The 42,231-nt window shown below is 40.4% G+C and carries 44 protein-coding genes and 2 pseudogenes; 17 read left to right on the forward strand and 29 right to left on the reverse strand.

The window, feature by feature from the left end; translation table 11 throughout:
- Nucleotides 1-538: 538 nt before the first annotated feature.
- From GN217_RS16420 to GN217_RS16445, 6 genes and pseudogenes are all read right to left on the reverse strand, one after another.
- Nucleotides 539-2,029, reverse strand: coding sequence for an aldehyde dehydrogenase family protein (locus tag GN217_RS16420; RefSeq protein WP_156857737.1), 1,491 nt, complete (start codon nucleotides 2,027-2,029; stop codon nucleotides 539-541).
- Nucleotides 2,030-2,046: 17 nt separating this feature from the next.
- The gene (gene dapA, locus GN217_RS16425) at nucleotides 2,047-2,940 is read right to left on the reverse strand and encodes a 4-hydroxy-tetrahydrodipicolinate synthase (protein WP_156857738.1); all 894 of its coding nucleotides are present in this window, start codon (nucleotides 2,938-2,940) and stop codon (nucleotides 2,047-2,049) included.
- 21 nt (nucleotides 2,941-2,961) lie between these two features.
- Nucleotides 2,962-4,376: pseudogene (nhaC, locus tag GN217_RS16430) on the reverse strand (Na+/H+ antiporter NhaC).
- Nucleotides 4,377-4,433: 57 nt separating this feature from the next.
- The gene (locus GN217_RS16435; RefSeq protein ID WP_156857739.1) at nucleotides 4,434-5,351 is read right to left on the reverse strand and encodes a proline racemase family protein; all 918 of its coding nucleotides are present in this window, start codon (nucleotides 5,349-5,351) and stop codon (nucleotides 4,434-4,436) included.
- Nucleotide 5,352: 1 nt separating this feature from the next.
- Complete coding sequence (locus GN217_RS16440) at nucleotides 5,353-6,390, reverse strand: proline racemase family protein (RefSeq protein WP_156857740.1); 1,038 nt, start codon at nucleotides 6,388-6,390, stop codon at nucleotides 5,353-5,355.
- The gene (locus GN217_RS16445; RefSeq protein WP_156857741.1) at nucleotides 6,391-7,572 is read right to left on the reverse strand and encodes an NAD(P)/FAD-dependent oxidoreductase; all 1,182 of its coding nucleotides are present in this window, start codon (nucleotides 7,570-7,572) and stop codon (nucleotides 6,391-6,393) included. It abuts the gene before it with no gap.
- A 163-nt stretch (nucleotides 7,573-7,735) separates the two neighbouring features.
- Between GN217_RS16445 and GN217_RS16450 the strand changes: the two genes are divergently transcribed.
- From GN217_RS16450 to GN217_RS16465, 4 genes are all read left to right on the forward strand, one after another.
- Complete coding sequence (locus GN217_RS16450) at nucleotides 7,736-9,448, forward strand: sigma-54 interaction domain-containing protein (RefSeq protein ID WP_156857742.1); 1,713 nt, start codon at nucleotides 7,736-7,738, stop codon at nucleotides 9,446-9,448.
- A 64-nt stretch (nucleotides 9,449-9,512) separates the two neighbouring features.
- Nucleotides 9,513-9,785: a (2Fe-2S)-binding protein gene (locus GN217_RS16455; RefSeq protein ID WP_156857743.1), complete on the forward strand. Its 273-nt coding sequence runs from the start codon at nucleotides 9,513-9,515 to the stop codon at nucleotides 9,783-9,785.
- Nucleotides 9,782-10,120 (forward strand): (2Fe-2S)-binding protein, encoded by a 339-nt coding sequence (locus GN217_RS16460; protein WP_156857744.1) that lies wholly within the window; start codon nucleotides 9,782-9,784, stop codon nucleotides 10,118-10,120. The genes GN217_RS16455 and GN217_RS16460 overlap by 4 nt, the downstream gene beginning before the upstream one ends.
- Nucleotides 10,113-11,318, forward strand: a complete 1,206-nt coding sequence (locus GN217_RS16465) for an NAD(P)/FAD-dependent oxidoreductase (protein ID WP_156857745.1) — start codon at nucleotides 10,113-10,115, stop codon at nucleotides 11,316-11,318. The genes GN217_RS16460 and GN217_RS16465 overlap by 8 nt, the downstream gene beginning before the upstream one ends.
- Before the next feature lie 457 nt (nucleotides 11,319-11,775).
- On the opposite strand, the pseudogene GN217_RS19575 reads toward GN217_RS16465, so the two are convergent.
- The 6 genes and pseudogenes from GN217_RS19575 to GN217_RS16495 form a co-directional block, all read right to left on the reverse strand.
- Nucleotides 11,776-12,015 (reverse strand): annotated as a pseudogene (locus GN217_RS19575) (family 4 glycosyl hydrolase); the annotation flags it as partial.
- A gap of 164 nt (nucleotides 12,016-12,179) precedes the next feature.
- On the reverse strand, nucleotides 12,180-13,160 hold the full coding sequence (locus GN217_RS16475) for an aliphatic sulfonate ABC transporter substrate-binding protein (protein ID WP_156857746.1): 981 nt from the start codon (nucleotides 13,158-13,160) through the stop codon (nucleotides 12,180-12,182).
- Nucleotides 13,161-13,180: 20 nt separating this feature from the next.
- Nucleotides 13,181-13,933: an ABC transporter permease gene (locus GN217_RS16480; RefSeq protein ID WP_156857747.1), complete on the reverse strand. Its 753-nt coding sequence runs from the start codon at nucleotides 13,931-13,933 to the stop codon at nucleotides 13,181-13,183.
- The gene (locus tag GN217_RS16485; protein ID WP_156857748.1) at nucleotides 13,866-14,708 is read right to left on the reverse strand and encodes an ABC transporter ATP-binding protein; all 843 of its coding nucleotides are present in this window, start codon (nucleotides 14,706-14,708) and stop codon (nucleotides 13,866-13,868) included. The genes GN217_RS16480 and GN217_RS16485 overlap by 68 nt, the downstream gene beginning before the upstream one ends.
- A 47-nt stretch (nucleotides 14,709-14,755) precedes the next feature.
- Nucleotides 14,756-15,685, reverse strand: a complete 930-nt coding sequence (cysK, locus tag GN217_RS16490) for a cysteine synthase A (protein ID WP_156857749.1) — start codon at nucleotides 15,683-15,685, stop codon at nucleotides 14,756-14,758.
- A 998-nt stretch (nucleotides 15,686-16,683) separates the two neighbouring features.
- Nucleotides 16,684-17,409, reverse strand: coding sequence for a zinc ribbon domain-containing protein (locus GN217_RS16495; protein ID WP_156857750.1), 726 nt, complete (start codon nucleotides 17,407-17,409; stop codon nucleotides 16,684-16,686).
- A 391-nt stretch (nucleotides 17,410-17,800) separates the two neighbouring features.
- Here GN217_RS16495 and GN217_RS16500 point away from each other — a divergent pair, with 391 nt between their 5' ends.
- Genes GN217_RS16500 through GN217_RS16510 form a run of 3 tightly spaced genes read left to right on the forward strand, consistent with a single transcriptional unit; the run spans nucleotide 17,801 to nucleotide 19,587 of the window.
- On the forward strand, nucleotides 17,801-18,439 hold the full coding sequence (locus tag GN217_RS16500) for a TcaA second domain-containing protein (protein WP_156857751.1): 639 nt from the start codon (nucleotides 17,801-17,803) through the stop codon (nucleotides 18,437-18,439).
- Nucleotides 18,440-19,273, forward strand: coding sequence for a TcaA 3rd/4th domain-containing protein (locus tag GN217_RS16505; protein ID WP_156857752.1), 834 nt, complete (start codon nucleotides 18,440-18,442; stop codon nucleotides 19,271-19,273).
- A 26-nt stretch (nucleotides 19,274-19,299) separates the two neighbouring features.
- Nucleotides 19,300-19,587 (forward strand): TcaA NTF2-like domain-containing protein, encoded by a 288-nt coding sequence (locus GN217_RS16510; RefSeq protein ID WP_483310471.1) that lies wholly within the window; start codon nucleotides 19,300-19,302, stop codon nucleotides 19,585-19,587.
- 129 nt (nucleotides 19,588-19,716) lie between these two features.
- Here GN217_RS16510 and GN217_RS16515 read toward each other — a convergent pair whose 3' ends face one another.
- The 7 genes from GN217_RS16515 to GN217_RS16545 form a co-directional block, all read right to left on the reverse strand.
- Complete coding sequence (locus tag GN217_RS16515; RefSeq protein WP_156857754.1) at nucleotides 19,717-20,109, reverse strand: hypothetical protein; 393 nt, start codon at nucleotides 20,107-20,109, stop codon at nucleotides 19,717-19,719.
- Between the two features lie 115 nt (nucleotides 20,110-20,224).
- Complete coding sequence (locus GN217_RS16520) at nucleotides 20,225-21,067, reverse strand: glycerophosphodiester phosphodiesterase (RefSeq protein WP_156857755.1); 843 nt, start codon at nucleotides 21,065-21,067, stop codon at nucleotides 20,225-20,227.
- A complete protein-coding gene (locus GN217_RS16525) occupies nucleotides 21,060-21,821 on the reverse strand; it encodes a glycerophosphodiester phosphodiesterase (RefSeq protein ID WP_156857756.1) in 762 nt (253 codons plus the stop codon). The genes GN217_RS16520 and GN217_RS16525 overlap by 8 nt, the downstream gene beginning before the upstream one ends.
- Nucleotides 21,822-21,905: 84 nt before the next feature.
- Nucleotides 21,906-23,276 carry an ABC transporter substrate-binding protein gene (locus tag GN217_RS16530; protein WP_156857757.1) on the reverse strand — a complete coding sequence of 457 codons (1,371 nt, stop codon included), beginning with the start codon at nucleotides 23,274-23,276 and terminating at the stop codon, nucleotides 21,906-21,908.
- Between the two features lie 65 nt (nucleotides 23,277-23,341).
- Nucleotides 23,342-24,157, reverse strand: a complete 816-nt coding sequence (locus GN217_RS16535; RefSeq protein ID WP_156857758.1) for a carbohydrate ABC transporter permease — start codon at nucleotides 24,155-24,157, stop codon at nucleotides 23,342-23,344.
- Complete coding sequence (locus GN217_RS16540) at nucleotides 24,154-25,092, reverse strand: carbohydrate ABC transporter permease (protein WP_156857780.1); 939 nt, start codon at nucleotides 25,090-25,092, stop codon at nucleotides 24,154-24,156. The genes GN217_RS16535 and GN217_RS16540 overlap by 4 nt, the downstream gene beginning before the upstream one ends.
- 2 nt (nucleotides 25,093-25,094) lie before the next feature.
- Nucleotides 25,095-26,210: an ABC transporter ATP-binding protein gene (locus tag GN217_RS16545; RefSeq protein ID WP_156857759.1), complete on the reverse strand. Its 1,116-nt coding sequence runs from the start codon at nucleotides 26,208-26,210 to the stop codon at nucleotides 25,095-25,097.
- Nucleotides 26,211-26,686: 476 nt separating this feature from the next.
- Here GN217_RS16545 and GN217_RS16550 point away from each other — a divergent pair, with 476 nt between their 5' ends.
- The 6 genes from GN217_RS16550 (at nucleotide 26,687) to GN217_RS16575 (ending at nucleotide 32,225) form a co-directional block, all read left to right on the forward strand.
- A complete protein-coding gene (locus GN217_RS16550; RefSeq protein WP_156857760.1) occupies nucleotides 26,687-27,478 on the forward strand; it encodes a MurR/RpiR family transcriptional regulator in 792 nt (263 codons plus the stop codon).
- 123 nt (nucleotides 27,479-27,601) lie between these two features.
- Nucleotides 27,602-28,525 carry a 1-phosphofructokinase gene (gene pfkB, locus GN217_RS16555; protein WP_156857781.1) on the forward strand — a complete coding sequence of 308 codons (924 nt, stop codon included), beginning with the start codon at nucleotides 27,602-27,604 and terminating at the stop codon, nucleotides 28,523-28,525.
- Nucleotides 28,526-28,527: 2 nt separating this feature from the next.
- Nucleotides 28,528-29,958, forward strand: coding sequence for a PTS fructose transporter subunit IIC (locus GN217_RS16560; protein ID WP_156857761.1), 1,431 nt, complete (start codon nucleotides 28,528-28,530; stop codon nucleotides 29,956-29,958).
- A 6-nt stretch (nucleotides 29,959-29,964) separates the two neighbouring features.
- Nucleotides 29,965-30,432 (forward strand): PTS sugar transporter subunit IIA, encoded by a 468-nt coding sequence (locus GN217_RS16565; protein ID WP_156857762.1) that lies wholly within the window; start codon nucleotides 29,965-29,967, stop codon nucleotides 30,430-30,432.
- Between the two features lie 2 nt (nucleotides 30,433-30,434).
- A complete protein-coding gene (locus GN217_RS16570) occupies nucleotides 30,435-31,304 on the forward strand; it encodes a class II fructose-bisphosphate aldolase (RefSeq protein ID WP_156857763.1) in 870 nt (289 codons plus the stop codon).
- A 72-nt stretch (nucleotides 31,305-31,376) separates the two neighbouring features.
- Nucleotides 31,377-32,225 (forward strand): Cof-type HAD-IIB family hydrolase, encoded by an 849-nt coding sequence (locus GN217_RS16575; protein ID WP_156857764.1) that lies wholly within the window; start codon nucleotides 31,377-31,379, stop codon nucleotides 32,223-32,225.
- 263 nt (nucleotides 32,226-32,488) lie between these two features.
- On the opposite strand, the gene GN217_RS16580 is transcribed toward GN217_RS16575, so the two are convergent.
- Complete coding sequence (locus GN217_RS16580) at nucleotides 32,489-33,895, reverse strand: single stranded DNA-binding domain-containing protein (RefSeq protein ID WP_156857765.1); 1,407 nt, start codon at nucleotides 33,893-33,895, stop codon at nucleotides 32,489-32,491.
- A gap of 91 nt (nucleotides 33,896-33,986) precedes the next feature.
- Here GN217_RS16580 and GN217_RS16585 point away from each other — a divergent pair, with 91 nt between their 5' ends.
- Nucleotides 33,987-34,565, forward strand: coding sequence for a metallophosphoesterase (locus GN217_RS16585; protein WP_156857766.1), 579 nt, complete (start codon nucleotides 33,987-33,989; stop codon nucleotides 34,563-34,565).
- 612 nt (nucleotides 34,566-35,177) lie between these two features.
- Here GN217_RS16585 and GN217_RS16590 read toward each other — a convergent pair.
- The 3 genes from GN217_RS16590 to GN217_RS16600 all read right to left on the reverse strand — a co-directional run bounded on the left by GN217_RS16590 (nucleotide 35,178) and on the right by GN217_RS16600 (nucleotide 36,803).
- Nucleotides 35,178-35,621, reverse strand: coding sequence for a LysM peptidoglycan-binding domain-containing protein (locus GN217_RS16590; RefSeq protein WP_156857767.1), 444 nt, complete (start codon nucleotides 35,619-35,621; stop codon nucleotides 35,178-35,180).
- A gap of 617 nt (nucleotides 35,622-36,238) precedes the next feature.
- Nucleotides 36,239-36,523 carry a YrhK family protein gene (locus GN217_RS16595; RefSeq protein WP_198042704.1) on the reverse strand — a complete coding sequence of 95 codons (285 nt, stop codon included), beginning with the start codon at nucleotides 36,521-36,523 and terminating at the stop codon, nucleotides 36,239-36,241.
- Between the two features lie 100 nt (nucleotides 36,524-36,623).
- Entirely contained in the window at nucleotides 36,624-36,803 is a 180-nt protein-coding gene (locus GN217_RS16600; RefSeq protein WP_156857769.1) for a YjzC family protein, read from the reverse strand.
- Nucleotides 36,804-36,918: 115 nt separating this feature from the next.
- Between GN217_RS16600 and GN217_RS16605 the strand changes: the two genes are divergently transcribed.
- The gene (locus GN217_RS16605) at nucleotides 36,919-37,125 is read left to right on the forward strand and encodes an amidase family protein (RefSeq protein ID WP_156857782.1); all 207 of its coding nucleotides are present in this window, start codon (nucleotides 36,919-36,921) and stop codon (nucleotides 37,123-37,125) included.
- 75 nt (nucleotides 37,126-37,200) lie between these two features.
- Here the strand turns inward: GN217_RS16605 and GN217_RS16610 are convergent, their stop codons facing one another.
- The 3 genes from GN217_RS16610 to GN217_RS16620 all read right to left on the reverse strand — a co-directional run bounded on the left by GN217_RS16610 (nucleotide 37,201) and on the right by GN217_RS16620 (nucleotide 38,069).
- Entirely contained in the window at nucleotides 37,201-37,542 is a 342-nt protein-coding gene (locus GN217_RS16610) for a type II toxin-antitoxin system RelE/ParE family toxin (protein ID WP_156857770.1), read from the reverse strand.
- A 13-nt stretch (nucleotides 37,543-37,555) separates the two neighbouring features.
- Nucleotides 37,556-37,711: a hypothetical protein gene (locus GN217_RS16615; RefSeq protein WP_156857771.1), complete on the reverse strand. Its 156-nt coding sequence runs from the start codon at nucleotides 37,709-37,711 to the stop codon at nucleotides 37,556-37,558.
- 124 nt (nucleotides 37,712-37,835) lie between these two features.
- A complete protein-coding gene (locus GN217_RS16620) occupies nucleotides 37,836-38,069 on the reverse strand; it encodes a hypothetical protein (protein WP_156857772.1) in 234 nt (77 codons plus the stop codon).
- Nucleotides 38,070-38,336: 267 nt separating this feature from the next.
- Here GN217_RS16620 and GN217_RS16625 point away from each other — a divergent pair, with 267 nt between their 5' ends.
- Nucleotides 38,337-38,582: a hypothetical protein gene (locus tag GN217_RS16625; RefSeq protein ID WP_194461824.1), complete on the forward strand. Its 246-nt coding sequence runs from the start codon at nucleotides 38,337-38,339 to the stop codon at nucleotides 38,580-38,582.
- A gap of 30 nt (nucleotides 38,583-38,612) precedes the next feature.
- Complete coding sequence (locus tag GN217_RS16630; protein ID WP_156857774.1) at nucleotides 38,613-39,254, forward strand: response regulator transcription factor; 642 nt, start codon at nucleotides 38,613-38,615, stop codon at nucleotides 39,252-39,254.
- Nucleotides 39,255-39,587: 333 nt separating this feature from the next.
- On the opposite strand, the gene GN217_RS16635 is transcribed toward GN217_RS16630, so the two are convergent.
- From GN217_RS16635 to GN217_RS16645, 3 genes are all read right to left on the reverse strand, one after another.
- Nucleotides 39,588-39,989: a VanZ family protein gene (locus GN217_RS16635; protein WP_198042705.1), complete on the reverse strand. Its 402-nt coding sequence runs from the start codon at nucleotides 39,987-39,989 to the stop codon at nucleotides 39,588-39,590.
- A 453-nt stretch (nucleotides 39,990-40,442) separates the two neighbouring features.
- A complete protein-coding gene (locus GN217_RS16640; protein ID WP_156857776.1) occupies nucleotides 40,443-41,003 on the reverse strand; it encodes a sugar O-acetyltransferase in 561 nt (186 codons plus the stop codon).
- Between the two features lie 26 nt (nucleotides 41,004-41,029).
- The gene (locus tag GN217_RS16645) at nucleotides 41,030-42,004 is read right to left on the reverse strand and encodes a carbohydrate kinase family protein (protein WP_156857777.1); all 975 of its coding nucleotides are present in this window, start codon (nucleotides 42,002-42,004) and stop codon (nucleotides 41,030-41,032) included.
- Between the last annotated feature and the right edge of the window lie 227 nt (nucleotides 42,005-42,231).

Raw genomic sequence — 42,231 nt, forward strand, 5'->3', positions numbered from 1 at the left:
TACTTTGTCACAGGGCTTCAACCTTAGGATTTCTCCACCAGTTGCCTGTCAGCTACTGAGCGTCTTGGCACCTACTCAGGTTGGACTTTCACCAACTAGCAATTAACGGCTTGCTGGGCGCGCGTAAAAGAAAAAACAGCCATTGAATTTTTTAATCTACCAGTGGCTGTTTTTAAATATATAGTTTTTAATAGAGGGACCTTTTCATCATTTGTCGAATAGGTATATTGTATAGCTAATATTACCTGAAGGAGAATATTCATGTCGTATTACCCAGCTTTAAAATTATTAAATGCCGAAATAGGATAAGTTTGCTTCACAACCTAGCTTATCCCTTTGGATCACTTTGATTCTAATTCCATTACTTCTTTACTTCAAGCCAATCAAGTATTGCCGGATAAAATGCATTCACATCGGGAATCAGATGCGGTTATCTTTGACTTGGACCCTACACATGCAGGTACTTATGGCAAACAGGAACGGTATAACTACAATGCGCACTATGTTCCCGTCCTTTTGCATTTATCTCCCGTAAATACTACCTCTCAATATTCACAAACACACTCTTCACTTCTGTATAACTCGCAAGTCCATACTCTCCACCCATTTCTCGGCCGATTCCTGACTTCTTAAAGCCACCAAATGGCATGGTTTCCCATTCCAATCCAAAGTCATTGATCCACACCGTCCCGGATTTCAGCTTTTTCGCGATATAATGTCCCGTCTTAATATTTTCTGTCCAGACACTTGCGGCAAGGCCGTAATCACTGTCGTTTGCCCGGCGGATTACTTCTTCTACATCATCAAAAACGAATACCGACATGACTGGCCCGAAGATCTCTTCACGTGCAATTACCATGTCATCCGTAACATCAGCAAATATCGTTGGTTCTACAAAGAAACCTTTGTCCTTTCCTTTTCCTCCTCCAGTAACAAGCCGAGCACCTTCTTTCTTGCCCTGCTCAATATAATCCAAGACACGCTTCTGCTGCTTGGCAGAAACAAGCGGACCCATGTTAGTATCCGGATCCAGTCCAGAACCGAGGCGGATTTTCTTCACCCGCTCTTCCAGTGCGCGTAAGACCGTATCATAGTGCTTGCGGTGGACAAAGATTCTTGTGGTAGCGCTGCAGTTCTGTCCATGATTATACATCGTCCCATTAAATGCACCCTCAATCGCTTCATCCAGGTCTGCGTCTTCCAGAATAATGCTCGGGGATTTTCCTCCGAGTTCCAGCGTTATGTCCTTCACCTGATCAGCCGCTCGGTGCATGACTTCTATACCAGTAGCAGTAGATCCGGTAAATGCAATTTTATCAATTCCCTCATGCGTTGTAAGTGCGTTTCCTGCAACCGGTCCGTCGCCAGGAATGATATTTACTGTCCCATCCGGGAAGCCTGCTTCTTTAAAAAGCTGTCCGACATAAAGCAGGGAAAGCGGTGTTTCCTGAGCTGGCTTAATGACGACAGTGCATCCGACAGCAAGCGCGGATCCAAGCTTCCATGCAGCCATCAATAACGGGAAATTCCACGGGATAATCTGACCGACCACCCCAATTGGCTCATGAACGGTATAGGTCACATAATTTGGAGAAACTGATGTCGTTTTTCCGAGTAACTTTGTTGCCCAGCCCGCATAGTAACGGAATTGCTCAATCGTCCCATCGATATCATCCGTAATCGCAATATGATAAGGTTTGCCGTTATCCAAGGCTTCAAGCTGTGCCAATTCTTCCCGGTGTTCTTCTAAAAGGTCTGCAAATTTATATATCATGCGGGAACGCTCTGCGGCCTCAAGGTCGGTCCATTCGCCTTCATCAAAAGCTTTTCTTGCTGCCTGAACAGCTTTATCAACATCTTCTGCCTGCGCTTCACTAACGGTGGCAATTACCTCTTCTGTCGACGGGTCGAGTACTTCAAACGTTTTTCCACTTTCTGATTCCACGTAATCACCGTTAATATAGAGACCTTTCACACCTTCTAAAAACTCTTGTACTCTAGGCTTCAAATTATAACCTATAGTTTGCATACTCTTTCCCTCCTTTTTTATTGTTTTACAACATCAAGACTTCCCATCAATTCAATCAGCTTCGCGTCTTCTTCCTCCGTGAGCCCTAATCTCGGTTTGCGGCATGGTCCTCCAGCAAGGCCTTTCAGTTCCATTGCCCTTTTCGAAAGCTGCACATACTTTCCAGACTCCTCCAGGTAATTACAAAGCGGAAGCAGCCGATCATACAGCCCCCATGCCTTGTTTAGCTCACCGCTTTTTACATGTTCATACAACTCAGTCACGAGTCCCGGCACAATATTTCCAGCTGGAGAAATCCACCCGACTGCTCCGACTAAGAAGGACTCCAACGCAAGGTCCTCAGAACCACAGAACACTTCAATATCTCCTACTCCCTGCCTGGCAATATCTCTTGCTTTTGTAATGTCGCCACTTGATTCTTTAATGTGCGTGATATTAGCGACATCCCTCCCCACCTTTAAAATCGTTTCTGTACTAATATCGACACCTGATGTAAATGGATTATTATAAATCATAATAGGAAACTGAACCGATTCAGCAACCGTTTTGAAATGCTCATAGATTTCATGTTCTTTCGGGTGAGCGTAATAAGAGTTAATCAGCAGTGCCGCATCTGCACCTGTTTTTTCCGCCTGCTGTGTATATTCGACCGCATCAGCTGTTGTCTCTGCCGCCGTCCCTACAACGAGCGGAATCCGGCCGTTCACCTGATCGACCGCTATCTCAACCGCCTTAAAGCGCTCCTCCTTCGTCAAGCTGACAAACTCTCCCGTACTGCCGTTAATCGCGATTCCAGCAACACCTTCCTCAATAAAGTGCTCAATGTTTTTCCTGAATCCGTCCCAGTCAATTGCACCATCCTCAAGCATCGGGGTAATTAAAACTGGAAATACACCTTTAATTTTACTCACTTTTTTTCCTCCTTATATTCATTAATTTCCTGATACAACATTTTCAATTGGTTTCTCGTCTTTTGCTTCTTCCGTTCTCCAGATAAATGTATTCGTATAGCCATAAATCAGAGTAATCAGTACGACAAGCAAGTTAAACCAGACAAATGGCAAGTAGCTGAGCGTCGGCACACCGAGCGCTGCTGTCATGAATACCCCACCGTCAGACCACGGGACAAGCGGTGTGGTGACTGTCCCTCCAGCTTCTGTGTTTCTTGAAAGTACACGCCGGTCAATTTTCATCCTATCGTAGTTGTCTTCTGTAACTTTTGTTGCTGTAATTAATGAAACATAAGCTGCCCCAAACACATTTCCCATGAATCCACTTATGACAGTGGATGTTGTAAGTCTGCCCGGATTGATTGCCCATCTCGCAAGGAAATCTCCTACTGCGCGAATAATGCCGATTTTCGCCATGAGACCGCCAACTCCAAGCGCAAGGATAATTAAAGCAATAACATCCAGCATAAAAACAATCCCGCCGCGGTTTAGCAATTCATCAATGAACGCTATCCCCGAAGTAATTTCACTGCCTGCATACATAATATTGATCGCACCAAGGAAAGGTACACCTTGGAAAATAAATGCCCAGATGGAGCCTAATAGTGCGCCGAACATGATAACTGGAATCGAAGGCATTTTCATTGCCAGCATTACCACCACGACTGCAGGAAGTAGCATATACCAGGCGATATTAAAATGTTCCTTCAAGGAAGCCATTATGGAAGTTGCAGCACTCAGATCACCGCTTCCCTGATAGAAGAAACCGACAATCAGAAATAGTGCACCAGCAATTACCCAGGCCGGAATACTGACCCGAAGCATGGATTTAATATGTTCAATGATATCTACTTTTGCAAGAGACGCAGTCATTACCGTAGTATCAGAAATAGGTGACAGCTTATCCCCAACATAACATCCGGAAATGACAGCACCCGCAACAAGCGGAGGAGGGAAACCGAAGCTTGCTCCAATCGCCATCATCGCAATCCCCGCTGTTCCTGCAGAGCCGAAAGAAGTTCCTGTTACGATAGATGTCACTGTGCAGATAAAGAAAGCTGCCAAGAGAAGAATGCTTGGATCAATAATTGACATTCCGTAATAAATTATCGAGGGCACAATACCACCGGCAATCCAGGTACCGATTAAGGCACAATCAGAATCAATACTGCTTCGAGCCCATCATAAATCCCTCTCAGGAGTCCATCCTGCATCTGTTTATAGCGATAGCCAATTTTCAGTCCGACCGCAATGATAAGAAACCATGACACCAGCAATGCCAGGTGAATTGGCAGTTCAAAGAGCACAATAAAAATAAACATCACTGCCCCAAAGCCAATCAGCGCAAACAATATCTCGCCACGATTCGGCAGCCTTAATGCCTTCTCAGATTTCATTTTTTTCCTCCTCTTTATATGGAATTCCTGTACACCCTGCTGGTCTCTGCTCCATGTTTACGTTAAGATAAACCCATCCCGCAGCGGATCCGTTTCATCAAATAAGAATTCATGCGTACCGGTTACAATTGCCCGGAGTAGCACGGAATAACGCTTCTCATCTTCCGGAAGTGTTTCTGCAATAATCGGCTCATCAAAAACACTTCTGTTTTCCAACCACCCCATTTCTGGATACGACTTGCGCAATACTGCAAATAACGCAATCGTGCTGTCAACTCCGGCAGAGCGTGTGATACTGCCGTCTGATTCAAACGTTACGGAACGGGCAAGCCCCTGCTGTGCGGCGGCAAAATCCGCAAGAATTAAACCCGTAAACTCCTCCTTTGCTGCATGCCACTCCTCCACCGTCGTTCTGCCCCATCTTGTTACCTCTGAAATAAAAGTTGTAGTTAACTCAGGAACTTCTTCCGTAAACGGGAAAACCAGATACTTTCTTTGGCCAGCTACTGTCACTGCCTCGCAGACCGGCCTTTTTTCAATAGGGCCGACCTCATCTGTTTCAAATTGCACCTCCTTTACTTCTCCATTTATAAATGAAGTGTTCAGTTCATAAATACCATGTACCGTTTCCACCCGGTAGACACCGCTTTCATTTTGATGAATATTTCCTGTTTCGAGCAGTGCAGTAAGTGCAGCCGCAAGCCCCGGATACTTAAACGTCGCTCCGTCATGGCTAAAGAAAAACAGTGAAAAATCTGCATGACGAGATGAAGTAACGATACAGCCTGTCATCCCTCTGTGTCCCCGCGGCTCATTGATAAGCAATGCCTTTTCACTAGCGAAGGAAGTCTGCAAACGTTCATTATTTGCATACACATCCCTTTCATTCAGCCGAATTGGGGATTGGGTTACAATGCGAAATGGCTCGCCTGCAACATGGGTGTCGATTGTAGAAAACATTTTAGACAGATTCATTCTATACCCCCTCCCTTGATTGGTCTTGCATTGGCGGAATCAGAAGATAGCCTTCACGGAGCGGATCACTTTCATCATAGTAAAAGCGGTGCATCCCCATCATCCACGCTGATCCGGTCACCTCCGGAATAACAGCCTCATAGTCTTTGATTTTAATTGCTTCGAGGATTCGGGCTCTGAATAAGGATCCGACAATACTTTCGTGGATAAATTCCTCCCCGACACCAAGCTCTCCTCTTACATACATGGTCGCTATTTTTGCGGATGTACCGGTGCCACATGGTGAACGGTCAATCCCGCCTGGCGGAACAACCACCGTATTCTTCACATCTGCATCGGGGTGGACCGGGTCAGAGAAGAACTCGATATGTGTCAGGCCCTGAATAAATGGGAACTCCGGATGTACGATATTTTCAGCCTCATTAATCGCATTACGGATGGTGATGCCTTTTTCAATAATAGTCGAAGCGTTATCCGGCTCTAAGGAAAGCCCGAGTTTTCTTGCATCTATAATCCCGTAAAAATTCCCGCCGTATGCGATATCACATTCCACTCTGCCGATGCCACTGACGTCGATTTCAATGGACTTCAGAAGGAAAGAAGGAACATTCGCAAATGTCACTTCCACCGCTTTCCCTCCACTTACTTTAATTTTTGTCTCGACAAGTCCGGCTGGTGTATCGATCTTGAGAAACGTATAAGGTTCTTTCACTTCTATCATGCCTGTCTCAATAAGTGCAGTGCAGCAGCCGATTGTATCATGCCCGCACATCGGTAAATATCCTCCCGTTTCAATAAAAATCACACCAATATCTGCATCCGGATGACACGGATCCACAAGCAGGGCCCCGGACATAACGCTATGTCCGCGTGGCTCGTTCATTAAAAATTTACGGATCCAGTCATAATGCTCATGAATATAGAGCATTTTTTCTGACATCGTGTCTCCTTTCAGTTCCGGCAGACCGCTGATCACCGTCCGTGTCGGATTACCTCCAGTATGTGTATCAATTGTGGTAAACAGCATGTCAAATTTCATTTAAACTTTCACCCTTTCTCTGAACCTGTCATAGCGAAGTGGCTCGATTGGTATCGTTTGTTCTTCACCGGAGAGCATCTCCTGAATGACTTTTCCAGTTATTGCTGCAAGACTGATGCCATCCCCCTCATGCCCTGCCGCCACATAAAAACCAGGCACTTCATCAATATGAGAAATAATCGGCAAGTGATCTTCCGTCCAGGGTCGTAAGCCCGCATACGTACGGATGACCGTCATATCGCGTATTTTCGGGAAAAAGCGCATGGCCCGATTTGCCATCACCTTTGTCACATCCCAGTTTACGGTGGTATCGTATCCGACAAATTCCCGGCTGCTCCCAATCAGGAAGTTTTGCGCAGCAGTCGGTTCGAACACGAGTGCAACACCATATTTCTTTGTCTCTTCATCTACCTGCCGTTCTCCACCAAACTTGGAAAGCAAGTAACCAAACTCCTGAATTTTACGGATACCGACCGGTTGTTGCCTTGAAGCAACGATAATTTGTCCTTTCCGTGGGCTAATCGGGATCTTCACCCCGACCATTTCGCCGATAAAGGGCGCCCAGATTCCCGCGGCATTCACTACTCTTTTCGCCGTATAGTTACCCTGGGTCGTTTCTATTATAAATTCTCCGCTTGTTACTTTTTTGAGGCTGGTCACTTCCGTATGTGTATGAATGCGAGCACCTAGTTTCTCTGCCTTGTGAAACAAAGAATATGTCAGCATATAAGGATTTACTGTTGAATCTGTTTTACATTCCAGCCCGCCAAGCAGATCATCAGCAAAGTATTTGGATTCATTCAGCAGGTCTTCTCTGTCAATCATCCGGAATTCAAGTCCCGCTTCAACCTGACGTGCAACCCACTTCTCTGCCGCTTCCATTTCTTCTTCATTTTCACAGACAAAGATACTTCCCGGATAACGGTATTCAAAGGGTATTTCCAGTTCACTGCTCAACTCTCGTACCAGCTTTTGGCTGGCAAAAGACATCTGGCTATCAAAGCCGGGATCTTTATCAATTGCAAGGATATTTCCGTCACACCGGGAAGAAGTGCCGCCTGCAAGCTCTCCTTTTTCCAGAACGGTTATTTCCAGTCCTGCCTTGGTACCATAATAAGAAATAGCTGCACCGATAATACCTCCTCCAATGACGACAATATCCCGATGAGAATTATTATTCATTGCACCCCTCCTTTCATTCCTGACACTCTGTAAATAGTAATGCAAATAACGTGCCAACTTAAATAACAGATAATAAATAGTCTTATTGCTTTTTCTATAGATACATGCCAAAATATTTTTAAACTTGTCAATATTAATTGACACTTTGAAAGGAGTAGCAAACATGACTTTTTCTCTAAAATTGGAAGAACTAATGGATACCAATGTAAGCGTTTTACAAAGTGAGAAAGATAGAGGGAAAGAGCTGCTGGAAAAGGTGAGAGCAGTGCAGCCCGGAAAGGTAGTTATTGAGAAAGATGGCACTTCTTATCTTGCGGAATTCGATGAGGAGACCGGAGAACTCCTCTTCCTCTCCTGTAAAAAAATAAATGCTGCCACAGCTGATATTAGCAAGCTGCTGGAGGAAGTGCAGCATGTGGACCGTTTCTTAATTTATGATGGAAAACGGTGCAAAGGGTTTATCGATGCACCGAGACTTGCACGCAAGCTCTTTCAATCCTATCAGCGAATGAATGCCTACTTGACCACCATTTTAGAGACCATTGACAGCTCCTGTACGGTTATTGATGCTGACGAGAATGTGCTGATCTGGACCAAAGGAGCGGAGGACATTTTCTCTGTTAAGCGTGAAGAGATTATCGGCAGGAAGATTACTGATTTCTTCCATCGGGAACAACTTGAGCTTTTAAGAACATTAAAAGACGGCACCACCCTTTACAGGAGCCAGCATAATGCAAGAGAAAACCTGGTGGTGCTAATTAATTCTAACCCGGTTTATCTTCAGGATAAAATTATTGGTGCGGTCGTGTCCGAAGTGGATATAACAAGTCAAATCCGGCTTAATAATGAATTGGCCAATACAACAGAAAAGCTGTTTCATTTGGAGAATACGGTCAAGAAATTAACAGCTACCGAAGAACCATTCGCTGAGATTAAAGGCAACAGCACTTTATTAAAAAATACGAAGAAAATGATAAAAAAGGCAGCAACGACCAACACTAATGTGCTAATTCACGGGGAAAGTGGTGTCGGGAAGGAACTATTCGCAAAAGCCATCCACATGCTCCGGGAAGGAAATGATGCTCCTTTTATTGCAATCAACTGCGGGGCTATTCCCTCCGCTTTATTCGAGAGTGAAATGTTCGGCTATGAAAAAGGAGCATTCTCGGGGGCTGATCAAAGAGGAAAAAAGGGGAAAGTGGAACTTGCCAAAGGCGGCACCCTTTTTCTCGATGAAATTGGAGAAATGCCACTTGATATGCAAGTGAAAATCCTGCGTCTCCTTCAGGATCATAAGTTTTTCTCTGTTGGGGGAACAAAGGAAAAAGAAGTGGATTTCCGGGTTGTTGCTGCAACGAATCGCGACTTGAAGGAAGAGGTTCGGAAGGGAAATTTCCGAGAGGACCTATATTATCGGCTCAATGTTGTCAGTATTGAAGTGCCTCCACTCCGCAAGCGTCCAGAGGATATTATTGAACTTACACATTACTTTTTATACGAAACATCCGTTAAATATAACAGGCCAATTCATGGTATTTCTCAAGGTATCATGCAGGCTCTTCTGAAACATGAGTGGCCTGGAAATATTCGTGAATTGAAGAATGTCGTGGAACGGCTTGTCGTTTTTTCTGAAAGTGGAGAAATCAAATCAGAGTACCTTCCGTTCGAACCCAATAACCATGCTCCGTACAATGATTCTCCGCTGAAGCATTCGGAGGGGCTTTCTCTAAAAGAAAGACTTCAGTTTACTGAACGAGATATTATTTTAAAAGAACTAAAAAAAGCGAAAGGGAATAAGCAGACCGCTGCTAAAAACCTGCAGATCACCCGTGCAACTCTTTATAACCGGATGAATAAATTAGGACTGGAATTATAGACAGAAAATAGTTGGCACAATTCTTGCATTGTAATTCATGAAAAGGAGAGAAGGAGTGGATTGCATGCAAAATGAAAAAATGATTGTTTGCCGTTGTGAAGAAGTGACATATAAAGAATTAATGGAAACGAAAAAGACCTATAATTGCTCCGCACGAGAACTAAAATTGCGAACTCGGGCAGGAATGGGCTACTGTGGTGGACGCACCTGCCGTGGCATGATCGATAAAATTGCCATGTTTCAGGATAGTCCGAAGAATAATAAAGAAGTTTCACTAAAATATCAGCCACCGATTCGTCCGGTCAGCTTTACTGACTTAGGAGGGGTGAAACAATGAAGCAGCGAATCATCGATCACCCAGTACTTGGAAAGATAGAGGAACGAAAGTTAATTACATTTAGGTTCAATAATAAAGAATATCGCGGATTTGAACAGGAGTCCATTGCAGCGGCACTGCTCGCCAATGGAGTACGAACCCTGCGTCATCATGAAGAAAATGGCACTCCCCGAGGTATTTATTGTAACATCGGCCATTGTTATGAATGCAGAGTGGCAGTCAATGGTATACAAGGTGTACGCGCTTGTCTGACCCCGCTTCAGGAAGGTATGGTGATTGAAAGTGGCGGACGGCTGCCAACTACGGTAAGAGATTGGAGGTCGGAAGATGAATAAGGTAATTATTATTGGTGCAGGACCATCCGGTCTCGAAGCAGCGATCACGTGTAGAGAGCAAGGACTTGATGTACTTGTCCTCGATGAGTATATGATAGCGGGTGGAAGGCTTCTCGGACAGCTCTATGAACAGCCGGACGGTACCTGGTGGAATGGTCTGGAAGAGTCGAAAATTCGTTATGAAAAAGCGCTGGAGCTCGGTACCCGTTTTCTGCTGAATACGCCTGTAAATAATATTGTACAAACAAACGAGCATTGGACAGTTTACACGGATACAGAGAGCTTTACTGCTAAGCATCTATTGCTTGCAACCGGGGCTGCGGAAACACCGGTACCTGTTCCCGGCTGGACGCTGCCCGGGGTGATGTCAGTTGGAGCGGCTCAGGTGATGACAAATGTACATCGAGTAAAGCCCGGAAACCGCGGAGTAATAATTGGGGTTAATGTGCTCTCTGCGGCGATTGCGATGGAACTAAAACTTGCCGGGATAGAAGTTGTCGCTATGACACTTCCTGTAAACAGCCAGGTTACAAATGAGTCATCACAACCCAAGGAAGTAATGAATTCACTGCTTCATGTCTCCCATATGGCCCCGTCCAAATTTATTAAGCTTGGCAGCAGACTCATGAAAAATGATTTTATGAAAAATATGGGTGTTACTTTTTTCCCGAAGACTGGAGTGAAAATCTGGGATATTCCGATTCAGCTTCGGAAAGCGGTTGTAGAGATCTATGGAGATAATGAAGTTCAAGGTGTAATAGTTGCGACAATTGATTCGAAAGGTGATGTTGTTGGAGGATCGGAGGAAAAGATTAAAGCTGATTTCGTCTGTATTGCCGGTGGTCTCTACCCGCTTGCAGAATTAGCGGCAGTTGCCGGTTGTTCCTTTTATTACAGCGAGGAGCTCGGTGGCTACGTTCCATTACATAGCGAGCGCATGGAAACAAATCTCGATGGCCTATATGTTGCCGGGAATATAACCGGGATCGAGGGAGCCAAAGTAGCCATCGCTCAAGGAAAGACTGCAGGCCTGACGATAGCACATCATGCAGGTATTCCTGGACTTGAAAAGGACATTCAGACTTCCATCGAATCTATTGAAAGAGCCCGCGACAAAGCCTATATTCAATTCCATCCAGGAGTTAAAAAAGGTAAAGAACTCCTGCTTGCAGAATGGCAAAATCGGTTAGGTGAGTAGTGCCTGTCACATCCAATAGCTAACAATCGAACTGTCCCTCTATACATCTGCATCTATTCAGGCAAAAACATTAAATTCAACTTATATAATCAATTAAATTAAAACGAGTCATTGAAGCAAAGTGTTTCAATGACTTGTTTAATTAACTTACTCAACTTTTGCAGAGTAAAAATAATGTCTAATCGTTACCTGTTATAATATTTGCGGTACTTGATTATGCTCCTTGACAAGATGTGATTATAAAAGAAAAACACCTCCACTTTTGGTATAGTTTAAATATCGAGAAAAAACGACCAAATAGAAGAGGTGCCTCCTACTAAAGCTATGAATAATTCAAGGTAAGATTTATTTTGCTACATGTAACGCTTGTTCAAGCACTTTGTCACCTTGGATCATGCCATATGCAATAGAGTCAATGATATCTACTTTAATCCCTTTTGGTTCTACAAGTTTACGAAGCATCATGATAACTACCTGTAATTGCCGCTTGTACAACTAATTCTTCAAAGTTTTCCATCTGTAAAATAATACCTTTTACTGCGCTAGGCAATTTTCCTACTGCAATTGGCTTTGGACCGTCTTTTGTAATGACGCTATTTACTTCAATGATCGCATCAGCTGGTAGCTCTGGAATTGCCCCATTGTTTAGCGTATTAACCGTTTGCATATCCTCCTTGTTGTTATAAATAGAATCCACTGCACGTTGCCAGCTCGCACGATATTCTTCACCTTCCAAGAAGTTCCATGGGCGGCCCCATAAATTCATTTCTTCCCCACATTTTGGACAGTAAGGAATCAATTCATTAGGAAAGAAAAAAGGCATCTTTGTTCCTTCCAATCTGGAACAAAGATGCCCACGAATCACTCCATCCCCTCTAAAATAGAAAGATCAATCATCCCCTCAATATCATTCGAATCAACATATTCTGCCTCTAGACTAATATCCGCCATTTCCTGAATGACTTGTTCATTCACATCTGTCGTTACACGTAGTCTGGAAAAGGCTGCTGCTGTTTCTTCTTTATCAATTTCTTTCCCAGTTAAATCCTGAATATGCTGAATCACAATTTGTTGTGCTTCTTCTGGATTTTCTTGGATAAATTCAACTGCACGTTTATGCGCTTGTAAATACTGCTCCGTGAGCTCGGTATTTTCTTTGAAATCGCTACGGGCAGCTACTACCGTATTGGTTGATTCCTCTCCCCAAGCAAACTCATCATAATCCAGCAGCAACTCACCGCCAGCCTGCGTTTCCAAGATATATCCCCACGGCTCTTGTGTTGCTGCAGCGTCTACCGAATTTTGAACAAATAAAGTTGCTGTATCTGCTGGTGCTGCCGCATGCATTTCTACAGTTCCACCACTTGACGTTGCTTCTAAGCCAACTTCTTGTAATGCTTTACGGAGCATCACATCTTGCGTACTACCGATAACCGGAATGGCGACTCGCTTTCCATCTAAATCTTCCAGTGACTCGATGCCACTTTCTTCGCTCGTTACAAGTACTGCCCCGCCATTAACGGCACCAGAAATAATATGAAACTCTGGATTTTGCAGATAAATATTTAATAGTGGACCTGGTCCAACCGTACCGACATCGATTTCATTTGTTTGCATGGCTTCCATAAATAATCCGCCATTTGAAAATGTTTGTGTTTCAATTGTGATATCTTCCCCAAATTCTTCTGCAAAATAACCTTCTTCCAAAGCAACAATCGATGCAACATGTGTCAAATTGGGAAAATATCCAATCGTAACGGTATCCTCGTCATTCGAACACCCTGCCAACACTACTCCGATAACAGCGATTGCTAACAACAATTGAACAAACCTTTTCATCATCCTATTCCTCCTCAAGTAATCTAACTGATTCCCCATTTTCGTTGAACGGAACGCTCCAACCGTAAGAATATAAGTTGATCCATAATCGTTCCAATCACTGCGATAATAATCATGACAGAGATAACGAGATCCATTTGTCCTAAGGAACGGCCGGCATCGAGTAATTGTCCAAGACCACCACTGCTCGCCAGTAATTCTCCTGCCATCAAGGCGCGCCAAGAGAATGCCCATGCAATACGCATACCGGATAATAATTGTGGGACAGACGCCGGGACAATAACTGTTCTTAGAAAATGAAACCCGCTTGATCCATAGGTTTTCGCAACCCGTTGATACAGCCTCGGCACATTTTTAAATCCACTCGATGCATTCATTGTCATCGTCCATGTGGCACCAATGGTTACGATAAAAAGAATTGCGAACTCATTTAAGCCAAACCAAATAATCGCGAGCGGAAACCAAACAATACTCGGAATGGATTGTAATGCCGTGACGAGAAAACCTAATGTATCTTCCACCAGCTTATATCGCCAAATTAAATAACCAAAAATAAGACCTATTAAGGTAGCAATCGAAAATCCAAGGAGAATCCTCCCAATACTTCTGATCACGGCTGCTGTAATTTGCCCATCGATTAATCCAGTAAAAAGTGTCTCCAGGACAAGGAGTAAGCTTGGGAACATAAAGTCTGGCAGCCCGGAAACTCTAGATGTTACTTCCCATATCACCGCTATCACTGCGATGAACAGGATTCGCCTTAAAGCTGTAGTCATCTCCCATTTCCTCCTTTAACACTTTTTCTATTTCTCCCTCTAGGAGGCTTAATATTCTTTGTTCCGTATGTAAAGTAACAGAATCAGGCATGACCCCATCTTTTGTCGTTGGTACGGGAATAATTTCTTTTATTTTCCCTGGTCTTGTTGCAAGCACCACCACTTTCTCCGATAATTGCACCGCTTCTCGAATATTATGGGTCACAAAAAAGATCGTGACATTTGTTTTCCTCCATATTTCGAGCAACTCCCGGTGCAACACCATTCGGGTTTGTTCATCCAATGCGGAAAATGGTTCATCCATTAATAAAATATCCGGTTCCATCACAAGCGCTCTCGCAATCGATACGCGCTGCTTCATCCCACCTGACAATTGGTGAGGGTACGAATCAGCATAATTACTCAAATGCACCATTTGCAAGATATCTTTCGCTTTTTTCTCCATCTCATCTTTGGATTGCCCTTTTATTTTCAAGCCATAGGTGACATTATCGAGCACCGTCAGCCATGGGAATAAACCGTCCTCTTGGAATACAACAACACGGTCCGGGCCGGGTTTTTTTACTTCTTTTCCAGCAACCGTAATCAATCCTTCATCTACTTTTTCTAAGCCGGCAATCAAATAAAGCAATGTTGATTTCCCGCAGCCTGAAGGACCAACAATCGAAACGAAACTCCCTTTTTCCACTTCCAGATTAATATTGTCCAAGACTTCTAATCTTTCATTGTCTTTTAAGGGAAAGCTTTTCTTAATTTCTTTAATGGATAAATACATGTCCTCACCTCCACAACCATCTATTTTAATAGCTTGTTATATGTAAATTACACAGAAAATAAATCACTCGTTAAATAACGCTCGCCACTGTCCGGGGCAATACAGACAACCGTTTGACTTGGATCCAGTCGTTTTGCAACCTTTAAAGCAGCGAAAACAGAAGCACCACCAGAGGGTCCTAATAAAATCCCTTCCTGACGAGCAAGGTCATAAACGGTATCATAAGCATCTTGATCTTCAATTTGAATAATTTTATCATAAATTGACGTATTCAAAATATCCGGAATAAACCCAGGACTCGTTCCAACTAATTTATGTTTTCCGGGTTCACCACCTGACAAGACAGGAGACCCTGCTGGTTCGACGACAATATTTTGAATCTCTGAATCATACGCTTTTAGTGCTTCTCCCGTTCCGGTTATCGTCCCACCGGTCCCAGCAGTACAAACAAATGCCGCAAGTTTCTTTTGTTCTTGCTCCACCGCTTCGATAATTTCTTTTGCTGTTGTAATCCGATGAATAGCTGGATTTGCTTCATTTTCAAATTGCATCGGAATAAAGCTATTTGGTGTCACAGCAGCAATTTCCTTCGCCTTTTCAATCGCTGCCGGCATCTTTCCAGCTCCCGGTGTAAAGACAACTTCAGCACCGTACGCGCGTAATATGTCGACCCTTTCTTTTGTCGATGTATCCGGTAAGACGATAATCGCTCTATATCCTTTAGCAGCGGCATTCATCGCTAAACCAATTCCCGTATTTCCCGAAGTCGGTTCGATTATCGTTGCTCCGGGTTTAATTAATCCCTCTTTTTCCGCTCGTTCCAGCATAGAAAAAGCAGCCCGGTCTTTCACACTTCGGCTAGGGTTAAACAATTCGAGTTTGACGTAAATAGCTGCACCATTTGAATCCGCAATTTTATTTAATCTCACTAACGGAGTTTCTCCGATTAATTCAGCAATATTGTTCACTACTTTCACGGTGGATCTTCCTTTCATTAGGTGAGTAATTGTTATTGTACCACACAAACATCTCTATTCAACCCTAATTACTTGGGTTTATACAAAAAACAAAAGAACATGTTCATTGCCCCGCTACCTATCCGTCATGGACAACGTAGCTGTAAAAACAGATTAAGTACTTGGTATAGCCTCTATTGTACTAATAAGCCTTTCCAAACAAGTTTTAATTTTAATGAATTTCATAATACGTATTTAATGCTTCACCATCACCATATGTAGTTGAGTTAGTTCGTTCCCAACTACATATGGTGATGGAAAAGCCACTTTGGCAATTATGAAATTAATTCATTTGTTAAAATATTTAAATAATAAGGAAAAACTTTATTCAGTGGGGTTATTATAGACCGTAAATGCGTGATGAAGGGAGAGGTAAAAATGAAATGTAAAGCTTGCAATGATAGTGAATTTGTTGAAGTTCCGGAATTTGAGCAACAATTTACAGTTTGCTTTTCTTGCGGAGAAGTATACTAATACGTTGATTTATCTAAATTAAAAAAGCACCTGCCTCCTCGTCCTTCCAGTCTAATGGTTAGGTAGTACAAATTTTTCATTTTTCCTTCTTATGCGGCCATTTTTATCTGTATATATTTTAGTCATGCCTAACTTCTGCGCTTGTTTTAAAAGTTCATCCGTTCGGGAATGGGAAGCAATAATGAAATAATAAGCAGCGAATCATTGCTAGCTCAGTAATAATTAATTTTGCTTCAAAAAATCTGAAAAAAGATAGCCATCGGAAACTATCATTTAGTCTCCTCTAGCTATCTACATTTTATTTACAATAAGAAATGGGTTTACTGCATAAACGTTAAATTAATTTAATGAATTTCATAATACGTATTTAATGCTTCACCATCACCATATGTAGTTGAGTTGGTTCGTTCCCAACTACATATGGTGATGGGAAAGCCGACTTTAGTAATTATGAAATTCATTCAATTCTATGTATTATTGCTTTATTAGTACACATCCGAGATATACCATTTATCACCGTATTGCATCACTTCTACACTCACTAATTCTTCTGCATCTTCGGCATCGATAAAGACGGAGTTGTACTTCACAGTCGCTTCAAAATCGATGTAATCCTCGCCAGTGTCTATCTGTTCAAGATCAAGCAGTTCCATCGTCACATCCAGATTTTCAAGCATCTCCATCGCTTCCATCACATCTTCATCTAGCATTTCCTCCCAAACAAGCGGATCGACATACTGCTCTATTTTCTCCACATCTCCATCACTAAGTGCTGTGAAAAAATTCTCTATCACTTTTTCCGGACTGTCATTAGATCCCTGGAAGATGAAAAAAGCGATCAAAACAATAAGAATCCCGCCGATAATAGAAAGATTTCGTTTGCCTAATTTTTGCGCCTTTTGTTTCATGGAATCTACAAAACTATTTTCTTGTATGGGTACCGCGGGCTGTTGTTGGGGCTCTTGCTTTTGTTTCTCCGACTGATTGGCTTGGGCCAACGCCTCTGCTTGGTCCGTACCTCCTGTTTGCTCTTCTGTATCAGCAATTGTTTGGGACTCACTTTCGCCCTCTCGCTTCGTCCCACAGTTCAGACAAAAAGCACTCTTACGCTCAAACTGCACCCCGCATTCCTGACAAGCTTGGCGCTCCCCGCAATGGCCACAAAACGTAACATCCCCGATTTCTTTGTGGCAATTAAAACATTCATGCATATTATCACTCTTTCTCTAGTATGATTCACCTACATCGAGATAATAATACACATTCCCGGGACTTTTGTAAAGGAAACTATAGACCTTTAGAATCAATCACGCATTTTTCTAGAGTATTTTTAATCACTTTATATTCATTAAATAGTAAAATCAGCTTAACAAACTGGAAATATTAGTCTATACTACTAATGATTGAATAGATGAATAAAGTGAAACTTCATTCAGTGGGGTTTCCTTACCTTCCCCCACTGAATGTTAGTTGAACAGAATCAGGGATTGCCGGACTGTTTATCTCCACCTTCACCTAGTAGCTTTCCCTCGTGTTTTGAGGTGGGGGTATTACAGACCGTTAATGCGTGAAAAATATTTCATATAAAGGAGTCTATCAGACATGGAAAAGTACTGTCAGGAATGTGGAGAAGCTATCGATGAATCCTTAAACTTTTGTCAGAACTGTGGGCATAAATTGCACGCCTCTTCGGCACAGGGCACAGTTATCCCTCCTAAAAAGCAGCCAAGAACTTACTCGAAGAAACAAAAAATAATCATAGGTGCAGCTGCCGCTCTTTTGGTTATCATGATTGGCGGCTATACATGGGGGAAGTCATATTTCTCTCCAGAAAAAACGGCAGAACGGTTCATCACAGCAATAATTGATGAAGATTATGAAAAAGTTCAGGATATGACAAGGATGCAAGGTGAATCGATCTCACAAGCAGAGGCAGAAGCACTTATCGCGCTTGCAAAAGATGAGGCACATTATATCAACATCGAAACGACGAATTTAGAAGACTTTTCTTACCAGAATGACCTGATGAAACTAACGGAGAACGGCAAGCATTTATTTATTTTTCCTAAATACCTATTTTCTTTAGTACCGCAATACGCGGACTTCAATCTGCCTTTTGAAAATATAGAAACAACATTTAATGAGGAAACATTCCCTGCCAAAAAGAACGATGAACGAAATATTGTTTATGGGCCACTCGCACCCGGTAAGTATACAATACATAGCACTTACAGCGGGTAATTGACGGAAGCTGAATCAGAGGATGTAGTAATCCTCGGAGACAGCTCTAGTGATACGGTTTATCAGGATATTCAACTGGATGCAGAATCGACAACATTCCACTTATATAATGAGAATGGCAGTCCGATTAAAAATGCATATATGGAAGTGAATGAAGAGCAGATCCCCTTCGATGAAAGCCTAAATATTGAAGCATTCGGTCCGCTAAACCTGGATGGTTCTGTCACGGCAACCCCAATTATTGAAACAGAATGGGGTAAGGTAACACTAGATGAGATAAAGATTGAAGAAGATTACTATGAGCTCACCTTGAACACTGTAAGCAAGGAGCTAATGGATCATTTATCAGAAGTAATTTTATTGTATGGAGAAGAATATGTGGAAGCCCATGCAGCGAACGATGCTACTATTTATACGGCTGTTACGGAAAGTTTAAGAGGGACTTTTAAAGACAATTTTGCTTATAACATAGATTATGGAAAGAACTTCACAGGGCAACTAGAAAAAATCGAACTAAATTATGACGAGCTAACGTTCTATGACAAAAATGAAGTTTCCGTCCCAGCTAATTTCCATTTTACAGCCTCCACTTTTCATAGTGACGAGCAGCCTGATTTAGAAGAACGAATTGACACCGTAGCACTTCGTATCATTTTCGATGCGGAGGAAGATAAATGGCTGATTGATGAAGCAAATTCGTATGGAATGTTTAGCAATACAGATTTTGAAGCTACGGAAACCCTCGAAGGTTCACAGGAACTGCATCAGGCTGCCAAGTCAGCTTCAAAACCTGCAAGCAATGATGTAGATGCGCAAGTAGAAGAAGAACGTTAAATTATATTTATAACCTTGTTGAAGCAATTAATGCGGATGATTATGAGCTCGTTCGTCCGTATATCAAGGATGATAGTGCCCTTCATGGCATGCAAGTGGACTTAGTAGATCGCTTAGCGGAAAGTGGCATGAAGCAAGAGGTCATCGATGCAACCGTAACAAATATTGAAGAAGACGGTGACGCATGGATTGTAACGACAGACGAAACGATTAAGAAAATTTATAACAGCGGTGAAGAGGAAACTAGTGATTATAATTGGAAGTACACCGTAGAATCAGATGGTGATGGGGTGTCGTTGACGAATATAGAGTAAAAGATTACTATAATGAATTTCATAATACTGTTTTGGATTCAATCAGCTTACCACAAAAAAACTCGCTATTGTATATAAGTTCAATAGCGAGCTTTGTAATTTCTGACATTAATTATGAAAACGCCATTTTCACTTTTTCTTTTTAAATGTCTTAAATAGGAAATAAATGAGTATTGCCGCCACCGCATAAATCAAAAACATCACCATAAATCCCCATAGCCCCGCTACTGCATCCGCAAACTCCATATTTCCTCTGTTCGTGATTGCTTGCTGCAGCTCGATCGCAAATACAAGGACAACCATAACGGTAAATGTATAAACAAAGGAAAGAATCGTTGTACTCCACTTCATTTTTTCAATGATTTTAAAGAAAAAATACACCATGAAGAACGTTACCATTCCAATAATACCGATGATCCAGAAATGAAGCTGCTTATCTGTCATATGTAAACCGAACATATCGGTCAATATATCATGGATATCATTCACAATTTCCGCCAATATAATAACTATTTCTTTCACTGGAAGCCTCCTAAAACTACTTTAAATAACGATAGTCTTAGTTTACTATAAATCTATAATAATAGACATAGGGCTTTACACTACACCTAAAGGTTATGTCCTAACCTCTTCTTCATCAATCCTTATCTTTCTTGAGTAATCCTTTCGTAAACCGAATATCATCAGTAAAATAACCATCTACATTCAGCTCATACACCCGCTCCTGCTCTTTCCTCGTTGTCACCTCATCATTGAAAAACACATGCACTTCTTTCCCTTGCCGGTGTAATTCATTAACACTTTTCATTGTAACGTCCGTTGCTTCTATGCCAATAATCGGATAATCAGACGTCTTTGCTTTCTTTAAATTGAATTTTTCTTTGCCAAACAGAAGGGTGAGCGGAATTTCTGGTGCTAACGTTTGGATTTTTTCTAAACTTTCCTCTGAGAAAGACTGGATTGTGACGAGATCTTGGGAGAGTAAGTCATATTCGAGTAACAGCTCGATTAACGGTTCTTCCATGACAAGTTCCCCATGAACCAATCTCGTTTCAATATAATAGTGCTCCGTGTCCCGAAACGTTTCGAGAATCTCTCTTAATGTAGGGATTTCTTCCATTGTTCGCTGCTCTCCAAACACTTCCGACGTTTCAAGTTCCTTTATTTCCTGCAATGAATAGTCTGTTGCATTCCCCGTTCCATTCGTTGTCCGGTCGATCGTTTCGTCATGCATAGCAATGAGTGCACCATCTGCCGTCATTCGTAAATCAATCTCCAGGGCATCAACACCGTCTTCAGCAGCTATTTTATACGCCGTAATCGTACTTTCATTAAAGCGATCATTCGCCCCGCGATGTGCAATAACTTTTGAGGAATCAACGATGGCTGGTTCGGGCTCCACTTCCCGTTCCATAACGAGATAAGCACCAGCGAAAACAATACAACTTACACATAAGATACCGATTACCTTTTTAAGCAAGGGATTTCCTTTTATTTCGATCGTTTAGGGCTTCTTCAGGGAAATCCGTAATAATCGCTTCCACACCCAAATCGAGTAATTGTTTTATTTCATCCTGCTCGTTAACCGTCCAAATCCGCAATTTCTTCACTATATCTCTCCCATAAAAGGTATCGGAAAATGCAATCCGTTTGGATACATGTAATGCCTCAAGCTCCAAACTATGTAAATAATCCTCGGGATGCGCTATCCTTTGATCCAGTAACCAAGCAATTTCTGCATCCGGGTCCAACTGTTTCATCCGCAAGAGGCTAGGTAAATGAAAAGAGGAATAAATGACTTTGCGACCATTCCCATATTCCTTTACGAGGGCTAATACTTTTTCTTCGATGCCCTCGTATTGAAAGAGACTGGTCTTTAATTCAATATTTAATTCGATTTTATACGGTGCTAACAGCTCCAGCACTTCCTGAAGGGTTGGCACACGTTCTGCAGACCAAATCACTCGATCATAATTCTTAAGATGAGCATACTTTACACCTGCACTATATTGTTTGATTTCTTGTAAGGTCAGGTCTTTTACAAATCCGGTTCCATCTGTCGTTCGCTCTAACGTCTCATCATGGATAACGACAACCTCCCCATCTTTTGTAAGTTGTACATCCAGTTCAATCCCATCTGCGCCTTGGCGGATCGCTTGAAGAAATCCGAGTAACGTATTTTCCGGGAACGTTCCCATACACCCGCGATGCCCATAAATCTTCGTCTCTGTCATCGTAACACTTCCCTTTCATGGATAATCAGAAAGGGAATAAAGCATCCGATCATACTTTATTCCCTCTCATTCTTTTATTAAAAATTATTCTCCTCGTGCTGCGTTTGCTTGTTCGATTGCTGTATTAAATTGATCGACTGCTGTGTTATACGCGTCGTCTACCTCGCCACCGTTATAAACCGTTTCAAGTGCTGTTTCCATAATTTTACGGCCTTCTGGAATCATATCCATTAATGCGCCTTGGGTTGCGAACGATGACGTTGTTGCTTGTAGTTGCTCAACCGTCACGTTTAATTGTGGCATTTCTTCGTGTGCATCAACGGCAACTTGCTCATCATATGCAGCCGGATTGATTGCAAAATAACCTGTTCCCACATGCCACTCTGCTTGAATTTCCGGTGTTTGTAAATACTTCATGAAGTCCCAAGCAGCATTTGTTTCTGCTTCCGGCTTCCCGTCAATCATCCAAAGACTTGCCCCGCCGATGACAACACCTGCGCGTTCTTTTTCCTCCGGGTGTGGCAAAAATGCGATACCTACTTCAAATGGTGCGTTATCAATCACATCTCTTGAACTAGCTGAAGATTGTAAGAACATCGAGACATCCCCTGCTAAGAAACCGGAAACCATGTTGTCACCATTCGTTCCATAGTTAGCGAATGTTTCATCATTAACCATACGCTCTACCCATTCAAAGATTGATTTCCCTTCTTCTTCTGTCCAGCCAATTTCAGTTGGTGTGTCCGTTCTTCCGTTATCATTGTTTAATAATAAGGCGCCCTGGTTGGCCAGCAGTTGTTCATATAACCAGCCATAAGCCTGCAGTGCAAATCCTTTCATGTCTGGATTAGCTTCCACAATTGCCTTACTTGCTTCTTCTACTTCCTCAAATGTTTCTGGTGGAGCTTCCGGGTCTAGCCCCGCTGCTTCAAAAGCATCCTTATTATAATACATAACCGGTGTGGAAGAGTTGAATGGCATCGAGTAGAACGTTCCATCTAAGGAATAATAGTTAATAATATTTTCCTCTAAACCGCTCATATCATAACCATCTGCATCAACCAATTCTTGAATTGGTAAAATGCTGCCACTATTAATCATCGACATCGTGCCAATTTCGAACGTTTGGATAATAGTTGGTGCACTGTCTGTACCGGCAACACTATTAAATTTCGTCAATGCTTCATCATATGAACCTTGGTATTCTGCATTCACTTGAACTTCATCCTGGGAACTATTATAGCTGTCAACAATCGCATTTAATGCTTCCTGACCAGCCCCACCCATCGAGTGCCAGAATGTAACGACTTGTTTTTCGTTATCTCCAGATCCCTCACTTGTACCTTCCGCGCCAGCAGTAGCACTACCAGCTGCCTCGTCCGCGTTTCCATCTGAACCACATGCTGCAAGGAATAATACGAACCCTAACATAAGTATCGCAAGTATCTTCTTCATTCTTTCATTACACTCCTTTTTTTATAAAAAATTTCGTTCATCCGCTCATTTTGAGCAGCTCCAACTTATTTCAAAGCACCTTCCGTTAATCCTTTTTGCAGTTTGCTTTGACCGAGGAATAAAAGAATTAAAGTAGGAATCACAACGATAACAGCACCTGCCATGATGACACCCCAGTCATTTAATTGCTCCTGTGTTTGTAATTGCTTTAAGCCGATTTGTACGGTACGAACATTGTCGTTCGTCGTCGTGAGGAGTGGCCATAAATACATATTCCACGAGGTTAAAAATCCGTACACACCTAAAGTTAGCAAACTAGTTCTCGCAACAGGTAAAACGACTGTCAGATAGAATTTAAAATCCCCCATCCCAGCAATCTGACTCGCTTCTCTTAATTCTTTCGGTATTTGTTTAAAGTTCTGCCGGAGTAAAAATGTCCCAAACGCCATCGCAAAGAATGGAACGGTCAGCCCCGGATAGGTATCAATCCACCCCAAATCACGGATGATATGGAAGTTCGGAATAATCGATGCTTCAAAAGGAACCATCATCGTCGCGATGAAAACAAAGAATAAGAGATCTCTCCCTTTGAACTCTAAAAAGACAAAGGCATAAGCGGCTAAACTTGATAAAATTAATTGTCCAAGCATAATCACTAAGGAAATGATTAAGCTATTCAACAGATATTTAAGTAATGGGAACTGCCCGAACGCCCTGACATAATTATCAAAGGATAACGATGTAGGCAGGCTTCCCGTCATAATGTCTTTGTTCGACATAAAGCTCATGGCAAACGCCATTAATGTTGGCGCAAAGACGAGAAATCCTGAAATAATCAGTAAGATATAAAATATAACTTTTCGACCTGTTGGAATTGTCATTGGTAATGAACCTTCCTTTCACCAAACTTGAATTGCAGGAAAGTCATGAGTAATATAATGATGAACAATAATACCGCCTGAGCACTTGCCGATCCGAACTTATAGTTTACAAATGCTTCCCGGTATATGGAATAGACGACAAGGTTCGTCGAATTCACCGGACCGCCCTGTGTTAAAATATCAATCTGCCCAAAGGTTTGAAAGGCATTGATAATCGTTACGGTCACCACAAAGAATAAGGTTGGCGAAAGCATCGGGATCGTAATTCTTCTTAACTTATAAAAATAACCGGCACCATCAATATCCGCACTTTCATATAAAGAAGAGTCAATCGATTGCAGTCCGCCTAATAAAATGAGAAAGGTAAAACCGATATTCATCCATATCGTTGTAATGGCTATCGCAAACAGTGCCCAAGACGGGTCTGTCAGCCAGCCAATCCCCTCTGCACCAATGGCGTTTAACAACAGATTCAACGGACCCATGGACGGGTGAAATAAATAAAGCCAGAAGACAGACGCGGCCGCAACCGATATCCCCATGGTTGATGAATAAATCGTATGGAAAAAACCGATTCCCTTTAATTTCTCATTTGCAATCACCGCCAAAAACAAACTGATAATAATCGTAATCGGAACGGTATATAGGACGAATAAAAAAGTTGATTTCATACTCTGTAAGAAAATCGGGGAAGTGAACATCGTCACGTAGTTCTCCCAACCAACAAAAACGGTTGTTGCCCCTGCGGCATCCGTTAGGAAAAAACTTAAATAAATGGTTCGAGCGAGCGGGTAGAATAGAAACACGCTAAACAGAACAATCGAAGGCAGTAAGAACAACATGCCTTTAGAAAAACTTTTCATCCGCTGCTTCTTTTTCACTTGTTCAAAATTTATTTGGCTTTTAGGCGTTTGTTGAATCGCTGTACTATTCATACTCATGCCGTTACGACCTCTTGCTGTTTGCCCGCTCTTGCCGGCTTAATCAATAATCCTGTATCCGAATCAAAGAAGCATAGATTTTCAATTGCAATATGTACTGGAACCTTCTCCCCTACTTGCACGTCCCATTGTCCCGGCCATTTAGCCGTCCAAACTTCCGCACCGACTTCAAACGCAAGCAACGTTTCATTTCCTAACTGTTCTACATTTATCACTTCTACAACATGTGTAGTGTTTTCTGCAGTTCCAGGGTAAAGATGTTCCGCTCGTATACCAATCGTTACGTTCGGGTAGCGTGGTACATTGTTGATAACGGGATCTATTTCTAGATGAAGTGCATCATCAATCACAAGTTGATTCAGGTCAGCATGAAAAACAGCCTTCCCCATATTCATTTTCGGTGAGCCGATAAAAGAAGCTACAAATAAATTTGCAGGTTCATTATATAAGGTAATCGGTTTTCCGACCTGCTGAATCTTTCCATCATTCAACACCATAATTCGGTCCCCCATTGTCATCGCTTCGACTTGATCATGGGTCACATACACCATCGTCATCCCCAGCCTTTTTTGCAAACGACGAATCTCCATTCGCATTTGCCCCCGAAGTTTAGCGTCTAAATTGGAAAGCGGCTCATCCATTAAACAAAGTGGCGCCTCACTCACGACCGATCTCGCTAATGCGACACGCTGCCTCTGTCCTCCTGAAAGCTCCTTTGGCTTCCGTTTTAACAGCTCACTTAGCCCCATCATTTCTGCAGTTTCGATAAGTCTCTTTTGTTGCTCCTCTTTATCCACTTTTTTCGCATTTAAACCGAAAAGAATATTTTGCTCCACAGATAAATGTGGATATAGCGCATAATTTTGAAAGACCATCGACAGATTTCTGTCCTTCGGTGGCAGGTGATTCACAACCTCGTTACTAATTTTCAATGTGCCGGATGTAATATCCTCAAGGCCTGCAATCATGCGAAGTAACGTACTTTTACCAGATCCAGACGGACCAACCAGTACAAAAAACTCCCCTTCTTCAATGGATAGATTGATTTCGTCTAATACGTTTTTTTGCTTATCGTATGACTTTGAAATATCCACCAAATCAATTTGGCCCATATGTCTCCCTCCTTTTATTGAACAAGTTTTATTAAACCATATTTTTTTAGGAAAAAGTTTAAATTTACAGAATCGTTACAAGGGATTAAGGTGGGGTTAATATTATTCATGGTGGGTTAATATTAGGCGTATTTGGAAGTGAAGGTTGGCTTGGAGTGCGTACGAATCCCCCCATTCAATGCTCGGTTGATTGGAGAATGGACGAATTTCAATGAATGGTATACACGAAAGCGAATATAACTTTCGCTTTTATTTAATCATGTATCTCTTAAAACTATAAGCATCAAAAACTACGTAATTAACTGCAATTATTTCGACGAAAATCTTTTAAAACATGTTTTCAACAGGAACCATTAAAGATTTGAGCCTTTTTATTTTCTACGACTATAACCCATACCAACTTTTTTCTCGTTTCATTGATGGATATAAGGTAAAATTAAATGTAGGAATACACATAGTAAAGAAGGTGAGCAAAAATGAATAAGCCTCTATTCGACATACCTTACAATACCTATTCCTTGTTAAGTGAGACAGAGCGATATCTCCTTGAATATATTCATCAAAATATTGAGGAAATCGCTACCATGTCCATTGTAAAACTTAGTGAACGTGCAAATGTGTCAACAGCCACCATTGTACGACTGATGAAGAAAATAGGCTATAACGGCTATACTTCCTTCAAATACAGATTAAAACAAGATAAAAAAATGGCTGACACAGGGGATTGGCTTGGAGATATTGATGAGGATATTAAACGTGTCATTAAGAAAAATGAAGAGGAAGTCCTGAAAACAACCCAGCTACAAAGTATTGGACAAATTGAAGATGCTGTCCAAAAAATGTATGACGCTGAGAAAATATTTATTTTCAGTCGTGGTTTTTCAGAAATGATTGCCAAAGAAATGATGGTCAAGCTGCAAACATTAGACAAAATCTGCGAAACCCATGAAGATCCAAATATTATACGTATCAAGTCACGAAATTTGAAGAAGAATGATTTAGCTATTTTTGTTTCTTTAAATGGCGAAACATCTGAGCTAGTAGAAGCTTGTCAGAATTTAAACATCAAACAAGTGACAACAATTACATTAACAACCCGTATCGATTCAAGTTTGAGTAAACTATCGGATATGACATTATTAGGGTACAAAGTGGATCATTCCTTATTTCAGGAGTATGAAGTTCGTTCTCGTCTTTCCCTGAATGTCATAGCAAGAATTCTCCTTGATGCTTACGTTATTCGAACAAATAAGAAAACCTTTCAGTAGCCGTGCTGGAAGGTTTTTTAATTTTATCTCACATCTTTCATGAAAAGGTTTACAGAATCTGAAAACATTTTCATGAAATGCTATGAGATAATTACATTAACAAAAGAGAAAGAGGGTGAGGCTGTGATTTATACATGTACGATGAACACGGCTATTGATTTATACGTGGCATTGGATGAATTGAAACCAGACACGGTAAATCGGACACATGATGAAGATTACCAGCCTAACGGTAAAGGCGTTAATGTATCTATCATGCTAAAAAAGTATGGAATAAACAATGTCGCATTAGGATTTATAGGAGGCTTTACTGGTAAATTTATTAATGATTCGCTAATTGAATTAGGAATAAAAACAGGTTTCATCGAAGTCGATGGCATTACACGAATAAATGTTTTTATTAATTCAGATGAAGAATACAAGGTTGTTAACCAGGGACCAGAGATCAGTAATAATGAGCTCAAACAGCTATTAGATAAAATTAAATCGATTCCATCAGGCAATACACTTGTTGTATCAGGCAGTCTTCCAAAAGGTGTACCCGATTCGGTTATTATTGATATCGCAAAAATCTGTGCTCAGAATAATGTGAAGCTTGTGCTTGATACAAGTGTCAGCACAGTAAAAGAGACGCTTCCTTACAAGCCATATTTATTAAAGCCAAATGAAGAGGAAGTAGCAGCTATCTTTCAACAAGCACATCCACTTTCAGAGGAGGAGCTTGTTGGCTGCGGGAAAGAACTCATTAAAATGGGTGCACAGCATGTCATTATTTCAAGAGGAGCAGAAGGAGCACTTTATTTCTCGAAAGACAATTTGTTAAAAACAAATTCTCCAAAAGGGGATGTAGTTAATACAGCATGCTCTGGGGATGCGTTACTTGCCACATTCCTAGGTAAGAAGATGCAAGAAGTACCTCTTGATAAGGCCCTTACTTATGCGGTTGCAACTGGAGCTTCAACAGCTTTTTCTAAGGGACTTAGTGATCTATCAGATATAGAAACACTAATAAAACAAGTAGAAGTTATATCTTACGAGGAGGAGTAAATATGACGAAGAAAAAAATAGTTGCTGCAACTGGTTGTCCTACTGGAATAGCCCATACATTTATGGCTGCTGAAGCATTAAAAAAAGCGGCTGAAAAAATGGATGTTGAAATTAAAGTAGAGACACATGGACAAGTAGGTGTAGAAAACGGCTTAACAGAGAAAGAAATTCTTGAAGCGGATGGCGTTATTGTCGCGGCGGATAAAGATGTAAATACAGATCGTTTCCACGGGAAACGATTGGTGGAAGTTCCCGTCGCAAAAGGGATCCGCACACCAGAGGATTTAATCAATCAGATTATAAATGAAGAGGCTTCTATCCATCGCGTCAGTGGGTATGATGAAAATAATCAAGAACCAAAGGAAGAGTTAAATAGCGCACCTCAACAAAAAGGTAATAGAAAATGGCTTCATTCTATCTATAAGCATTTAATGAATGGTGTATCTCACATGCTGCCTTTTGTTGTTGGTGGTGGAGTTTTAATAGCAATATCTTTCTTGTTTGGAATCTATTCAGCTGATCCAGAACATGAGCAATATAATCAGTTTGCTGCATTATTAAACCAAGTTGGCGGACTAAGCTTTAGTATGATGGTACCGATTCTCGCAGCATTCATTGCGGAATCAATTTCCAAACGTCCTGCCATGGTTGTTGGTTTTGTTGGTGGACTCTTAGCTAATGAAGGTGGAGCAGGATTTCTAGGCGGTATACTAGCAGGGTTTATTGCTGGTTATGTAATTATTTTATTACAAAAATTATTGAAAAATATGCCGCAATCATTAAATGGATTAAAATCAATTTTCTTATATCCAGTGATAGGGATTTTCCTTATTGGAATAATTATGACGCCAATTGTTGTTCCTTTAACTGGACTAAATGAAGGCTTGATGGATTTCTTAGCTTCTGTTCAAACATCTAATCCACTTCTATTAGGAATTATTGTTGGCGCTATGTCGGGATTTGATATGGGAGGTCCATTTAATAAAGCAGCATATGTAACAGGAACATTACTGTTAGCAGAAGGAAATCTTTACTTTATGGCTGGGGTATCTGCTGCATGTATTGCACCGCCATTAATTATAGCATTTGCTACAGTTATCTTCCCTAAATATTTCACAAAAGAAGAGCGTAATGCTGGTGCGGTTAACTTTATTTTAGGTTCAACGCATATTACTGAAGGAGCAATCCCATTTGCTGCGAAAAACCCAGTTGTCGTACTGCCAATCATTATGTTTGGTTCTTCTATTGCAGCAGTTCTTACGTATATGTTTGGTGTTCAAGTACCCGCACCACACGGTGGATTCCTAGTACTACCAGTAGTAACAGGTGCTTTTCAATGGGTATTCTCAATTTTAGTCGGCTCACTAGTAGGAGCTGTCATCTATGGTTTATATCGAAAAAAAGCAGCTCAAAAGAATCCAGTAAAGGAGTAGTTAGTAATGAAAAGTTTAATTCAACCTAATTTTATTCAATTGAATGCTACAGCTTCCACACAAAGGGGCGTATTTCAAACAATCGCAGACATTGCTTTCGAAAATGGTATTGCTAGTTCTGCTGATGATGTATTAAATGGTTTGGTGACTCGTGAAGCTCAAAGTACAACCGGTTTTCAAGAAGGATTTGCAATTCCACATACTCAAGTAGAATCTGTGATAAAACCGGCGATCATTATCGTACGTACAGAAACAGGAATTGAATGGGAGTCGTTTGATGATAAGTCGGCATTCTTTTTCCTTTCACTTCTTATACCAGAATCAGAAGCAGGTACGACACATCTACAAGCATTAGCTGCACTATCTCGTGCTCTAATGGATGATGAAAAACGTCAGGAATTACTTGATGCGAAAACAAATGACCAATTGGCTGCGATTCTAGAAAATGTCATTTCAACAGGAGAGGACAATTAATTATGAGTTTATTATCTACTACACCAATGCTTGAAAAAGCGAAAAAAAATAATCATGGGATAGTTGCATTTAATGTGCACTCTTTTGACAGTATTTTCTGGGTGCTAGAAGCGGCGTCAGAATTGAAGTCACCAGTTATTTTACAAACTACAGTAGGCACGGTTCAATCGCTCGGCGCCAAAAATATTGTTGAAGTAGTTAAGGCAGCTTCAGAACATTATAAAGTCCCAACAGGTCTACACCTCGATCATTGCACGGATTATGAAGTGATTAAAGAAGCAATCCGCGCAGGCTACACATCTGTAATGATAGATGCTTCTATGCATCCATTTGAAGAGAATGTAAGACAAACAAAACAGGTGGTAGACCTGGCTAAATCACTTGGAGTAAATATTGAAGCGGAACTTGGTAAAGTAGGCGGAGTGGAAGACGATATCGTCGTATCAGAAAAGGATGCTCAAAAAGCAGTGCCAGCAGAATGCAAGAAGTTTATTGAATTAACAGGCGTTCCAACATTTGCCCCTGCGATTGGTACGGCTCATGGAATATATAAAGGTGATCCAGATATTGACTTCGAACGTATTGCAGAAATAGCCGAGCTTATCGATGTCCCACTCGTATTGCACGGTGGTTCAGGTATCTCAGATGAGGATATACGTCGCTGTGTATCACTTGGTATGGCAAAAGTGAATGTTTCAACAGAATTAAAAAATGCGTATTCCATAGCTATACGGGAACATTTCGAAAATGCCCCCGACAGCCTGGATCCACGTGCTTATTTGCAGAATGCGAAGGAAGCAGCTAAAGTAATGGTGAAATCAAAAATTCAAATGGTAGGCAGTGAAGGTAAGGTCGTTCCTTCATTTGTATAATCAGTTTGGCCTTTCTCATGCTAGTCGAGAAAGGCCTCTTCAAATACATAGCAACAAGAAGGAGGAGACGAAATGAAGATAATTACGATAGATTTAGATGGCACATTACTTTCTAATAATGGTGATATTACAAAAGCAAATATCGATGCAATCCACGAGGCCCAAAATAAAGGGAATATTGTTGCGATATCATCAGGGCGTTCATTGCAGGATACACAGCAGATTTTAAAAAATGCTGGAATAAATTGTCCGATTATTACAGGGAATGGAGCAAAGTCTTTTCACAATAATACAGAGCTCCATAACTTATTTCTTCCTGTGCCTATTGTAAAAAAAATGATGAGTTTATTAGAAAGCAGCGAACTTTATTATGAAATGTATACAAAGAACGGAATTTTAATAAAAAATGACGGCGACAGTGTATTGAATAAAGAAATTGAAAAGTTACAAGGGAACACTGACGAATCTTTCGAGTGGGCGAAAGAAATTGTTAAGATTCAATACAAACAACATGGGTTGATTTATACAGATAATTATTGGGACGTAGACCTTACGGGCCTGGAAGTATATAAACTATTCATCCTTTCATTTAATGAAGAAAAGCTACAAGCACTTCGGGGATTGATATCTAAAAGAGATGATATTTCCGTTACAAGCTCAGGGAAGCAAAAACTGGAAATTGGCCATGTAGAAGCAAATAAAGGGAATGCACTGAAATGGTTGGCAGAATATTACAATGTTCCTTTAGAATACACCGTAGCAATTGGAGACAATTTAAATGATATACCAATGTTTAATATAGCTGGCACAAGTATAGCGATGGGAAATGCAGAACCTGAAACGAAGAATTACAGTACCCATATAACGAAAAGATATGATGAAGATGGGGTTGCTTATGCATTGAAGAAATATGTGATTTAGGATCACTGTATTGATCCGTTTAAGAAATTTAGCAAGACATACCCAAACCAAATGCAGCAAAATAGAGAGTGCAAATTAAACTGCCAAAAGTACACACCGCTTACACAGTTTAATTTACACTCTCTATTAAAGTAAAAAGAAGCTTGACTGTGCCAAGCTTCTTTTACTTTTTCTATTAGTATTTTTTTTACATATTCTGCAATGCCATTTTTTCCTGAATAGTGCAGCGAACCAAACATTAAGTTTTTATTCCTGCTATTTACCTACCGCATCTCAACCGGCCTTTCCCAATAATCCACATAACCCTGCTCTATTTTCTTACCAGATTGCGCTTCAATCTGATTCACTAACGCATTCCATTTCCCATTTCTCGCTTGTTCGTTTTTCGCAGTTTGAACATCCATCGCTTTCTTTAATAACCGTTTTTCCATTTTTTCATCAAGATAACCTTGATCTTCTCCCAGTTCCACTAACTTCTCCAATTCAGCCAGGGAGAGAATCGCTTCTACAGGAAACACTTCTTCCGTGACATGCCCTGCCTCATCCCGGGCAATAATTGTTATCTCATAACTTCCAGGTGTATAATCTAAAGGTTCAATAGAAATTTCATCTTCCATTGTATTATCTTCCATCTCAATGATAACTTCAGCTAAGTCCCCATCTTCATCGTACACATCAACTGGAATTTGATAGGATCCTGTAATATCAAATGTCGTGAAATCAGATATAGGATGAATGATTGGTGCAGAACCAGCATCTGCTGTCTTTTCGATATGGTCTTCATCCACTACTAATAACTGATACGTATCTTGAAAAATCGAAGCTACACCAGATACCGCAACTTCTTCGCCTTCTTCATAATTGCTTACAAACGCTTCATAAGAAATATCCGTTCGGTCATCGACGCGCACTCTCGTCAGGTTTTCACCGTTTCTTACATCAAATTCAAAGGCATTCCAGTAGGACACAATGTTTTCAATTTCACCTTGAATTGTAACGCGCTCGCCTTGGTTGGCATCATCTATTTTATCGACTGCTTCAAATTCTGGGAGTTGACTTTCTCCAATAACTTCAATTTGCTTCAAATCTGAAATTTGCTTTAACCCTTGAAAAGTCGAGATGACACCTTCAACCTTCACCTTATCTCCAGGACGAAACGCCTCATCATGTTGAAACACATAAATCCCTGCCGTTTCATCTTGTACATAAAATCCTTGCCCGCCGAAAAGTCCTGGATCTGTTGTAATCACACCTTCGACTGCAACAGACTTACCATCCGCTAGATTTCGAGCTTCCTGAATCGAACGTGTTACCGTTTCCTCATTATCTTCTTCCGCTTCACCGATAACCGCAGGATTTGTAATAACGTTTGTTGAACCTTGACGTAAGCGAACATTCGCATTTCCATCCACATTTTCGTTCAGCTGGACATTTAGCGTATGCCTTGCAATTCCTTCTTCATTTGCTGTAAGTGAAAAATGTTCACTATATCCATAATTAGCAGGCCAGCTTCCGTCAAGGTTCTGAACTTTGGCTACTTGTTGTCCACCTTCTAAGTAGATACCTAGATTGTAACCAGTAACCGTTTGACCAGGATCCAGACCTTCAGCCACTACGTCAATCGTAAAGACTTCATTATTTGGGAAAACTGACGCAAAATCGAGTGACATTTCCGGTTCTTTAACCGGATCTTCCGAAGAACCAAAAGAGCCTGCCGCAAATGTAGCTGGGTCAAACCAATCATAAGGAAGAAAGCTCTACATCTGGGGAAAATGGAGAACATACGCTACACTTGTCCAGAAGAAACGACAGGAAAATGAGCATATGATCGTCCTCGATAATGGTGATTTGATTCAAGGCACACCACTCATGACCCATTACGTAAAAAATCATGCGGAGAAACCGAATCCGATGATTGCGATTATGAATCAAATTGGTCTCGATGCAGGTGTCCCCGGCAATCATGAATTTAATTTCGGAAAAGCTATTTTACAGGACGCTGTCGATCAGTCGAACTATCCATGGTTATCCGCTAATATAGTAGATGAAAAAACGGGTAAACCCTATTTTGGCTCCCCCTATATCATCAAAACATTAAGTAATGGGGTTAAAGTAGCCATTACCGGCGTGACCACGCATTACGTTCCAAACTGGGAAACACCGGAGCATATTCAAGGCATTCAGTTCGCCGATGCCTTTACCACTCTAAAAGAGATCGTAAAAGAAATACAATCTAATGAAGACTATGATCTCCTTATTGCCCTCTACCATGGTGGTTTCGAAAGGGATATGGAAACAGGAGAAGTAACGGAAACTTCAGGGTTTACATCTACACGCTAAAAATATTGTGAAACTTATTACCCAAGAAATTCCCTCAATTAATCTTCTTCCTGAATGGATATTAGCTACAATAAATAACCTATGACACTATATTATTTTCCACAGGACCCTTATCTTAGGCAGATTCCAATAACATTTTCACTTTTCTAGCCTACTTAAAATGATAGACACAACGAAAATAATAACAGTTCCATTCAATTATTTCAATTTATTTTGACGTTTATAATGGAGAGCGACCAGGCTTAAAAAAAGAAAAGGGTTTTCAAGCACTGTACGAGGAACGAGTTTCTCGACGATTCCTTAACGTTTAGCCGTGCAAAGGGAGAGACGAGAATACTGCTCATCATTCGAGATTAAAATTATAAAAAAGGATCTATCCCCGCAATATAAAAAATAAAATATAGCTAGAGAGACTGATCCTTAGATTTCTATATAGGTTGAATAGAACTAATGATAGGCTAGTTGTGGTGCGCAGTTCTCTGGTAAACGTGTAAATTCTGCCCTTCTCCCATTACTTGCGCACCACCCCAAATGGAGGTATTTGGATAACTCCCCCAAAACTAGCACGTTTAAATGGTATAATAGCTTTTTATTTATAAGTCATCCACGATATTAATACGTCCAAACCTTAACCTCCAAATCCTGCACCCCAAATTCCAAAGCATCATCCAAGTCTTCTATATAAATATCCAGGCGCCCATTCGTAATTGCACTTCCGCGGTCTTCACAGACATACGTTTCATCCAGTGCTGGAATATGTATTTTTGTACCGAATGGCAGAGCTTGCGGACACGCCATCGTATGGTTCTCCTGGACAATTTCTCCCGAAGCTGTAATTCCGTAACCAGGATCCCCTGGGCGTTTTTTCGTAGATTCATAACCTGCTGTGTATGCCGTTACTCGAAATGGTACACCTTCTCCATCCGGTATTTTTATCGTCTGTCCAAATTTAATATCTGACGGGTTACTAATCGCAGAATTGGCTGCAATTAATGTATTGATATCTACCTGATAGAGTTGAGAAATTCGGAATAAACTTTCTCCCGGCAATACCATATGATTCTTTTCAGCAGAAGCCGTTCCTGCTAAGAATAGAAAACCAATAAAGAATGTGAAAATATAAGAAAAACGCTTGATAATAAAACCTCCCCTAAAAATTTACAATTCTCCCGGTAGACTATACCCGGTTAGATAACTTGCAAACTTTATTTTAGGGGAGGGCTGGGATTTACTTTCCTTTTTGTCAATTTAAATAAAGAAGATTAAAAGATGATAAACAACTGAATGAATTTAATGGAAAGAAGTTTATAAAATGTGCGAACCTGAAGCTCCCATGAATTCCCTGGGAGGTTCGCACATAAAATTCTGTGTTAATATGGTTATTTTATGATTTTAACTTGTTTTAGTGATTGTAAAGATGACAGAATACTATATATAGTATATTAGAGATATTTCCGTCAATATATCGTGCCTCTCCCTGTATTGGGAGTGGGGATTGAAATAAAGGAGCTATGCCATAGGTTATGAGGACTTACTCTGAATCTTGGGGATTTATACTTCCAATTCATAAAAAACCCCTTATAATTGGGATAGGTAGTTCTATCCCAATTATAAGGGAATCCATATGGACAAGAATATTACAAAATCCGCAATAAATGAACTGTACAGAAACATCACGACTTATCCCTATTTAATTTTGATCTTCGAATAATTTTTATCGTTGGCCGAACCGTAAGTGCCAGACTTCCAATTAAGTAAAGAATTTGACCATAAATGGAAGCTGCCCCAGTTATATTTAAAATACTTCCTGTTACAAAAGATATGCCAGTTAATATATCCCCTATTAATTGAATGCTCTCATACTTTTTTATGACATATAAGCTGAATCTGCCATTACTTAACTCGAGATCATATCGGTCTCCATTTTCCTTTGTTTTTATTTTAGGAAGAAGTGACACCATTTCCCTCCTAAGTTTTCCTTATTTTATTTTGAAAATCTCCATCATGATAATCAAAACCCTCTTGAAACATCCAAGAGGGTTCACTTTTTTGTTAATGCTATACTTTTACCCAATAAGCTGCATCATTACTGGAAGGGGATGGCGGGAATTGTTCCCCTTTTTCGATATTAATTGTTGTGTTATCGTTATTTCCAGAACCGCCATTCACTAGACTATCAACCTTAAATTCACCGCTTTCAGGTGCTTTTTCACCTGTTTTGAATCTGTTGTCTGCCATCTTTCTTCACCTCCAAATTTTTATAGGTTAACTCAACAGTAGGCATAAAAATATCCTTAGTGTTGTTTTTCCTTTTTTTCATAATTTAAACACTAAGGGTAGCTTTTAGTCTAATATAAATAGAAGTGGTTCTTCGGGTGGCAGTCGTGCAGCGATTGCAGATGGTTTAATAACTTTGGCTGAAGGGACAGATACAAGAGACTCTAGTCGAATTTCTACCGCCTGGTGTAGAATTTATGCAATTCATGAATCAGACAAAAACAGCCAACTTGATGTCCCTTCTGCTACATATTTATTTAAAGTCAATATTAAACCCCCTTAATGTTGGTATGTCTTTACTACCAACAATAAGGGGGTTAAGCTAGTCACAAAAATCATCTAGTGTGAAAAAAGTGGTTTATACTAAATTGGATACTCTTTTGCTAATTAAGGATATTATTTCTCTATTTGGTATATCATCTTGCTCATTTTTAGAATATATTGTAAGTGGATATATTTCATTGTCAGAAGTTACTAAATACCAAATAACTCTAAATCCCCCACTTTTACCTTTATTGGCATCGGGGTTTTCCAACCTAGTTTTAAATACTTTATCACCTTTTAATTTTAGTCCCCCTATATCATTGCCCTCGATATTTCCTTCCTCAAACCTTTCGAATAAACTTGCTACTAAATCAATGGAAGACGGATATTTTCTTGCAATTTTAATTAAATCTTTTTCAAATCCTTCGACTTCCATTACCCTATAAAAATTATTGTTCTTCACTTAACTTTTCTCTAACTCTTGCAATCATATCTTTATAGGACCGTTTAGGTAACTTACCTTCTCTAATTTGCTGTACTTCATCAAGTGATCTAGATATAGACTGTTCAATATCGACCTTTACATCTTCTACTACATTAGCCATATCCTCATCCCCTTTATTATAGTTACCGTTCTCACACATACACATCACACCTTTTTAGATATGTATATGCAGTGTTACCTCTAATTACTATTATCATAACATAAATCACACTATTTGCGAATACCTAGCCCCTTCTACTGTAATTTACTACCCTGAAGTCAATGGTTTCGTACGGTTGGATCAGTTCAAGTGTAAATTCCACGCTGTTCCTTAAATTCGTTTTTCCCAAGTCATTCAAACTTGTCTCTGCCGTCTGAAAGCTTATCATTCCTAGTGCTGCTAAAGGAACGATGGTTAACAGTATGGACATGCTAATTAACTTTGCCCGAATTGACTTGTTGATAAAAAACCTTTTCATTGTAATAGCCTCTTTTCTATAGTTTCCTGCAATCCTTTTTTACAAAAACGGGCATGCATACCTTTTTCGACAATAAACTCCAAATTTCGACATTTATATTAAAACTTTCCCATTTATGAATGAATGCATGATGAGAAGACGAGGTAATCAATCCCGCGCGCCCGTTTCTACGATGCAGGAATTGGCCTCCGGATCAGAAACAGGCAGATCGCGTGAGTGAACTAGCATCTGCTATGAATTCTTTTACAACGAAAGTCATGGATGCAAATGAAAAAGGAGCATATAACACAGATAACAGAAAACCTTTCCGACATTACGGCAAACACCCAAGAAATGAACGGAACAATTGAAGAGATTGCTTCCATATCAGAAGAATCTGCAGCGGGAATTGAAGAAACCGCTGCATCCTCGCAGCAAGCAAGCAGTTCAATGGAGGAAATAGCGGGAAGTTCCGAACAGCTGGCAAAAACTGCTGAGGAACTGAATGATATTGTACAACGATTTAAATTATAGAAGTATTGGATTATAGGGGATGAACGAGGATTGAGTAATATTGCATTTATACATGATAACAGTTTGTATATGAAGGGAATCGTTCATATTCTGAACGAAGAGATACCAAAACATACCTTTCATTTATATAATTATAAAGAGGTACTTTCAGGGGAAACAAGGATTCATTATTACACGGATTTGTTAATTCTTGAATTAAACACTCAAACGAGTCAGGATGAAATCTATGAAAAATATCAAAACAGAAATATTAAAATGGCAGTTTGGACATTTTCAGAAGTCCATCGAGAACAAATCGCAGACTTAATGAAAAAAGGCATTGATGGTTATTTTTATGGTGACCTTGACCTAAACCAATTCCAATCAGCCATTCTCGATATTTTAAAAGGGAATAAATATATTCATACGTATTTTTCATCTATGATTCTTCATGAATATGCACGGATAACGAATCAATCCGTGACGAGGCCTTCTGATTTACTGACCAATAGAGAATGGGAAGTTTTGGAGGGGCTGTCCAAAGGCTGGCAAAATGAGGAAATCGCAAATCAATATAGCATTTCTGATAAGACAGTGAAAAATCATGTATCTTCCATTATAAAAAAATTGAAGGTGAAAAATCGGATGCACGCTGTACTTGCTGCAATACGAAATAATTGGGTGAGTGTGTAGGTTGCTGCTTTCTGCACAAAGAAATCGACAAAAGACGAAGAGGATCAACATGTGATTCTTTTCGTCTTTATGCTGTCTATGAGTTTTTGTTCTAGATAGGTCAGGTGATGGTTGTAATACCTAAGCTTTACAACTTTGCTTGGGGGAATACTACGAAAACCCTCCTCTTACATGCAATAATTATTACCTCTTATTTTATAAAGTAAAACTTCAACCAGTGGGAGTTTTACGGACGGTTACACCGGGATAAAAACCAAATCAAAAAAGTCTTGATTATTTTTGATATAACGCTTGGCTTACTTCATCAGTTTCTTATACTTTCCCCTGCACGAATCATTTCTCTGCCGCATCAGACAGTGTACGAGGAATAAGCGAGTACAAAAAATGTAACATAATAAAACTAACAATCCCCACAACATTTGCCGCAACGTCTATTAATTCAGCACCACGTCCAAAAAACGGCTGCACGAATTCAATGACAAATCCATATAAAAATGCGAGTAAAAATACCATTCTCATATTTTTAATCACTTGCCGCAGCAGTGCTGCCAATGCAAAAAACAGGAAAAAATGACCCGCAAACTCGATATGGCTGAATTCTCCATGAAAGAAGTTGAGCCAGCTTGGTTCTTGGCTAAGCTGGAATTGCACATCACCTGCGAATACTGCAAAAGCGGGCGTGGAACACAGCAATACGAATATTACAATCAACCAAGTAAATACAATAAATAACATAGGCACTGCCCTTTCTTTTTCTATTGTATATCATAGTATTGCCGACTGACACAAGTTTAATAACCTTTGGGGCAATATAAAAGTCTAGTGGTAGGAATGAGTTATTTTGATAGTGTCTTGGTCCTTTACCTACGATAGGGGTCTAATTATAATATCTATTGGTTTGACCAATAACAAAACGGAAATCGGTAAGGAGCTATTGTTTGTCATGATGACTTCGACCACAGCTATACCCTCCATTTTAAACTTCATGCTTTGATATTTCACAGCAGTATAGACACCATTATATGACTTTAAGATCCAACTTCTATCTCCATTTTCCAATTGCAAATTTTTTACGTTTGGTCGGCTTCTCCAATAGTTTGTACTCTCCACGAAAACAAAAAGGGAGCTTGACTTTAACGCCCAGCTCCATCTTAATTTAATATCTGCTGAGTTCGCAATCTCAGAAATTCAATCTTCCACCCGTTTTATTATCCTGGCAGGCACCCCGCCTACTACCAAATTATCCGGCACATCTTTCGTAACTATCGCACCTGAAGCGATGACAACATTATTCCCTATCGTTACGCCGGGGTTTATTATTGTATTTCCGCCAACCCATACATTATCTCCAATAGAGATTGGCTTGGCATATTCTTTTCCTGAATTACGTTCGGTTGGATCAAGTGGATGGGTTGCTGCATAAATTTGCACACCAGGACCGAGCATACAATTATCTCCAAATCGTACTTCACAGACATCTAAAATGGTACAGTCAAAGTTTGCGAAGAAGTTATCTCCTACATATGTATTAAACCCATAGTCAAATCGGATATTTGGTTCCATATATACATTTTCTCCCACAGATCCAAGTAAATCCATTAATAATGGTGTGCGTTTTTCCTCTTCCGTTTCCAAAGTTTGATTATATATTCTAACCTTGCGCCTAGCTTCTTCACGTTTCTTTAATAAGACTGGGTCAGAAGGATTATAAACCTCCCCAGCTAACATCTTCTCCATTTCTGTTTTCATAAGAAAGTAGCACCTGCCTTTTTGAATTATGGCATTTTAAGAATTAAGACTTCTTCAATAGATGCTAAAGCTGTTAATGAACCTACTTTTGTACATACTTCCGAGCTAAGATAATTTGCAAAGCGGGTTACTTCTTTTAAATAGTTAAAATCAGAAACTGAAATCGCTTTTTCTTCGTTTAGCCTATTTGAAAACTGATAAAGTACTGCTCCAACAAAGGCATCCCCCGCACCGGTTGTATCAATTGCTTCTATACTTTTACTCGGAACAACTTCATATTTTTCTCCATTTGATATAATCGATCCTTCTTCACCAATTGTAACAGCAACTATTTTTGCTCCGAATTGATGAAGTTTAGCTATTCCATTGGAAACTTCATCCTCATTTGTCAAAATAACTAATTCTTCATCACTTACTTTAACAAAGTCCGTATAAGCCAGGATTTCCCTTGACAATTCTATAAATTCGTTTTCATTTCCTTTCCATAAATCCTCTCGGAAGTTTGGATCAAATGAGATGAATTTCTTTTCATTATAAGCTCTTTTAATCAGGGAAAAATACGTCTCTCTTAGCGGTGCTTCCAGTAAAGCAGTGGCTGAACCAAAGTGAATGACCTTCGATTCCATTACATCGGTAAGGGAGAAATCTGTCATCCTAAGATTTTTATCCGCTCCACGATAAAATTGAAAGTCACGTTCGCCCCCCGTTACCAAGGAAACAAGTGCCATCGTGGTTGGGAGACTTTTATCTCTTACCACCATCGAAGTATCTACTTGGTAATCTTTCAACGTTTCAACTAGAAAGTCACCAAAACTGTCACTTCCAACTTTTCCTATCATCGAGGCTTTTCCACCCAGTCTAGCAATCGTTGCAGAGACATTAGCGGGTGCACCACCTGCCATTTTTTTGAAGTTATCCCCATCTTTTAAACTTACATCTACATCGATACAATACATGTCTATTAATAGCTCTCCGATACAAGCTACATTAATTCCTGTCATTGTGCCACCTCATTTTATATGAAATAGAAGCCTATATATAATAGCGCTTCCTTTTTTACGGATATCATATACCCGTTGTTCCATTCAGTAGTAATCATTTACTCAACTTTCGCAGAGTAAAAATGACATCTAACCTTTATCTGGTAAAGTACTTTTGGAAATTCATTATGGACCTTGACATCTGCCTACTATAAAAAAGAAAAACACCTCCACTTTTGGTATAGTTT

Source organism: Oceanobacillus sp. AG (assembly GCF_009746545.1).
GTDB classification, from domain to species: Bacteria; Bacillota; Bacilli; order Bacillales; family Amphibacillaceae; genus Oceanobacillus; species Oceanobacillus indicireducens.

Bases quoted from the DNA above. Each gene is read 5' to 3' on its own strand.
- GN217_RS16615 (WP_156857771.1), bottom strand. From the start codon at position 37,711: ATGGCTAATGTAGTAGAAGATGTAAAGGTCGATATTGAACAGTCTATA.
- GN217_RS16575 (WP_156857764.1), top strand. From the start codon at position 31,377: ATGAAGATAATTACGATAGATTTAGATGGCACATTACTTTCTAATAAT.
- GN217_RS16525 (WP_156857756.1), bottom strand. From the start codon at position 21,821: ATGACAGAGACGAAGATTTATGGGCATCGCGGGTGTATGGGAACGTTC.
- GN217_RS16535 (WP_156857758.1), bottom strand. From the start codon at position 24,157: ATGACAATTCCAACAGGTCGAAAAGTTATATTTTATATCTTACTGATT.
- GN217_RS16495 (WP_156857750.1), bottom strand. From the start codon at position 17,409: ATGCATGAATGTTTTAATTGCCACAAAGAAATCGGGGATGTTACGTTT.
- GN217_RS16600 (WP_156857769.1), bottom strand. From the start codon at position 36,803: ATGGCAGACAACAGATTCAAAACAGGTGAAAAAGCACCTGAAAGCGGT.
- GN217_RS16640 (WP_156857776.1), bottom strand. From the start codon at position 41,003: ATGAAAACAGAAATGGAGAAGATGTTAGCTGGGGAGGTTTATAATCCT.
- GN217_RS16545 (WP_156857759.1), bottom strand. From the start codon at position 26,210: ATGGGCCAAATTGATTTGGTGGATATTTCAAAGTCATACGATAAGCAA.
- GN217_RS16580 (WP_156857765.1), bottom strand. From the start codon at position 33,895: ATGTCACTCGATTTTGCGTCAGTTTTCCCAAATAATGAAGTCTTTACG.
- GN217_RS16445 (WP_156857741.1), bottom strand. From the start codon at position 7,572: ATGAATAATAATTCTCATCGGGATATTGTCGTCATTGGAGGAGGTATT.
- GN217_RS16500 (WP_156857751.1), top strand. From the start codon at position 17,801: ATGGAAAAGTACTGTCAGGAATGTGGAGAAGCTATCGATGAATCCTTA.
- GN217_RS16420 (WP_156857737.1), bottom strand. From the start codon at position 2,029: ATGCAAACTATAGGTTATAATTTGAAGCCTAGAGTACAAGAGTTTTTA.
- GN217_RS16645 (WP_156857777.1), bottom strand. From the start codon at position 42,004: ATGACAGGAATTAATGTAGCTTGTATCGGAGAGCTATTAATAGACATG.
- GN217_RS16460 (WP_156857744.1), top strand. From the start codon at position 9,782: ATGAAGCAGCGAATCATCGATCACCCAGTACTTGGAAAGATAGAGGAA.
- GN217_RS16480 (WP_156857747.1), bottom strand. From the start codon at position 13,933: ATGACTACAGCTTTAAGGCGAATCCTGTTCATCGCAGTGATAGCGGTG.
- GN217_RS16435 (WP_156857739.1), bottom strand. From the start codon at position 5,351: ATGAATCTGTCTAAAATGTTTTCTACAATCGACACCCATGTTGCAGGC.
- GN217_RS16455 (WP_156857743.1), top strand. From the start codon at position 9,513: ATGCAAAATGAAAAAATGATTGTTTGCCGTTGTGAAGAAGTGACATAT.
- GN217_RS16610 (WP_156857770.1), bottom strand. From the start codon at position 37,542: ATGGAAGTCGAAGGATTTGAAAAAGATTTAATTAAAATTGCAAGAAAA.
- GN217_RS16450 (WP_156857742.1), top strand. From the start codon at position 7,736: ATGACTTTTTCTCTAAAATTGGAAGAACTAATGGATACCAATGTAAGC.
- GN217_RS16475 (WP_156857746.1), bottom strand. From the start codon at position 13,160: ATGATGAAAAGGTTTGTTCAATTGTTGTTAGCAATCGCTGTTATCGGA.
- GN217_RS16570 (WP_156857763.1), top strand. From the start codon at position 30,435: ATGAGTTTATTATCTACTACACCAATGCTTGAAAAAGCGAAAAAAAAT.
- GN217_RS16560 (WP_156857761.1), top strand. From the start codon at position 28,528: ATGACGAAGAAAAAAATAGTTGCTGCAACTGGTTGTCCTACTGGAATA.
- GN217_RS16540 (WP_156857780.1), bottom strand. From the start codon at position 25,092: ATGAATAGTACAGCGATTCAACAAACGCCTAAAAGCCAAATAAATTTT.
- GN217_RS16485 (WP_156857748.1), bottom strand. From the start codon at position 14,708: ATGTATTTATCCATTAAAGAAATTAAGAAAAGCTTTCCCTTAAAAGAC.
- GN217_RS16590 (WP_156857767.1), bottom strand. From the start codon at position 35,621: ATGGTATTGCCGGGAGAAAGTTTATTCCGAATTTCTCAACTCTATCAG.
- GN217_RS16625 (WP_194461824.1), top strand. From the start codon at position 38,337: ATGAAAAAGGAGCATATAACACAGATAACAGAAAACCTTTCCGACATT.
- GN217_RS16440 (WP_156857740.1), bottom strand. From the start codon at position 6,390: ATGAAATTTGACATGCTGTTTACCACAATTGATACACATACTGGAGGT.
- GN217_RS16565 (WP_156857762.1), top strand. From the start codon at position 29,965: ATGAAAAGTTTAATTCAACCTAATTTTATTCAATTGAATGCTACAGCT.
- GN217_RS16465 (WP_156857745.1), top strand. From the start codon at position 10,113: ATGAATAAGGTAATTATTATTGGTGCAGGACCATCCGGTCTCGAAGCA.
- GN217_RS16550 (WP_156857760.1), top strand. From the start codon at position 26,687: ATGAATAAGCCTCTATTCGACATACCTTACAATACCTATTCCTTGTTA.
- GN217_RS16635 (WP_198042705.1), bottom strand. From the start codon at position 39,989: ATGTTATTTATTGTATTTACTTGGTTGATTGTAATATTCGTATTGCTG.
- GN217_RS16530 (WP_156857757.1), bottom strand. From the start codon at position 23,276: ATGAAGAAGATACTTGCGATACTTATGTTAGGGTTCGTATTATTCCTT.
- GN217_RS16620 (WP_156857772.1), bottom strand. From the start codon at position 38,069: ATGAAAAGGTTTTTTATCAACAAGTCAATTCGGGCAAAGTTAATTAGC.